Source organism: Enterovibrio nigricans DSM 22720 (genome assembly GCF_900167155.1).
In the GTDB taxonomy this organism is placed as follows: domain Bacteria; phylum Pseudomonadota; class Gammaproteobacteria; order Enterobacterales; family Vibrionaceae; genus Enterovibrio; species Enterovibrio nigricans.
This window is the reverse complement of the sequence record NZ_FUXU01000003.1, coordinates 57,672-115,342: the sequence shown is the minus strand read 5'-3', so window position 1 is coordinate 115,342 and position 57,671 is coordinate 57,672. Positions and strand designations below refer to the sequence as shown.

Below are 57,671 nucleotides of genomic sequence, written 5' to 3'. Positions count from 1 at the left end.
CATTGAGTTGTCGGTAACCCATCTCATCTTTCACACCGATTTTCGCAAAATCTGTCGATGGTGTCCCGATGGCGGCACGGACGCCTTGAAGATATTCCTCAAGGCTGTTGAAGCCAATTTTCAGGCCACTTTGCTCGCTGTTGGTGTACCCTAGATCACTCAAACGTAAAGAGGTCGCATAAGGCAGGTAGCACGTACCTTTGCCTACGGTCTCAAAGTCTAACGTCGATTCAGTTTTCTTAATAAACGATCCACAAAGCGCTGGTGAGGCACCAAACAAATACGGGATCATCCAGCCAAAGCGGTAGTAATTTCGGATCAAACCAAAATAAGCATCAGAGACAGCTTCCTGCCGTGCATACGGTGTTTGATCGCCAAACAACTGTTGCCAAAAACTGTTAGAAAACGAAAAGTTAAAGTGCACCCCAGAGATAATCTGCATCACGCTGCCATAGCGGTGCTTTAGCCCTTGGCGATACAAGGTTTTCATTCGTCCTACGTTTGAGGTGCCATATTGCGCGAGCGTAATATCATCTTCTTGTGCCACGTAACATGGCATTGAAAGAGGCCAGAGTGACTCATTGCCCATTGCGCGGTAGGTAAACTGATGGATGTCTTTCAACTGAGTCAGCATTTCAGGCACTGAATGGCTAACTGGTGTAATAAACTCCAGTAACTGCTCAGCAAAGTCAGTGGTGATCCATTTATGGGTCAGGGCTGAGCCTAACGCTTGAGGATGAGCGGCAGACGACAAGGTACCTTCTGGCAGAATACGCAGGGCTTCACGCTCTACGCCTCGGCCTATACCTTTTAGCGCTTCCGGATGTTCAGAAAACGCTGCCAACCTTTGGGAAAAACTAGTCAAGGCTGTACTCGTTTATAATTTTAAACAGTAAGATGGCTAAGCATAATCACTCTTTTCTGCAAAAGCCATCTCACTCTTTTTTAACTTCGCCTAACTATCTGTAAAAAGTTATTCAATTCTCAATCAATAAACGTTTTACAGGTAGACCCAATGCTTTTAACGACGGTTCAAGCGACGTGGCATCGCCCACAATAATCACTTGATAGTCGTCTGGCATGAACCATTTATGCGACTGTGCGTTCAAGGATTCTGAACTAGCAGACTCAATGATCGCTTTTTGCTGCGCTTTGTAATCAGCGGGTAAATCATGACGCATGATGTTGGCAATAAGACCGGCTTTGTCGCCCGGCGTTTCGTAACTCAACGCATCTTTTTGTCCAACGGCTAGACGAAGGAACGCAAGTTCATCATCCGTCATGCCTTTCGTTGCCATGTTGCTGAGCTCTTTACGCATTTCCGTCACGGTATCAACCGTGCTGTCAGCACGAACTTGTGCCTGAAACACGATACGTCCCGAGTTATCATCACCAATCACATAGCCACCAGCCCCATAGGTATAGCCTTTGTCTTCACGCAGGTTGAGGTTCAAACGTGAATTGAAGTTGCCCGCGAGATTAAAGTTCGCCAACTGGGTTTTGAACATCTCACCAGTTGCATCATACGGCATCGCATGACGCACCATTTGCACCACACTTTGTGGTGCTCCCGGTTTATCCACCAGCCAAATTTGAGGCTTGGTATAATGCTTCAACTCTGCATTTTCAGCTGTGCTCGCTACCTTCCCCTTCCAGCGATTCAGACCATTGATCTTAGAGAGCAATGCCTGCTTGTTAATGTCACCAACGGCAATCAGTCGTGCTTTATCCGGCGTGTAGTTGTTCGCGTAGAACGCTTTCACATCGTCTAACGTCAAATTGCCCAAGGTTTCCGTGGTGCCTTCTGGTGGCAATGCATGCCACGGGTCACTGAACAGCACTTCACGTCGAGCTTGTCCCGCCTGCCATTGTGGCGTTTGATGACTGAACTGAATGCCTTCTAGCGTTTGCTTCTTCAAGCGGTCGAAGTCTTCTTGGCTAAAACGCGGGTTAAATAACATATCACCCGCAATCATCAGCGTCTCACGCAGGTTTTTGGTCAATGAAGAGACACTGACCGTGGTGCCTTTTGCCGAAGCACTGATGCTGACTGACGACCCTAAACGATCAAGCTTAGCGGCGATCTGCTCACTGGTTTGGTTGGTGGTGCCCTCAGCAATGAGATCTGCCGTCAAAGACGCGAGACCATTCTTCCCTTTAGGCTCCATCAAGCTGCCCGCAGGAATGATCAGATGCATGGCGACCGTAGGCGTTTCGTCTGACACGGCCCCCGTAATCTCAATGCCATTACCGAGTTTAGCGTGGTACAACTCAGGCACTTTCACCGTAACGGCACCGTTTGGTGACGGTACGACACTTCTGTCAAAGGTTTCCGGCGTTTCACGCATTGCGGTCTTTTCCGATGCATTTTCATCACGTGCCGCACGCGCAGGCGTGAAGTTTTGCGCGTCCGCCTCTAGCGCTTTATTACCAACGGGGACCACGGAGACATTCACCGATGGTTTGTGCCAAATGTAATCATCAAATGCCTGCTCAACATCCTCGGTTGATATCGCATCGAGCTCCTTCAGCCATTTGTCCAAACGGTCAGGTTCGCCATAGAAGGTCTCATTCGCAGCTAACTGGGCCACTTTACCGTGTACACTCTGTAACCCAAATACAGCACCAGCCTCAGCACTGCCTTTTACCTGCTCAAGATCGTCTTGTTTGATGCCTCGAACCTTAAGGGAATCGAGTACTTTCATCACATCCTGGCGAATGTCTGCCAGGTCTTCTCCTTGATTACCAAGCACATAGAGCTGGAAGTTACAGGCGAGCTCGCCACAGTATTGATAAGCACTTGCACTCAGTGCCTTGCCAGGCTTCACCAAGTCTTGATAAAGCAGGCTGTTTCGGCCCTGTCCTAAAACAGATGCCAACATATCCAGCGACAATCTCGCTTCCGCATCGGGATATTCGGTCGGCCAGCTCATCACCAACATCGGTTGCTGAATTTTGTCTTCAATCGTAACAAAGCGGTCGGCTTCAATCGTCACTGGCCACTTCTCTGCTTTCTTCACGTCGGGGCCTTTCGGAATATCACCGAAATATTTTTCCACCCATTCCAGTGTTTGCGACACATTGATGTCGCCACCGATGGTCAAGGTAGCGTTATTCGGCCCGTACCAACGTAAGAAGAAGTTCTTAAGGTCATCCACATCTACGCTATTGAGATCGTCAACATACCCAATAGTCGGCCAACTGTATGGATGTTGCGGCGGGTACAAGGTCGCCGCCAGCGTTTCTTGCACTAAACCATATGGGCGATTATCGAAGTTTTGCGCACGTTCGTTTTTCACCGTATCACGCTGAATCTCAAACTTGCGCTGAGAGACGGCATTAAGCAAAAAGCCCATACGATCAGATTCCAGCCACAGCATCTTTTCGAGCTCGTTAGCCGGAACCGTCTCGTAATAATTGGTGCGATCGCGGTTAGTGGTGCCGTTCACACTGCCGCCAGATTCCGTCACCATTTTAAAGTGTTGCTGATCACCCACATGCTCAGATCCTTGAAACATCATATGTTCAAAGAAGTGTGCGAAGCCTGACTTGCCCGGCTCTTCTCGCGCAGAGCCCACGTGATATGTGACATCCACATGCACCAGAGGATCGGATTTGTCTGGGTGTAATATAACGGTGAGTCCGTTATCCAAGATATATTTCTGATAAGGAATGGCAGGGCCGTTACTGGTTGCCTTGTGTTCTTCAACGAAGGTAACGCCTTCAGGAAGCGTCATGGTGGAGGATGCTTGATAAACTCCGCATCCGGACAGTCCTAACGCAACTGCCGTGAGAAAAATATAACGCACACGCTATCCTTCAAATTTAAATCACAACACGAGATGACATAGACCGTCCCGTGTTGTTTTTACTTCATTGATCCCCAAATAACCTGAAGATGAAGCATTCAGGTTATTTGGGGATACGTTACATACTGAGTAGTCCGCGCGTGATCAGGGCGAGCAATAGGTACCTCACGCCCTTTCCAAACGCAATGAGCAACCAACACCAACGCTGATTAAGACGAAGCCAGCCAGCCGCCAGACACAAAGGGTCACCAATAATCGGTAACCAACTCAGCAATAAAGTCCAATAGCCATACTTTTGAAGCCAGCTAATGGCCTTTTGACCGTGTTTTTGCGACAGGGTTCGCTCTGGAATAAATCGGCCAATCCAATAGTTCGTCATGCCACCCAGTGTATTTCCTAACGTGGCCACCAATACCAGCACCGCAATGCCGTAGCTGCTCTCTTTCAGCAAATAGATGAGGTTAGCTTCTGAGCCACCAGGTAATAACGTGGCACTGAGAAATCCTGTCGAAAACAAAACCCACAGTGCCGAATCACCACTAATCCAATCCAACGTCTGTCACCCGTACATCAATGACATCCATACCTGCTGCATCCGCGGCATCCAAACCAAATTCGCATCTTCAAACACCAAGCATTTGGCAGGAGCGACATTGAGAAGCTCAGCACAGCGTAAGAAGGTATCGGGGGCAGGTTTGTGCGCCTCAACGTGCTCAGCACCGACAATCACGTCAAACAGCTCGAACAAACCGGCTTTTTTCAGCATGTCAGTGGCAAGCCCAGACAAGGTGCCAGTACCGACTGCCATCGGTTTTTTCCCTGCATAGCGGCGAGCAACGTCCGCAAAGGGTAGCACTTCCACATACTGATCAAGCAAGCTAACAAAGTGTTCTGTCTTACGCGCTGCCAGTACTTTAGGGTCGATATCTAATCCAAAGTCTTCAACCAAGGATTTAGCCGTCAGCAAGGTAGGACTACCAAAACGGGTTAAATACCACGTTTCGTCAACTTCAAAACCAAACTCAGACGCAGTCTGTTGCCAAGCACCAAAGTGTCCCGGCATGGAATCAATCAAGGTTCCATCCATATCAAATATCAAGGCGTCATATTGGTCATAACGACTCATTCAGGCATCTCCAGCAGAATTTTGCCGCGCGTGCGGCCAGTTTGAATATCTACGTGCGCTTGAACGCCCTGCTCAAGCGGGTAGGTTTTAGTAATTTCTATCAGCAAAGTTTTTGCTTCAATGGCAGCCAAGAGTACATCGAGTTGCACGGCATTGGGTTGGACCAGCATTCCCTGAGCGGAAATGCTATTCGCTTCAGCAGCCTCAATAATACGTGGCGCAGTGATAGTTGGCACAGTGACAACACGGCCCCCACTCTTTATACATGCCAGTGCGGCTTCGCCAACATCGCCACCCATCAGGTCAATCAAGACATCTACGTCTCGCACTTGTCTCTCTAATGCACTTTCGTTGTAGTCGAGAGCTGTCGCCCCCAGCGAAGACACAAATGCCGTATTTGTGGAAGAGACGCTCGTAAATACCGTCGCTCCCTTGGCTTTCGCTAGTTGGATGGCGATATGGCCAACACCACCCGCCCCAGCAAGAATAAGTACACGGTCGCCAGCCTTAACGTTCGCGAGCTCCAACGCTTGCAGTGCCGTCAGTCCCGCTACGGGTAAGCAAGCCGCTTGCTGGAAAGAAACAGCATCGGGAATACGAGTTAGCGCAGACGCATCAGCGAGGAGATATTGGCCGTAGCCACCGCCTTCAACAATACGGCCAACTACGCGCTCACCTGCGTTAAACGCTGCACCATCTGACACGACAGTGCCGGCAGCATCAAAACCGGGAACCCAAGGTAAGCTGTCTTTTATTTTCTCCGCACCCCACCCTAATCCTGCACGTGTTTTAGCATCAATGGGGTTAACACCAGCGAACGCTACCTTCACTAATACAAGGTTTTCACTGGGTGTAGGTATCGAAGAGTGTTGAAGCTTGAGAGTTTCTGGGCCACCAAATGCGGTGATAGCCAGTTGAAGGTTTTGAGACATACCTGTCGTCCTTACATGCTCAGTGAGAGACGAACAGTGTCAATAAAAAAGGCGGAAGACTCAATGCCTTCCGCCTGTTTATTTTCGTTTCGCTTAGGTTAGCCAACCAGAGCCAATAGAACACCTGCTGCAACAGCTGAACCCAATACACCCGCTACGTTTGGTCCCATCGCGTGCATCAACAAGAAGTTTTGAGAGTTCGCCTCAAGACCGACTTTGTTTACCACACGCGCAGCCATCGGTACTGCAGATACACCAGCTGCACCAATCAAAGGATTTATACTGTCTTTGCTGTATTTGTTCAGCAACTTCGCCATCAAAACGCCAGCTGCAGTACCAATACTAAAGGCCACAGCTCCCAGAACCAAAATGCCCAACGTCTCAAACTGCAGGAACTCATTTGCCTGAAGCTTAGAACCGACGGCCAGACCCAAGAAGATGGTCACGATATTGATGAGCTCGTTCTGTGCAGTGTTGGACAGACGGTCAACCACACCACTTTCTCGCATCAAGTTCCCCAGACAGAACATACCTACCAACGGTGTTGCAGACGGCAGGAACAGAATCGCCATCATCAGTACCGCTAACGGGAAGATGATCTTTTCTGCTTTAGACACATGACGGAGTTGATCCATCTTTATCTTACGTTCTTCAGGTGTCGTCAGTGCTTTCATGATTGGCGGCTGGATAATTGGTACCAGTGCCATGTAGCTGTATGCCGCTACTGCAATAGCACCCAACAGATCCGGCGACAATCGGCTCGCCAAGAAGATCGCCGTTGGGCCATCCGCACCACCGATGATAGCGATAGACGCGGCATCTGCCAGTGTGAAATCCATGCCAGGTATCAAGTTCAACAGGATTGCACCGAACAATGTGGCGAAAATACCAAACTGCGCCGCCGCACCTAACAACAGAGTACGAGGGTTTGCTATCAAAGCACCAAAGTCGGTCATTGCCCCTACACCCATAAAGATCAGGAGCGGGAAAATACCGGACTCAATACCCACATAGTAGATGTAGTAAAGCACACCACCCGGCTCCGTGAAGCCTGCATTTGGGATGTTCGCTAACACTGCACCAAAACCAATCGGGAGTAACAGCAAGGGCTCAAAGCCCTTGCGAATGGCAAGATAAAGCAGTACACAGCCGACGGTGATCATGACTAGCTGGCCAAAGTCAAAATTCGCCAGACCAGTTTCAGACCAGAGGATTAATAAACCTTCCATGTTTACCCTCTTACGCCAGGCTCATCAATGGAGAACCAACAGTGACCGAATCACCTTCTTTCACCATGACATCTTGAACCACACCAGAGCGTGCCGCACGAACTTCGGTTTCCATCTTCATCGCTTCGAGGATCAGCAGAACATCGCCTTCTTTCACCTCATTGCCTTGTTTGGCAACCACTTTAAAAATGTTCCCCGCCAGTGGAGCAGCAACCGCTTCTGCAGTACCTGCTGTTGGTGCTGACACAGGTGCCGCGGTTTGGGTTCCTGCGGCCGGCGTGACAGATGTCAGTTCGCCTTGAGAGCCAACAACAACATCGTATACCTGACCATTAACCTGAACGCTGTATGCTTCGGTCGCGCCAGCAGCAGGTGCTGGAGCAGCCGCTTGAGGAGCTTGAGCAACTGGTGCAGGCTCTTTGCCTGGAGCTGGTTCAAACGCATCCGGATTGCCACGGTTTTTCAGAAATTTCAAACCTACTTGTGGGAACAGTGAGTAAGTCAGAACATCATCAACTTGCGCTTCAGCAAGTAAAATACCATCTTCTTTTGACTTCGCAATTAGCTCGTCAGTCAGAATGTGCAGCTCAGGCTTAAGTAGATCCGCTGGGCGACAAGTGATGGCTTCACCACCGTCAAGAACACGCGCTTGAAGCTCTTTGTTCACTTCCGTTGGCGCTGCGCCATACTCGCCTTTCAACACACCCGCTGTTTCCTTGGTGATGCTCTTATAACGTTCACCAGTCAACACGTTGATCACAGCCTGCGTGCCTACGATTTGAGAGGTTGGCGTAACCAATGGAATAAAGCCCAAATCTTCACGCACACGTGGGATTTCAAGCAATACTTCGTCCATACGATCAGCCGCGCCTTGCTCTTTCAACTGGCCTTCCATATTGGTCAGCATCCCGCCCGGTACCTGAGCAATCAGGATACGCGAGTCGATACCTTTCAATTGGCCTTCGAACTTGGCGTACTTTTTACGGACTTCACGGAAATAAGCAGCTATCGGCTCAAGTTTCTCAAGGTCTAGGCCGGTATCGCGCTCGGCACCTTGCAGCATAGCAACCACAGTTTCTGTTGGTGTATGGCCATAGGTCTGGCTCATGGAAGAAATCGCAGTATCAAGGATATCAATCCCTGCTTCTACCGCTTTCACTGCTGTCGCAGCAGAAAGGCCTGTCGTTGCGTGGCAGTGCAGTGCCAACGGGATATCAGTAGAGGCTTTGATTCGGCTGATCAACTCTTCCGCTTCATACGGCTTAAGAAGACCGGACATGTCTTTAATACACAGAGAATGGCAGCCAAGATCTTCTAGGCGCTTCGCCAAATCGGTCCATGTATCCAGAGTATGGTAAGGGCTAGTAGTGTAAGAAAGTGTACCCTGAGCGTGAGCACCAACATTGATCGTCGCTTTTACAGCGCGCTCAAAGTTGCGAACATCATTCATCGCATCAAAAATCCGGAACACATCCATACCATTGGCATGTGCACGTTCAACGAATTTATCAACCACGTCATCCGCATAGTGACGATAGCCCAACAGGTTTTGACCACGCAGCAGCATTTGCATCGGGGTCTTAGGCATAGCCTTTTTCAGTTCACGCAGGCGAACCCAAGGGTCTTCCCCCAGAAAACGGATACACGCATCAAACGTTGCTCCGCCCCATGTTTCCAATGACCAGTAGCCAATATCATCTAACGCAGCGGCGATTGGTAACATGTCATCGAGACGCATACGAGTTGCAAATAAAGATTGGTGCGCATCGCGCAAGACAACATCGGTTATAGCGAGTGGCTTAGACATACGACATAACTCCTTGTAATTGTATGTTTCGCATCAGCTAACGCTGGCGACTACGGTATTTGTGCACTGCAGCAGAAATCGCTGCGATCGTTTCCCCTGGAATTTGCCCGTTCACATTGCTTGAAGGCATCGTTGTCGAGGCTGTTTGAGGCGGCAGTTCTTCAGGGACAAGCTTGGACATAAGTTTGACCAAGCCAATCAAAGTGGTGAGAAAAATGAAAACTACCATCATACCTGTAAGCATGAGCGCGGCAGCCTGCTGGAGTGTACTTCCCAGATCCATATCTTTGCTTCCTTTGCATCCTACTGACAAAACTAAAACTTCCATCAGTCCCGTCAATCTCGAAAATAGGTGTTACTTTTTTTTGAGATTTTACTTATTCATTTAAGTAGGTGGTCAAAATACTAACAAATGACAATGAAGACAATCCTGTAATGTTCATGAATTGTGCCATTTTCGGCCTCTGACGCAATAAAAATACGCAATTGTTGCCATTGTGTTAATTCGCGATTGAGGATTGGCTACTTAATTTGTTGCCAAATAAACATGCTAAAAAATAGCGTTTTATTGAAAGATATATATGGTTTTTTGGGGTTTATGCGAAAGGAATGGGCTAAGCAAAAGTAAAACAATAGAAAATAATGGGGATTGAGATACTGCAGGAGAATTTAAGCTGGGGAATTATTCTTGATATTTGCATGAAAATGCAAAAAAGAAGAAATGGCGCGACCGGGAGGATTCGAACCTCCGACCGCCTGGTTCGTAGCCAGGTACTCTATCCAGCTGAGCTACGAGGGCGCAGTAATCACTTCATGCATCAATCCGGATGCTAAGCGCTTCGTCGGAAACGGAGCTTCGTCCTTGGAAAGGCAAATGCCTTAGGGGTATCACAGATAAGAATGGCGCGACCGGGAGGATTCGAACCTCCGACCGCCTGGTTCGTAGCCAGGTACTCTATCCAGCTGAGCTACGAGCGCGCAACAATTCGGTTGCATTTCCTGACACAATCAGGAAATAAAAATAATGGCGCGACCGGGAGGATTCGAACCTCCGACCGCCTGGTTCGTAGCCAGGTACTCTATCCAGCTGAGCTACGGTCGCGCAGTGCAAGAATGGCGGTGAAGGAGGGATTCGAACCCTCGATACGGCTATAAACCGTATACTCCCTTAGCAGGGGAGCGCCTTCAGCCTCTCGGCCACCTCACCGCACAAATCATGGCGCGCTCGGGAGGATTCGAACCTCCGACCGCCTGGTTCGTAGCCAGGTACTCTATCCAGCTGAGCTACGAGCGCGCAACAATTCGGTTGCATTTAAGGAGGGATTCGAACCCTCGATACGGCTATAAACCGTATACTCCCTTAGCAGGGGAGCGCCTTCAGCCTCTCGGCCACCTCACCGTCTTGCGGAGGCACATATTACTGTGACGCCAAAATATGTCAAACACTTTATCCTGAAAAAATCACTTTCATGATGCGTTTGGACACTTCTCCGCCACTTTACCACATGACGGCATAAAAAAACCGCGAATTGCGTTTTAAATGAACAGCCTATATTTAACAAAAAGGCCGATCAAATGTCGGCCTTAAGTAAATCACAATACGCTTTTATTTAGAAGTTGCCGCCAGTCGGTGCTGGGTTACCCTTCTCAGCTTGTATGCGCATGTAGATTTCTTCACGGTGTACAGAAACCTCTTTTGGTGCATTTACACCAATACGTACTTGGTTGCCTTTAACGCCCAGCACAGTTACGGTAACTTCATCACCAATCATCAGCGTTTCACCAACGCGACGAGTCAAAATCAGCATTCTTCTACTCCTTGAGTAATTACAACTTTCTTTTCGTTGAGTCTGTTTGGTCTTCTTACTGCACGAAGTAAACTCATACGGCAGCTTAAGCTCCGAGATGGACGGTCAACTACTTTCCTTCCTTGCGAGCATCCTTTTGTCGAACACGTCCTTCGAGCAATCGTGTCCGTCTGGTTTTTCAATATGGCTTATTTCTTTGGCCAACTCCAGTTTGCCAATGAGATTTTGCACATAGAATCCAGACATTGTGACCCCTGTGCCCAGAAGATCACGTTGTGAGATACTGCGAGGCAAGAAAAGTTCATCCTACCGGCGCAAAAAATTTGGTGAATTTAGCTTAATAAAAAGCCTCACACTCTTTAAGGCGATGCACTATACAGCGTTAAAAAAAAAGTGCAAAGAATAAACTCAACAAAGAAAATAAACGAAAAAAGGCTTCCAGAGGAAGCCTTTCTTTACGTACTGTTTTCTTAACGTTTTTTTATTGCAAACGTTCAGTCAACCAAGGTGCAACAGTCTCCATCGCTGCTGGCAACGCGGCAACATCTGTACCGCCTGCCTGCGCCATATCGGGACGACCACCGCCTTTACCGCCGACTTGCTGTGCAACCATGTTTACAAGCTCACCCGCTTTCACGTTACCCGTCAGGTCTTTGGTCACGCCTGCAATCAAGCTAACTTTGTCATCAGCAACATTGCTAAGGAACACCACACCACTACCCATTTGGTTTTTCAAATCATCAACCATGGTACGCAGTGCTTTACTGTCGGCGCCGTTTAGTGCGCTGATCAATACCTTAACGCCGTTAATGTCTTTCACATTGTTGATCAGGCTCGCGCTTTCCTGCGCTGCCAATTTTTCTTTCAGTAATTGGATTTCTTTCTCAAGTGCTTTGGCACGATTTTGAGAATCCGACACCTTCTGAGAAAACTCCTGCTGCTGACGATAGAACGCTTCTTCCGCGCCTTGGCCCGTTACCGCTTCGATACGACGCACGCCTGCTGCAATACCACCTTCAGAAACGATTTTCAGCATACCGATGTCGCCCGTACGGTTTGCGTGGATACCACCACACAATTCGATAGAGAAGTCGCCCATGCTCAACACACGCACGTTGTCATCGTATTTCTCACCAAACAAAGCCATCGCGCCTTTCGCTTTCGCTGACTCAATGTCCATGATGTCGGTGCTCACTTCATGATTGCGACGAATTTGCTCGTTAACCATTTTCTCAACGGTACGCAGCTCTTCTGGCTTCACCGCTTCTAAGTGAGAGAAGTCGAATCGTAGGCCTTCAGCGCGAACCAAAGAACCTTTTTGTTGAACGTGCTCACCCAGAACAAGGCGCAGCGCTTCGTGTAGGAGGTGCGTCGCAGAGTGGTTCAATGCAATCGCTTGACGACGTGCCGCGTCCACTTTTGCTTCAACGTTGTCACCAACGCTTAGCGTACCGTCAACCAGTTTGCCACGATGACCAATTGCTGCACCGAATTTCTGGGTATCAATGACTTCAAATTTGCCAGCGTCAGTCATCAAGAAGCCAGCGTCGCCGCATTGACCGCCTGATTCTGCATAGAATGGCGTTTGATCGAGAATGATAACGGCTTCGTCAGCTGTTGCCAGCGCTTCAGATGTCATGCCATCGACAAAAATGTCGGTGATCAGGCCTTTGCCTTCTGTTGCACCGTAACCGGTGAACTCAGAATCGCTTTCAACTTTAATCACTGAGTTGTAATCAGTACCAAACTGGCCCGCTTCGCGCGCACGCTGACGCTGTGCTTTCATTGCAGCTTCAAAGCCGTATTCATCGATAGAGAAGCCTCGCTCACGCGCAACGTCATTTGTTAAGTCTGCAGGGAATCCAAAGGTATCGTACAACTTGAATACGGTTTCACCGTCAAGTACGTTACCGTCCAATGCTTCCAGCGCGTCATTCAAGATAGCCATACCGCGATCCAGGGTGCGACCGAAGTTTTCTTCCTCAATCTTCAGCACCTTCTCAACGATTGCCTGCTGCTTCTTCATTTCTTCGCCCGCGGTACCCATGATCTCAGCCAGAGGACCTACAAGCTTGTAGAAGAATGCGCCATTTGCACCCAGTTTATTTCCGTGACGTACTGCGCGACGAATAATACGACGCAGTACATAACCACGGCCTTCGTTTGAAGGCATCACGCCGTCAACAATCAGGAACGCACATGAACGGATGTGGTCAGCCACAACACGCAGTGACTGATTAGACAAGTCGACGTAGCCAATCACTTCCGCAGCTGCTTTGATCAGCGTTTGGAAGATGTCGATTTCGTAGTTTGAGTGAACGCCTTGCATGATCGCTGCAATACGTTCGATACCCATACCGGTATCAACGGATGGCTTAGGCAGAGGTTCCATCGTGCCATCAGCATGACGGTTGTACTGCATGAATACGTTGTTCCATATCTCGATGAAGCGATCGCCATCTTCTTCTGGAGAGCCCGGAGGACCACCCCAAATGTAATCGCCGTGATCGTAGAAAATCTCAGTACATGGGCCACAAGGACCGGTATCACCCATTTGCCAGAAGTTATCTGACTCATATGGCTTGCCGCCCTTCTTGTCACCAATACGTACGATGCGATCAGCAGGGATTCCCACTTTCTCATTCCAAAGCGCAAACGCTTCGTCATCCGTTTCATAAACGGTAACCATCAGACGGTCTTTTGTCAGTTTCAACGTCTCAGTCAGAAACTCCCACGCGTATGCGATAGCGTCTTCCTTGAAGTAGTCACCAAAGCTGAAGTTACCCAGCATTTCAAAGAAAGTATGGTGACGAGCAGTGAAACCTACGTTTTCCAGGTCATTGTGCTTACCACCGGCGCGCACACAGCGTTGCGCAGTCGTCGCACGCGTGTAAGCGCGCTTCTCTAGACCAAGGAAGCAATCTTTAAACTGGTTCATACCTGCGTTGGTGAACAATAGCGTTGGGTCGTTTGCAGGCACGAGCGATGAGCTAGGCACAATTGTATGCCCTTTGCTTTCAAAGAATTCGAGATACGCTGTGCGGACCTCGTCGGTGCTCATGTACATTGTCTAATCCTGAAATTGGAGTTGTAGTAATCACTGAATCGCATCAAACGCGACATGCTCAGAGTCAATTTGGTGCTCATTGTAAACAACCTGACCTGTTGCGAAAAGAGGCAGAAACAAGATAGCTCGCAGTATAGAGGAGGAATTCGTCTCTATTCGGTATCGTTTGCGGTTAACGCATAGTTGATTTGATCGAAAGTAAAGCCGCGGCTATTAAGGTATCGAACCCATTTAGCGCGTTGTTTGAAATCCACGTCTGGAAATATACCGTCTAAGTCACCGAAGCGTCGCTGGGCGAGTGCTTTGGCAAGCTCATACCAGTCATGTTGCTGATTTTTTTGCGCAGACTCTAGTTGTGCAGCACTGATGCCCTTTCGTTTGGCATCAAAGCAAATTCGTTGCCAGCCGTGTCCTTTATAAACACCTTGGCGGAGGAGGCTTTCAGCAAATCGTTGGTCATCGAGCCAATGGTGGTAATGACAGTTTTCGATCGCAGCGTCAATGTCTTCGGGAGAGCACTGTCGTTGCGCCAGTTTCTGACGCAACTCCAGCTCTGAATGATCTCGGCGGGCAAGCATGCCCACCGCCAATTCTCGTGCAGTTAAACTCAGAACGCTTCCTCTTCCGACTGCTCTGCATCATTGCTATCAACTTTTGTATCGTTGTTTTGCAGCAGCATGTCACGTAGCGTCTTATCCAATTCTTTCGCAAGCTCTGGGTGTTCTTTCAGGAATTTACATGCATTTGCTTTACCCTGACCGATCTTATCACCGTTGTAGCTATACCAAGCACCCGCTTTCTCAACCAGTTTATGTTTCACACCTAGGTCAACAAGCTCACCGTAAAGGTTGATACCTTCACCGTACATAATTTGGAATTCAGCTTGTTTAAACGGTGCTGCAATCTTGTTCTTCACGACTTTAACACGGGTATCGTTACCCACCACCTCGTCGCCTTCTTTGATAGAACCGATACGACGGATATCCAAACGAACAGACGCGTAGAACTTCAGTGCGTTACCACCCGTTGTGGTTTCAGGGTTACCAAACATCACACCAATCTTCATGCGAATTTGGTTGATGAAAATCATCAGGGTGTTGCTGTTTTTGATGTTCGCAGTCAGCTTACGCATTGCTTGAGAAAGCATACGTGCTTGGAGACCCATGTGAGAGTCACCCATTTCACCTTCGATTTCCGCTTTCGGCGTCAATGCTGCCACGGAGTCGATAACGATAACGTCAACGGCACTTGAACGCGTCAGTGCATCTGCGATTTCCAGTGCTTGCTCGCCCGTATCGGGTTGCGACACCAACAAATTGTCGATATCTACACCAAGTTTGCGTGCGTAAACAGGGTCCAGCGCATGCTCAGCATCGATAAACGCACAGGTTTTACCGACTTTTTGAGCTTCCGCTACTACTTGCAACGTTAATGTGGTTTTACCTGAAGATTCAGGGCCATAGATTTCAACAATACGACCGAATGGTAGACCACCGGCACCCAGTGCGATATCTAGAGACAGAGAACCTGTTGATACGGTTTCAATGTCCATCGTGCGATCATCACCAAGGCGCATGATCGAACCTTTACCAAACTGCTTCTCGATCTGACCAAGGGCTGCGGCTAACGCCTTCTGTTTGTTGTCGTCCATTTGAATCTCCAAAGGATGCAATAATCGTTCAGATAACTAATCGTTAATTGATGCTAAGTATACTGTCCATTTATACAGTGTCTAGCCCTGCGTAACAATTTTCTTTCCAATCGTGTCACGCCTCTTACTTTTTACCTTCTAGATAGGACAACAGACGACAAAGACTATGGGCAATAGTATTGCGACGAATCGTATGGCGGTCGCCATCGAACAAGCATGTCTCTGTTACCACCCCTGCTTTGGTTGCCCACCCAAAGCACACCATGCCAACAGGCTTGTCATCAGAACCACCCGTCGGGCCAGCAATGCCACTCACTGCCAGCCCAAAATCTGCGTTGGCCGCATCACGAGCGCCAGTGGCCATTTCAGCCACAACGTCCTCACTAACCGCGCCGTATGTTAATAACGTCTGGTTATTCACACCCACCAGCTCTTGCTTGGCATCATTGCTATAGGTTACAAAGGCGCGTTCAAACCACGCTGAGCTCCCTGCCACTTCGGTCAGCACATAAGAAATACCGCCGCCCGTGCAAGACTCTGCCGTCGTAACCGTCTGGCCATTCGCAACCAGAAGCTCACCGATCCGCGTCGCTGTTTTTACAAGTTGTTCCATCTTCGTCCTCTTTCGGCTTCATTTTTCCGTCATCGCGATATCGACACTTTACCCGTTTGCTGCGATTCACGTATCCTGTTGCCTTTACTTCCCATTGTAATTTTGCAGGCCAGATCGTGACAGCACAAGCAATAGCAAATCACACCCCGATGATGCAGCAATTCCTAAGAATAAAGTCGCAGCATCCCGAACAACTCCTTTTCTACCGAATGGGTGATTTCTATGAGCTTTTCTATGATGACGCGAAGCGAGCCTCTCAATTGCTCGATATTTCATTGACCAAACGCGGTTCATCAAACGGTGAGCCGATTCCAATGGCGGGAGTTCCTTATCATTCTGTCGAAGGTTATCTGGCACGTCTGGTTCAACTGGGAGAATCCGTCGCGATTTGTGAACAAATTGGCGATCCAGCGACCAGCAAAGGACCCGTTGAACGTCAGGTTGTGCGTATCGTCACACCGGGTACCGTGTCTGATGAAGCCTTAATGAATGAGCGTGTAGACAACTTAATTGCTGCCATTTTTTCACACAAAGAGCAGTTTGGTTACGCAACATTAGATATCACCTCGGGTCGCTTCCTTATAAGCGAACCTGCGACCGAGGAAGAAATGCAAGCGGAGCTTCAACGTACTCGCCCTGCCGAGCTCCTCTATCCGGAAGACTTCAGTTACTCCGCACTGACTGACATGTGCAAAGGCAGCCGTCGTCGCCCTATCTGGGAATTTGATCTGGAAACTGCGAAACAGCAACTGAATCAACAATTCGGTACCCGCGATTTGGTGGGCTTTGGCGTCGAGAACTGTGTATTAGGTCTCGCTGCAGCAGGCTGTCTGATGCAATACGTCAAAGACACTCAACGAACCGCATTGCCTCACATTCGTGCGCTGGTGAAAGAGAACAAAGATCAATCAGTGATTTTAGATGCTGCAACGCGTCGCAACTTGGAGCTGACACAAAATCTTGCTGGTGGCTTCGAAAATACCGTTGCATCTGTATTGGATAACACGACCACCCCGATGGGAAGCCGTCTTCTTAAGCGTTGGCTACACCAACCAATGCGTGACTTTTCTGTTGTTAACCGCCGCTTAGATGCGATCACCGCATTGAAAGATACTGGCCTTTATGCAGACCTTTCTGCTGGCCTTAGACCGATCGGTGATATGGAACGTATTGTGGCACGACTTGCACTGCGATCTGCTCGCCCTCGCGATTTAGCAAGGCTGCGCGGTGCGCTGCAACAGCTTCCTGAAATCGAAAGCTTGCTGGAAGAAATACAGGACGAAGCTATCGCGCCTTTGAAACACGCTTGTGCTCCAATGCCCGAATTGGCTCAGTTGCTTGAAGAAGCCGTGGTTGAAGCGCCTCCCGTCGTCATTCGAGATGGCGGTGTAATTGCCCCAGGTTACAATACGGAGTTGGACGAATGGCGTGACTTGGCTGACGGTGCGACACGTTATCTAAAAGAACTGGAAGAGCGAGAGCGAGAGCGCCATGACATCGACACATTAAAAGTGGGGTTCAATCAGGTACACGGTTTTTATATTCAAGTTAGCCGCGGTCAAAGCCATTTGGTACCCCCGTATTATGTGAGGCGCCAAACCCTAAAAAATGCCGAGCGTTATATCATCCCAGAGCTCAAAGAACATGAAGACAAGGTTTTGAACTCAAAATCCAAGGCATTGGCGCTTGAGAAAAAGCTGTGGGAAGAGCTATTCGACAAATTACTGCCTCACCTTGAGCAACTGCAAGGCGCCGCGGACTCACTTTCTACTTTGGATGTATTGGCAAATCTCTCAGAGCGTGCGGAAACATTAAATTACTGCCGTCCTGTATTAACCGACAAACGTGGAATAGAGATTACTGCAGGTCGCCATCCTGTGGTTGAGCAAGTGTTGGATGCGCCGTTTATAGCCAACCCAACACTGCTGAGCCCTGAGCGTCGAATGCAAATTATTACTGGCCCGAACATGGGCGGTAAATCGACCTATATGCGTCAAACCGCGTTGATAACGCTGCTCGCTCACGTTGGCTCCTATGTACCTGCGGAATCGGTAACGCTGGGAGCCGTAGATCGCATCTTTACCCGTATTGGTGCCTCGGACGATTTGGCATCTGGCCGCTCTACCTTCATGGTTGAGATGACAGAAACAGCGAACATTCTCCACAACGCAACAGAAAACAGTTTGGTATTGATGGATGAGATTGGTCGCGGCACAAGCACCTATGACGGCCTGTCGCTGGCTTGGGCTAGCGCAGAATGGCTCGCTGAGAAGCTCAAGTCCATGACACTGTTCGCTACTCACTATTTCGAACTGACTGAATTAGCTGGGCAAGTTGGCGGGCTGGTTAACGTTCACTTGGATGCCGTTGAGCACGGTGATGAAATTGCGTTTATGCACGCCGTACAAGAAGGCGCAGCGAGCAAATCTTACGGCCTTGCTGTAGCAGGGCTTGCTGGCGTACCGAAAACCGTTATTCAACGTGCGAAAACCAAACTTCGCCAACTGGAAGCCAGCGGCCATGAGGTGGTCACGGGTGAGCAAGCACCGCAGGCTCCTGCCGCGCAATTGTCACTGTTGCCAGAGTTGAGTGAAGTAGAAAAAGTCCTCGCAGAGATAGAGCCCGACAACCTGACACCTCGTCAGGCATTGGAAGCACTGTATCGATTAAAAACCTTGCTCTAATTTCTAGGATTAGATTCCAAACGACGAAAACTAAAAAAGCCCCACGCGGGGCTTTTTTCTTGAGCACAATAAACGGTACTAAAAACGGTGATTAGTGCTCGGTATTAAACAGTGACTCAATGTTCAAACCTTGGTGCGTTAGCATGTCACGAAGACGTCGCAGGCCTTCAACTTGGATCTGGCGAACACGCTCTCGGGTTAACCCAATCTCGCGACCAACATCTTCCAACGTTGAAGCTTCATGACCCAACAAGCCAAAACGTCGCGCTAACACCTCTCGCTGTTTTGGGTTTAATTCTTGGAGCCAATGAACGATAGATTTTTTCATATCATCGTCTTGGGTTGTGCTCTCAGGGCCACCTTCTTTCTCATCAGGGATGATATCCAAGAGGGCTTTTTCAGAGTCACCGCCGATTGGATTGTCGACCGAACTGATACGTTCGTTCAAGCGCAGCATACGGTTGACGTCTTCAACGGGCTTGTCCAATTGAAACGCAATATCTTCCGCTGTTGGCTCATGATCCAGCTTTTGTGCTAATTCACGTGCTGTACGGAGGTAGACATTAAGCTCTTTGACGACATGAATTGGCAGACGGATGGTACGTGTCTGGTTCATGATCGCACGCTCAATCGTTTGACGAATCCACCACGTCGCATAGGTTGAGAAGCGGAAACCTCTTTCTGGGTCGAATTTCTCAACGGCGCGGATAAGACCGAGGTTACCTTCTTCAACCAGATCCAGCAAAGCCAGACCACGATTGGAGTAACGGCGAGAGATCTTAACAACCAAGCGAAGGTTACTTTCGATCATCCGTTTACGTGCAGCTTCATCACCACGCAATGCACGGCGAGCATAAAGTACTTCTTCTTCTGCCGTCAGCAAAGGTGAATAACCGATTTCACTGAGGTAGAGTTGCGTCGCGTCCAATGCTTTTGATGAAGCAGCAAATGACACTGACTCTTCAACTTCTTCTACTGATTCCGTTTCTTGTTCGAGCTCAAGTTGCTCCATTTCAACATCATCAGCAACCAGTTCTTCTTTCTTTGCAGTATTATTCTGACTCATAGCGCCTCCCAATTTGGCGTAGCAGCTAGACAGTACAGCACTCTCTGTCCCGGTTTATCGTTTAGGTAAATACCTAAGCGGGTTCACCGATTTTCCTTTGTAGCGAATCTCAAAATGTAGCCGAACAGTGTTTGTACCAGAGCTGCCCATAGACGCTATTTTCTGCCCCTTCTTGACGCTCTGTCTTTCCGAAACAAAAATACGATCGTTATGCGCATAAGCACTTAGGTAATCATCATTGTGTTTAATAATGATTAAATTACCGTAACCTCTGAGTGCGTTACCCGCGTAAACCACTTTCCCATCCGCAGATGCAGTAATAGATTGACCACGCTTACCTGCAATATCGACGCCTTTGTTTCCCATCTCCGAACTGGAGAAACCGGAAACCACCCTACCGCTGGAAGGCCATTGCCAAGTTATTGCTTTGTTTGACGCTGCCGCTTTATTTACAGATTTGTCAGCAGATGGTTTACTTTTTGTTACAGCCTGACTGTACTCTTTCGATTTCTTCGGTTCAACTTTTTTCTCAGTTTGAGAAGATGATCCCGACTTATTTTGCGAAGCGTATTTTTGATTATCTTTGACTGATTTAGCAGATGATCCTGTAGATACGGCTGGCGGCTTAGCAACCGCCACAGGAACCGCAGCGACAGCCACTGGTGCGGTTGCAACAACCACTGCTGGTGTCTTTCCCTTTTTCCCGTAGGTCGGTGGGACGTACTTTTCTTTCCAAAGATTGAGTTTTTGCCCAGGAAATATTGTATAGGGTTTGGTGAGTCGATTTGCCCCAATGATCTCTTTCACATCGCGGTCTGTGATGTAGGCAATATAGTAGAGCGTGTCGCCTTTCTGGACTTCATAGTAGCTTCCTCGGTAGCTACCACGCTCTACTTGCGTGTAGTCAGGGCTGACACTCGACACAGGAGCGGGACTTGACACTGAGCAGGCAGCAAGAAGAACCAACACAGGGAGAAAAAGCAAAATTTTCAACTGAATTGAATCCCTTACCACTAGACGTTACCTATGCCAAATCACCAGCAACCAGCGGAACAAATCTTACCGCTTCGATTGCCGTTGTCTCAAAATGCTCGCCATTACGCGTCACTTTATACAAAACCTGATCTGTCTCACCGACAGGAATAATAAGGCTTCCGCCCTCTGAGAGTTGCTCACACAGCACGTGTGGCATCGTTGCCGCAGCAGCCGTAACAATGATCGCATCAAAGGGACCTTTGCTTGCCCAACCTTTCCATCCATCACCATGTTTTGTCGAAATATTATAGAGCTCAAGCAGCTTAAAACGGCGTTTTGCCGTCATTTGCAATTGCTTAATTCGCTCCACGGAATAAACATGGCCAACAAGTTGCGCAAGAACACAAGTCTGGAAACCTGAACCTGTACCAATTTCCAACACTTTGCTGTCATGTTGAAGGTTCAAAAGCTCCGTCATTTTAGCGACGATATAAGGCTGGGAGATGGTTTGCCCAAATCCAATCGGTAACGCATTGTTATCGTAGGCTTGATGAGCCATCGCTTCTGAAACAAACAGATGCCGAGGAAGCCGCCCGATAGCATCGAGTACGCGCTGATCCGATATCCCTTGCAATGTAAGTTGTTGAATAAGTGAATGCGAATAATTCACCAATATCACCTTTTATTTTTTTGTTTCAGTAATAACCCATTGCGTTAAAGCAGCTAGAGTATCGTGCGCCGTCAAATCAACCTGCAAAGGTGTCAATGAGACACATTGCGTTTCAATGGCATAAAAATCCGTACCCGGACCTGCATCCTGTTTAGCCCCCGGAGGACCAATCCAGTAGATGTTTTGACCTCTTGGGTCAACATCGTGAATCATGTCTTCAGCGCGATGCCTCGCGCCCAAGCGGGTAACTTGCCAACCCTTAAGATCGGCGAATGCACAATCCGGCACATTGATATTAATAATACGATCAGCCGGTAACGGACGCGCTTTCGCACTTAGCACCACGCTTTTTACCACTTGTGCAGCAGTATGAAAATGCGAGGAGCCACAAAGGGAGACGGCTATCGCAGGGACGCCCATAAAGAACCCTTCTGTCGCCGCGGCGACGGTACCCGAATAAAGTACGTCGTCACCGAGGTTCGCACCGTGATTAATACCTGTAATCACATAATCGACCGGTTCTTTAACCAATGCATTGAGTGCCATGTGCACGCTATCTGTTGGCGTACCTTGCACCGCATATTTTCGCTCGCCGACTTCCCGCACTCTTAGTGGGTTTTCCAGTGTTAGCGAGTTAGAAGCACCAGATCGGTTTCGATCCGGTGCAACAACCGTAATGGTTGCAATTTCCGACAGCACGTCTGCCAGTACATTGATGCCTTCCGCGAATACGCCGTCATCATTACTGATCAAAATGTGCATCAATCTCTCCATCGTTGGTTTCTTCAATGATTTCTCTCATTACTGCAGTTGCAAAGCACCCTGCTGGCAGTGAGAAATCAATGGTCAGCATGTCTTCATCACGTTCCCACACCATATTTTCTGGGAACAGAAGAAGCGGACGGCGCTCGTGACGCATACGATTACTGCGAATGATTGCCAACAAATCTGGTTCGTTATCAACAATGGCCTGTTCAAACGATTGTGCGTCTTGCTGTGTTGGCAATGCATTGTCACCCGTCATCGGGCCTGTGATCTGCCAACCACCTGAGAGCAGTTTTTCTGTTGCCTCATCAATGTTGTCAACCAATGCCGTTTCTTCTTTGGCATTGATAAGTAAATCCCCCAACATGACTGAATGGCAAAGATCTTTCTCTATACGTTCAGACAACACCTGATTGAACAAGAACGAGCGTGCTGCTGACAGATAGAAGCTGCGCTTACTTTTATCACGAACTCGGAACTTGTCTTGTCCCCAGTCACGCGCTGACGTTACATTGTTACCATTGCGACCAAAACGCTGACTTCCGAAATAGTTTGGTACACCTTTTTCACGAATGTCAGCCAGACGTGCGTCAATGGCATCGTCACCATCAAAATCTGTGATAACGAGTTTGAAGTGGTTACCGATGAGATCGCCGGGGCGCATTTTTTTGTCGTGACGCGCAGTCTCCAGAATGGCGTCCACGCCTTCGTGGGTCGCAACGAAATCGGACAGGTCAGGATCAGGTTGTCCTGGCAGATGCACACTGAACCATTGCTCAGTGACAGCATGGCGGTCTTTCAGACCCGCCCAACTCACATCACGAGATTTCACGCCGCAGGCTTTTGCCAGTTCATTGGCAACATACTTGGTGTTTTCACCGATTTTACGAATGCGCACAAGAAAGTGCTCACCGTGTCCGGCCGGAGTGAAATCCAATGTTTCGCTTACAAAGAAATGCTCTGGCTTTACTTTTAGCTTACCGGTCGCCGTTGGCTTACCATGCAGGTAGGCCAAAGAATTCATTACATCAGTCATGGGAGTCCTTACGGATGATCACCACAGCTTCACAGGCGATGCCTTCTTTACGGCCCGTAAAACCGAGTCGCTCTGTGGTTGTGGCTTTAACGTTAATGTTGTTGATATCCGTTTCAAGATCTTCGGCAATCGCAGCACACATTGCTTCGATGTGTGGGGCCATTTTGGGTGCCTGTGCCAAGATGGTGACATCCAAATTACCAATCACATAGCCTTTTGCTTTTACTTTTTCGTACACATCACGCAGTAGAAAACGGCTGTCAGCCCCTTTCCACTCTGCATCGGTATCTGGAAAGTGTCGGCCTATATCGCCTGCTGCAATCGCACCAAGCAGCGCATCACAAACGGCGTGTAAAGCTACATCGCCATCAGAATGTGCAATCAAGCCTTGCTCGTAAGGCACACTGACACCGCCGATAATGACGGGGCCTTCACCACCAAATTTGTGTACATCAAAACCGTGTCCAATACGAATCATAGCCTGTCCTCTTTCCGTCACTCGTTTTCTGCGCGTTGCGACAGAAAAAACGTAGCCAGCGCCAAATCTTCTGGCTGCGTTACTTTAATGTTGTCTGCATGACCCACAACCAATGCTGGAGAGCCCCCAGCCAATTCAATCGCAGAGGCTTCATCCGTTACTGCTAGTGATTTTTCTAATGCTGCAGTAAGAGAGTCGAGAAGTTGCTCACGCTTAAACATTTGTGGTGTCAGCGCATGCCATAATGCCTCACGACATACAGTGTGATCGATATTGTCATCGGGGGAAGCTCGTTTCATGGTATCGCGCACGGGTGCAGCAAGAATGGCACCGTGAACATGTGACGTCGCGGTTTCAATCAGTGCATCAATATCATCATGCCGAACACAAGGTCTTGCTGCATCATGCACCATGACCCACTCAGCATCGGTCGCATGGAGTCCCGCCAACACGGAATCGGCACGCTCTGCTCCGCCCATTGCCACAATCACGCGATTGTCAGAGGCCAAAGACGTTGTCTTAAAATAAACATCGTCAGCGCCAATCACGATCACCACTTTACTAATCTTGCCGTGCGCCAGCAGGTAGTGAACCGTGTGTTCCAAAATGGTTTTGGTGCCAATGGTGAGGTATTGCTTAGGACACTCCGCCTGCATCCGCTTGCCAACACCTGCTGCTGGAACAATCGCGACAACGTCGGACACAACGATACGTGGCGAGCAGCCCTTTTCATCACTTGCCGGGGTCTTCATGATTCTCTTCGTATAATGTCTGGCGAGAGGGCTTATTCAGTGACAATGCGGAAGAATGTCTCTCCCGGCTTTATCATGCCCAGTTCATTACGAGCACGCTCTTCAATGGCTTCTTGCCCGCGCTTTAGGTCTGCAATCTCTGCAAACATCTGCTGATTACGTTGGTGGAGTTTTTCGTTCGCCAAGGCAGCTGTTTCAGCGACGGCGTTCACTTCGAGGTAGTCAGTGACCCCGTTTTTCCCCCACCAAAGGTGGCATTGGAGCCAGCCGAACAATACGAACAGCAACACTGTCAGCATTCGCATCGTTATATGCCTCCACGCTTCAATTCAGAGTTTATCGGCACAGAAGCCGAGTACAATTATTCTGTTAAGGATAGCAATAATCCCACATTCACCTCTGCCACACCAGCAGTGACAGAAGCAAACGCGCGAATATCAACAAATTGGCGGAGAAAGGGAAGAAATACGCATGCTGGTATGTTAAGACATACCCAGTTGAAGGACGGGATTTGGCAGCGCAGCTAACAAACGTGACAAACAGTTCGCATCAAAAGCAAAGGTATATTCCGGCGGGCCGGGCGTGTACATCAATGCGTCAAACGAAAACAGCACGTCATCAACAATCAAGGTGATCGACTCTGGGATCCCAAATGGACACACCGCCCCTGGCACACAGCCTAATTGGGCGATCATTTCATCATCAGACGCAATAGAAGGCCTTTTCCCGATCAAAGCTTTGACTTTTTTACTGTCCAATCGCGCATCTCTGTGTGTCAGCAACAAGGCATATTCGCCATTTTTAAACGACAGAAAAAGGCTCTTTGTCGGTGTTGCCGTCCAACCAAGTTGATGACCCACACGCTCGTCGGTCTCAAAATCTAAAATAAGCTCATGCTGCCATGACTGATATGCCACACCACAGCGCACCATCAGCGCAATATTGCTTTCCAACATCCTTTCCAAGGTTTGCATCATTCCGTCCACTATCCTTAAATGAACATTGTCCATTTCTGCATCAATAAGAATGCCACGTAAATCATCATCCCTGCCACCAATACATCAATGACCTGTCGAACACGACGCCGAGACAAAATCGGTGACATTTTTGCCGCGCCCAAAGCAATCCCATAGAACCAGACAAATGACGCCAACACGGTACCAATTGCAAAAGCTATACGTTCCGCAGACTGAAACTGCCCACCTATGGAGCCCAATACCACCACGGTATCCAAATAAACATGGGGGTTTAATACGGTCACGGCTAATGCCCCCAACACGACCGCGAGCAAGCCTTTTTGCGCAAGGGCTTTTTCCACATCAAATTCTTCGTTTTCGCGTTTGAACACGCGACGTATCGACTGGAAGGCAAAGGTTAGCAAAAAGGCCACCCCACCTAGGGTAACCACACTTAATAACGTTTTATTGCTCGCCAACATTGCACCACCGCCAAACACGCCCAGAAGTATCAACGCAACGTCGCAAAAGAAACATATTGTTGCCGTCGCAACATGGTGATGACGTCGTATTCCTTGGTTGAGTACGAAAGCGTTCTGCGCACCAATGGGGATGATCATACTCAGTCCCAGTCCAAATCCCTGTAATAATATTGTGCTGCTCACGGTGGTTCCTCTACACCTCAAAATCTCACTCTCAAAGTAATAAGGTGACAAAAACAAGTAAAACTAATAATTTTAATCCTACATCAGTCAAGCTAATGAGGCGGTAATGAAGGGATTGGACTATCGGTGGTTAGAAGCTTTAGACGCCGTCATTGCAAATGGCGGATTCGAGCGAGCAGCCGATGCGCTTTTTATTACGCAATCTGCGGTATCTCAACGCGTTAAGCAATTGGAGAAGTTGGTAGCGCAACCCGTTCTGATTCGCGAGTTACCGCCGCAACCGACGCCGATAGGAAAAAATTACTGGGGTTGTATCGTCGCGTTCAATTACTAGAGAAAGAACTGATCCCCGAGCTGACGCCTGATGGTCTATCCCGCGCTGTGACAGTTCCTATCGCGACAAATGCCGACAGCCTAGCGACTTGGTTACTTCCCGCATTGTCACCGCTGATGCACTCTCACGCTCTCGAAATCAACCTGATTGTTGACGACGAAACCCGAACCTTAAACCGTCTCCGCTCGGGCGAAGCCGTTGTCGCAATTAGTACAGAAGCGACGCCCTTACACGGCTGCACCGCATCACCGTTAGGGACAATGAACTATTTGTGTGTCTGCACTCCTGAATTTAAGCAGCGATACTTCCCCAATGGCCTCAACAGCGAAACAGTAAGCCGTGCCCCTGCAGTTGTTTTTGACCGCTTCGATGATATGCACACCCAGTTTGTGTCTGAGCGATTTAACCTGCCTACGGTAGGATGGCGAAGTCACATGGTGAGATCCTCGGAGGCTTTCGTCAAAATGGCAAAACTCGGTGTGGCGTATTGCCTCATTCCTAAATTGCAGATCGAAGAGGAGTTAGCAGAAGGCACCCTCATTGACTTGTGCCCGGGGGACGGGGTTTATCGTCATCTGTTCCTACATCATTTTTCCAACCAAAGTGGTGTGCTTGCCAACATGACTGAAGCTTGCCGACACTATGCTGGCGAAGCACTGACGTAATTTCTTTACTCTGCAGGGATAAACTGCCGATATTTGTGGTCAAACAGCGCAGACACAACAACATGGACAATTCACCATGAAAAAACACCTTATTGCTACGCTATTTAGCGCAACGCTAGCCTTGTCGCCTTTGGCTTCTGCAGCAACACCCGACTTCCCTCATCTGGAAACGGTTGGGGTCGGCGAAGTTGTAGCAACACCTGACACAGCAACCATCAATATTGCAGTTAGCCTGAAAAGAACCTCTTCAAAAGCCGCTAAACAAGCTTCTGATGATGCTATAGTAGCCCTCCTTACTCGTCTGGAACATATGGGGCTAAGTAAAAAAGATGTCGAAAGCGCAAATCTGTCGCTTCAGCCCCAATATAGTTATCCGAAAAATGGCGAGCCAAAACTAACGGGCTACCAAGCTAACCGCAATGTCAGTGTCACTGTTCGCGATTTAACGCACTTGAATACCATCTTAGATGGGGCTCTGTCAGACGGTATTAATCGCGTAAATAACATCAGCTTTTCATCCAGCAAAGAAAAAGCATTGAAAGAGCAAGCGCGCATGGCTGCGATTGCTGATGCAAAAGAAAAAGCCAGTTCTCTCGCGAAAGGGTTTGGTGAAGAGTTAGCTGGGGTTTGGGAAATTCGCTATATGGCAGATACCCCATCTCGCCCTGTGATGTTGCGTATGGCAGCTGAAGCAAGAAACGTGGACGCCAGCTATATGGACGCGGAAATTACCATTCGCGATCGCGTCGAAGTGGTTTTTGAGTTAAGCGAATAACACCTGCGACCCACTTTATATACAGTAAAAAAAGAGGCTACCATGGGTAGCCTCTTTGTATTACGTCGACAGACATTTGCGGGGGAACAAAGTATCTATCCAGTCTTGTTTAATCAGTGAAGGATACGAGCACGCAAGGTGCCATCAATCGCCTTCAATTTTATCAGTGCTTTCTCAGAGTGTTCTGTCTCAACATCGATAACCACATAGCCATATTCGGCATTGGTTTGCAGATACTGACCGGCAATATTGATGCCTTCCTCAGCAAAAATGGTGTTGATCTTAGTCAGGATACCCGGTTTGTTTTGGTGAATATGCAACAAACGAGATGTACCAAAATGTTCAGGCAAAGACACTTCCGGGAAGTTGACTGAAGACAAGGTTGAACCATTGTCTGAATACTTCACCATTTTGCCTGCAACTTCGATACCGATGTTTTCCTGCGCTTCATGGGTAGAGCCCCCAATGTGCGGCGTCAGGATCACGTTGTCGAACGCTTGAAGTGGAGAGGTGAATGGTTCGCTGTTGGTCTTAGGTTCTGTTGGGAATACGTCAACTGCCGCACCACCAATATGGCCACTTTCTAACGCACCACACAATGCGTCGATATCCACCACGGTCCCACGAGCAGCATTAATGAATACCGCACCTGGTTTCATGCGTGCAAACTCTTCACTGCCCATCATATTCTGGGTAGAGTCAGTTTCGGGCACATGCAGAGAAATCACATCGCTTTTATTCAGCAGTTCTGACAAAGACGCCACTTGCGTTGCGTTACCCAAAGACAGCTTGTTTTCAATGTCATAGTAGAAAACACGCATACCCAGGTTTTCTGCGAGAATACCCAATTGCGTACCAATGTGACCATAACCAATGATCCCTAGGTTTTTACCGCGCGCTTCAAAAGACTGATCCGCAGACTTCATCCACTCACCGCGGTGCGCCATCGCATTTTTCGCAGGAATACCGCGAAGCAACAACAGGATTTCGCCCAACACCAGCTCTGCAACACTGCGAGTGTTTGAAAACGGCGCATTAAATACTGGGATACCACGCGTCGCAGCAGCGTTCAGATCCACTTGGTTTGTTCCGATACAAAAACACCCTACGGCCACCAGCTTCTGTGCTTTGGCAAACACGTCTTCTGTTAGCTGAGTACGGGAACGGATACCCACGAAGTGCGCATCAGAAATCGCTTTTTCAAGCTCTTCACCAGCGAGCGACCCTTTGTGATATTCAATGTTGCTATAGCCTGCGCTTTGCAGCACTTCTAACGTTGAGGGATGAAGACCTTCTAAAAGAAGGATCTTGATCTTGTCTTTTTCTAGAGACACTTTAGCCATGCGGTTCTCATCCTTAAAAACAAACCTAAAAATCAAAAATTCGGTTTTCGCCATCCAGACGGCAATAATTAGTGATTAAGGTAACAAAAAATTGTATGAAAAGGGAACAATATTACGAGAATAAGACGAAAAAAAACGGCGCCCATAGGACACCGCTAACTTATTGAGTTAATTCAACGCAAACGATTGGCTTTTCTTTCTAAAAAAGTAGAAATCTAACGATTTGTCTGCAAAGGGTTAATTAACTTTTCACTACACCATTAGGTGTACCTTCAAGAACCACGTCAGCACCACGGTTCGCAAACAAACCTACCGTCACAACGCCGGCAATACCGTTGATGGTATCTTCCAGCTCTTTCGCATTGGTGATTTGCATGTTGTGTACATCTAAGATGATGTTACCGTTGTCTGTGATGCAACCTTCACGGTAACAAGGATCGCCGCCCAATTTGACGAGTTGACGCGCAACATATGAGCGTGCCATCGGGATCACTTCTACTGGCAGAGGGAATTGACCCAACACGTCTACTTTTTTGCTGTCATCAATGATGCAGATAAACTGTTCCGCTATCGCCGCCACGATTTTTTCACGCGTCAGTGCTGCACCACCGCCTTTGATCATGTTGTTGCCTGGGTTAATTTCGTCAGCACCATCAACATATATGTCCAAGCTTGCCACTTCGTTAGCATCGAAAACGGGAATGCCGATCTTTTCAAGACGCTCAGTCGACGCTACAGAGCTCGACACTGCACCTTTGATTTGATCTTTCATGGTTTCAAGCGCATCGATGAAGTGATTAACGGTCGAGCCAGTACCAACACCAACAATGGCACCCTTGGTGACGTATTCCAACGCAGCCCAGCCAGCCGCTTTTTTCATTTCATCCTGAGTCATGATGATCTCCTGCAATTTGGGGGGTAATTCGCGAGGCCGATTATACAGATCTGAAATAGGTGCGCGCAGATTTTTGACAACGCAGATCCCGTTCTGGTCGATCAACTGCGATCAGACGATCGCCCATGACCAGTGTCGACTGGGGGTTAGAATCTCAGGCAAAGGTATGTCCCATACTTCCACGGGCAAGCTATCCACTTGCTGGCAATCGTGCGCTAAGCCAATCGGTCTTGCTCCTTCGCCGGTTTTATACCAAGGGACCAATGTTCGATCGTAATATCCTCCCCCCATACCAAGGCGCTGACCAGCATCATCGAATGCCACCAATGGAGTACATATCACGTCAATCTTTGAAGCGGGTAACACATCTCGCACATCCAGCTTAGGCTCTGGAATACCGTATTGATTCAGAACCAGCTTGGTATCAGGGTGATAATGAAGAAACAGTAAATGTCCCTTGCTAAAAGGATGTATTACAGGGAGGTAAACGGATTGCCCCAATTGCCAGCAGTGCTCGATAAGAAGGTGTGTATCCAACTCGCCATCCACCGACAGGTACAACGCAATATTAGACGCTTGTTTTATCGAGTCAGCAGCTTTAAAGCGTTGAAGCAAATGTTCGGACGCTAATTGCTGTTGGTCTGTAGAGAGGGCTCGACGGCGTTGACGAATCTGATGTCGCAGCAAAGCACGCTGCTCAGAGGTATTCACTTGCATCGGCGGTCCTTGCCGTGTCGCATGGAGAATGTATAAGGAAGGCCCCGGAGTGCCGTTGGGATCTTTTGCCCTTGAACCCTGCGGTTCAAGGCGGATGGGCAGAATAGACCGTAGGCTTCTCGGTACGAGCCGAGCTTGCTCAATAGCCTAAAACAACTCACCCTTAGATGTGCTTATCGGCTCAGGGACGCGGATCCGCTGACGCACACTCCAGGGTCAAACTGGTTTGGAAACTTACGCTTCCTTCGACGCGCTGTGTTTTAACAACGCCTCTTCAATCGATTCCTGCAACAGCGAAATGCGCTGTTGCATTTCATTTCTATCGTCAGCAATTTTTTGCTTTTCGGTCTGTAGTTCATAACAGACATTCAGCGCCGCGATAGTGAGCAATTGCTCTGTATTCGTTACTTTAGTGCGAGCAGACAATTCATGCAACCGCTTATCGAAGTCGTCCGCTGCTTCTTGCAAAGACAATTCCTGCCCCGCTGGACAGTTAACGCGCATGGTCTTCCCAAGAATTCGAATTTCAACAGCTTGCGTAGTCATAATTGTTTCGGAGCTCCCTTCAAAGCGCGCTGTCGCACCCTGACGTAACGGGCACAAATATAAAAAATGGCAGATGAAACTGCAAGTCTATCCTAAAGCAGATGTGCTCTCGACGAGCTAACCAGACGAAAAGTCATCAATGTGATGAAAATCAGAGCAATTTTTCAGGGTCACTGAGAAGTTCAACTTTCAAAAAGCGACTTTTTATCAAGAGCTGTTCAGTGGGTTGCAGCTAAGTGATAGCATAGTCTTTGAATTAATTGGTACTCAAGGTGGCCCCAGTGACCCAAGTAACTTTACCTGAATACAGCAACATCGCTACCACACTAAAATCCGATAGCCTCACCGTCACACCCGCAGAAATGCACGCTTTGTTAGCCGGAATGCTTTGTGGTGGTTCGGACCCTGAGTCGGGCAACTGGATGCCAATGCTTTATGATTACACTAACGACGGTCAAGGTTGGCCACATCAATCCTTAGCGCTGGCAGCAAGCTCCCTCGCTCAGTCCTCCAGCGAGCTGATTGGCGGGCAAATGGACTTCGAACTGTTGTTGCCAGATGAAAGTGTCTCTTTGCTGGATAGAGGTGATGCTCTCTCGGATTGGGTCAGCGCGTTCATCGCGGGTATTGGTCTTGTCGGCGTAACCACAGGCAAACTGTCTGAGGATGCAAATGAAGTACTGGCGGATCTGGCTGAAATAGCCCAACTCGGTATTGACGAAGACGATGATATGGAAGAGCAAGCACTGCTGCTAGAACAAGTGATAGAGCACGTTCGCGTTTGTGCAATGACGTTGCATGCTGAACTCGGTACCAAGCCAGTAACAGAAGAAACCAAGCCAACACTTCACTGATCGTAGAATTGACTGCCCGGAGAGAACGAAGAATGGACGCAAACGCGCCTTCAATGCAGGAATTTGATGTGGTTATTGCAGGCGGCGCAATGGCGGGAGCCACGTTGGCTCTTGCTATCGAAACGCTGACACAGGGCGGGCTTTCTATTGCCGTCGTTGAAGCAGCCATTCCCGACCACTCACACCCTGGCTATGACGCCAGAAGCATTGCACTGTCTTACGGCAGTTGCCAATTGTTGGCATCGTTGGGACTATGGAAAAAACTCTCACCGCTGGCAACCACCATTGATCATATCCATGTTTCAGACCGGGGACACTTTGGCCTGACCGAAATGCATGCCAAAGAGGAAGGCGTTGAGTCGTTAGGCAGCGTAATCGAGTTAGCAGATGCTGGTCGAGTTTTTCACTCCGCTTTGACGGAATCGCAAGCCATTACAATGTTCTGTCCGGCTTTCGTCACTGACATTCATCGCCAACGAGATGATGTGACGCTCACTCTTAACGACAACACGAAGATCAAAACCAAATTAGTCGTCGCAGCAGATGGTGCTACCTCGTCCTGTTGCCAAATGATCGGCATCGAACGCCATGAGCATGATTTCAGACAAGCCGCTCTTATTGCCAATGTCACGCCGTCAATTCCGCATCAAGGAAAAGCCTTTGAACGCTTTACGGAGACGGGCCCAATTGCACTGCTCCCCATGTCAGAAGGGAGATGCTCTTTGGTATGGTGCGTAAAACCAGACGATGCCGCAGCCTTATTAGCACTTTCAGACTCGGCGTTTATTGATGCGTTGCAACGCGCTTTTGGATGGCGACTTGGAAAACTGCTTCATGCTGGCGAGCGCAGTAGCTATCCATTGATCCTTCGTCAAGCAACCCAGTTAATTTCGCACCGCTTTGCCGTCGTTGGCAACGCCGCTCAAACGCTTCATCCGATCGCTGGTCAAGGATTTAACCTTGGACTTCGCGATGTGGCGACGTTGGCCGAAGAAATTGCCATTGCCCATCAATCAGGAATTGATATAGGTGGCATGCCATTGCTACAACAATACCTTGAACGCAGAGAACCCGATCGTGATGCCACAGTTGCGATGACGTCCGGCTTAGTTCATGGTTTTTCAAACACCTCTGCTCCGCTCATTTTAGGCAGAAATTTAGGCTTGGCTGCGATGTCAGTCTGCCGCGAACTGAAAGCACCTTTGCTACAACGTGCAATGGGCTTGGTAGAACGATAATGAAAATGACAAATGTAGACATCGCTATTGTTGGCGGTGGCATGGTAGGACTTACCTTGGCTGCCGCCTTGGCAGATTCCGAACTTCGTATCGCGGTCATTGAAGGCAAGGAGCCTGACAGCACGTTCAATACCTTACCTGATGTGCGTGTCTCTGCATTAAGCCGCGCCAGTGAGCGCATTCTCAAAAATGTCGGTGCGTGGGACGGCATTGTTTCCCGTCGCGCGAGTCCGTATCAGAAAATGGCGGTATGGGAACAAGATAGCTTCGCGTCCATTGAGTTTGATGCAATGGACATGGGTCAGCCAGATCTTGGCTACATTGTCGAAAACCGCGTGATCCAACTGTCGCTGCTAGAACGCATCAAACAGCAACACAATGTCGCACTATTCTGCCCAGATCGCATCGCCTCAATGATGTTTGGCGAATCGGAAGCTTGGCTGACATTAGACTCTGGTAATGCCATCACTGCCAAGCTGGTTGTTGGTGCTGACGGCGCGAATTCTTGGGTGCGTAATCAGCTTTCTATTCCCCTGACGCATTGGGATTACGGACACAGCGCGCTGGTCGCAAACGTTCGTACCGATGAACTACACGACAGTATTGCACGCCAAATTTTCACCCCAGAAGGTCCGTTGGCATTCCTACCGCTCTCCGATCCTCATTTGTGTTCTATCGTTTGGTCTCAGCCTCCTGAACAAGCAGATGCGCGTTGCACTATGTCTGATGTTGAGTTCAACAAAGCCCTGACGGGTGCGTTTGATGTACGCTTGGGACTTTGCCATGTTGAAGGTGAACGTGCTGCATTCCCGCTGAGAATGCGCTATGCGAGAGACTTTGTAGTGGATCGCGTAGCTTTAATTGGCGATGCTGCCCACACCATTCACCCACTGGCTGGCCAAGGTGTCAACCTTGGGCTTTTGGATGCTGTGACTCTCGCTCAAGAGGTCGTTCGCTTACACGATGAAGGAAAGGATATTGGCGAAAAAGCCAATCTTCGCGCGTTTGAGCGTTGGCGTAAGGCAGAAGCCGCACAAATGATTGCCGTCATGCAAGGTTTCCGCGATTTGTTTGCGGGAGAAAAACCAGCCAAGAAACTCATTCGAGGCATTGGCCTACTAGCAGCTGCAACACTACCGGGCATCAAAAACCAATTTATCAAGCGAGCGTTGGGGCTATCGGGTGACTTGCCAGAACTCGCGAAAAAATAATGATGCGATGAGCATTTAAAACACGAAGGCCAGCTAAATGCTGGCTTTTTTGTGCATGAAACAAGTTAGCTTATTCGACAGGCGAAAAAAACGGCTCCCAAGGGAGCCGTTTTTCAATCTAAAGCAGTTTAAGGTAAGCGATTACGCTTGGCCTTTAACTTCTTTCAGACCGTTGAAAGGTGCTTTTTCGCCCAAAGCTTCTTCGATACGGATCAGCTGGTTGTACTTAGCAACACGGTCAGAACGGCTCATAGAACCAGTCTTGATTTGGCCTGCCGCAGTACCTACCGCTAGGTCAGCGATAGTTGCGTCTTCAGTTTCACCTGAACGGTGAGAGATAACTGCAGTGTAGCCTGCATCTTTAGCCATCTTGATAGCAGCCAGAGTTTCGGTCAGAGAACCGATCTGGTTGAATTTGATCAGGATAGAGTTAGTGATGCCTTTCTCGATACCTTCAGCAAGGATCTTAGTGTTAGTAACGAACAGATCGTCACCAACCAGCTGGATTTTGTCGCCCAGCAGTTCAGTTTGGTGCTTGAAGCCAGTCCAATCAGACTCGTCCAGACCGTCTTCGATAGAAACGATTGGGAATTGCTCAACCAGACCTGCTAGGTAGTGGTTGAACTCTTCTGAAGTGAAGGTTTTACCTTCGCCTTTCAGGTTGTAAATACCAGTTTCTTTGTCGAAGAACTCAGAAGCAGCACAGTCCATCGCCAGAGTAACGTCTTTACCCAGCTCGTAACCCGCAGCAGCAACTGCTTCTGCGATTACTTCCAATGCTTCAGCGTTAGATTTCAGGTTAGGAGCGAAACCGCCTTCATCACCAACTGCAGTGTTGTAGCCTTTAGACTTCAGTACTTTAGCTAGGTTGTGGAATACTTCCGCACCCATGCGTACTGCTTCTTTCAGAGTTGCAGCGCCAACTGGCTGAATCATGAACTCTTGGATATCAACGTTGTTGTCAGCGTGCTCGCCACCGTTGATGATGTTCATCATTGGTAGAGGCATAGAGAATACGCCTGCAGTGCCATTCAGCTCAGCAATGTGCTCGTACAGAGGCATGCCTTTCGCAGCTGCAGCTGCTTTTGCGTTTGCCAGAGAAACAGCCAGAATTGCGTTTGCACCGAACTTAGATTTGTTCTCAGTACCGTCCAAGTCAATCATGATTTGGTCGATTTCTGCTTGGTTTTTCGCGTCTTTGCCTTCCAGAGCGTTAGCGATGTCGCCATTTACAGCTTCGATCGCTTTCAGTACGCCTTTACCTAGGAAACGAGCTTTGTCGCCGTCACGCAGTTCAAGAGCTTCGCGAGAACCGGTAGATGCGCCTGATGGTGCAGCTGCCATACCTACGAAACCACCTTCTAGGTGAACTTCTGCTTCTACAGTTGGGTTACCGCGTGAATCGATAATTTCACGACCTAGAACTTTAACGATCTTAGACATTGTGTTTCCTCTCGTATGTCATATAGCTTAAAAATGCGAAAAGCGGCTGCACTACCTTCGCAACCGCTCTTTGTTCTCAGTTACAACTCACCACGCTGATTTTTACCTGCTGCCGCAACGAAGCCCGCAAATAGCGGATGGCCGTCACGAGGTGTAGAGGTAAACTCAGGGTGGAACTGGCACGCCACGAACCATGGGTGCTCAGGGTTTTCAATAATTTCAACCAGCTTCTTGTCTGCAGACAGGCCAGACACGACAAGGCCCGCTTTTTCTAACTGCGGACGCAGCACGTTGTTCACTTCATAGCGGTGACGGTGACGCTCATGGATAGTAGCGTTACCATATAGGTCACGAGCTTTGGTGCCGTCTGCTAGGTGACACAGTTGTGCGCCAAGACGCATTGTGCCGCCTAGATCTGATTTTTCAGTACGCGCTTCAACTTTACCTTCGCCATCAACCCACTCAGTGATCAGGCCAACAACTGGGAATTTGCTACTCTTGTCAAACTCGGTAGAGTTTGCACCTTCCATGCCTACAACGTTACGCGCGTATTCGATTAGCGCCACTTGCATGCCAAGGCAGATACCCAAGTAAGGTACTTTGTTTTCACGTGCGTATTTCGCTGCCAGGATCTTACCTTCAACGCCGCGATCACCAAATCCACCAGGAACAAGGATTGCATCCAGACCTTGCAGCACTTCGTTGCCTTTGGTTTCAACGTCTTGAGAATCAATATATTTGATTTTCACGGTCAGGCGGTTTTTCAGGCCAGCGTGTTTTAGCGCTTCGTTGACAGACTTATACGCGTCTGGCAATTCAATGTATTTGCCAACCATACCGATAGTCACTTCACCGGTAGGGTTCGCTTCTTCAAAAATAACCTGTTCCCACTCAGTCAAATCCGCTTCTGGCGCTTCGATACCAAAACGTTTACAAACAAGATCATCCAAGCCTTGTGAGCGGATCAATGAAGGAATTTTGTAGATGGAATCTACGTCCTTCATGGAGATAACTGCTTTCTCTTGTACGTTACAGAAAAGAGCAATTTTGGCACGTTCGTTTGCAGGAATTGCGCGATCGCTACGGCAAACCAGAATATCTGGCTGAATACCGATAGACAGCAGTTCTTTAACAGAGTGTTGGGTAGGTTTGGTTTTCACTTCACCCGCCGCAGCCAGGTAAGGAACCAAAGTCAGGTGCATGAACATCGCACGCTCACGACCTAGTTCAACCGCCATCTGACGGATTGCTTCAAGGAATGGCAATGACTCGATGTCACCAACAGTGCCGCCAATCTCAACGATAACAACGTCGTGACCTTCGCCGCCAGCAAGCACACGCTCTTTAATAGAGTTGGTGATATGTGGAATAACCTGAATCGTTGCACCCAAATAGTCACCGCGACGCTCTTTACGCAACACATCGGCGTATACACGGCCAGATGTAAAGTTATTGCGCTTAGTCATCTTGGTGCGGATGAAACGCTCGTAGTGACCCAAATCTAGGTCGGTTTCTGCACCGTCTTCCGTAACGAATACTTCACCATGTTGGGTTGGGCTCATTGTGCCCGGATCCACGTTGATGTAAGGGTCAAGCTTCATCATGGTTACTTTAAGACCACGTGCTTCTAGAATTGCCGCCAGTGACGCTGCAGCAATACCCTTACCTAGGGAGGAAACAACCCCGCCCGTAACAAAAATGTAATTCGTTGTCATGCTAAACCTGAGAGTTGGATTTAGGGGAAATTATTGGAGATCTGGACGGGACGACATGTTACCAGAGCCCGAAACTTCCCACAACGTGAAAACTATCACACGGCACATCGTTTTTTTTTGTCGTAAATCAATGGAGCAAGTTACGGCGATTTGTTGCCTTCGTCACGCTTTACTTGCTGCCAGAGCATTTCCAGCTCAAATTGCTGAGTTTCCTGCAATTTTTTACCATTATCGCGTAATTTCGTTTCAATTTGACGAAAACGACTTTCGAATTTCAAATTGGCTTTTCGAAGCGCCGTTTCTGGGTTCGTGCCCACATGCCTTGCGAGATTTACGACGGCAAACAAGAGATCACCGATTTCTTCATCAACCCGATGTTGATTCACATCTACCATCAAGGTTTCTTCCATCACTTCGTGAAGCTCTTCTTGCACTTTCTCTGCAACAGGCCCGACAGAATCCCAATCAAAACCCACTCGCGAACAACGTTTTTGCAGTTTTGCCGCCCTGCCTAACGCAGGTAACGTATTCGGAACGTCGTCCAAAACGCTTACTGCCGTGTCCGGTTTTGCTTTGGCTGCTCTTTCCTGTGCTTTAATCCCTTCCCAGTCAGGTTTTTCTAACGGATTACCTTCCGCATCTTTTTTGCCAAAGACATGGGGGTGACGACGTGTCAATTTGTCGCAAATCGCGGCAACGACATCATCGAATTCAAACGCTCCCTGCTCTTTCCCGAGTTGACTATAGAACACAATCTGAAACAAAAGATCGCCCAGCTCATCACGTACGTCCGTAAGGTCCTTACGTTCAATCGCATCCGCCACTTCAAAAGTTTCTTCGATGGTGTAAGGAATTATGGAATCAAACGTCTGCTTCTTATCCCAAGGACAGCCATTCTCGGGATCTCTCAGCGTGGCCATAATTTCTAGCAATTCTTGCATTCGAGACGATTTTTTCATCTGTTACTTATCCAAAAAAGAAAAGGGAAAGCAGTGCTTTCCCTTTGTTCTACAGCTTCAATCAGTGAAGTCGTTTCGCTTCGTGAACGTCTTTCACTTGCTCAAGGCGAGAGATCACGCGTCCCAAGACGTCCAAATCGCTCAGCTCCAAATCGAAGTCCAGAATCGACATCTGTTTTTTATAGTCGACGCGGCTTTGCATGCCAGCCACTTTCACCTTTTCATTGGTGAAGACCGTTGTCAGGTATTTAATCAGACCGCTACGTTCTGACGCAGACACACGGACCGTGATTTGATAGTTACCCACGTAGCCACCACCCCACACAGTATCGATTATACGTTCAGGCGCATGGTGGCGGAGCTCGGCCAATTGTTCACAGTCAGCGCGGTGTACAGAGATCCCTCTGCCTTGCGTGACGTACCCTTCGATTAAATCACCAGGGATCGGCTGACAACAACGCGCAAGGTGGGTCATCAGGTTATCAACACCTTCCACCACTACCGCATCACGACGTGGTTTCTTCGGTGGCGAGGAGACTTCTGCATGTTCCAACTTTTCACGCAGTTGTTGATCCTCTTCCTCTTTCGTCGGCTTATTGACTAAGGAGTTGATGTAGTTAACCACCTGATTAATACGCAAGTCGCCACTACCGACACCAGCGTATACTTCATCGAGGCTATTCATGTTAAAACGCTTCATGGCCAACGATGCATCTTTACTGACCGCACCAATTTTAGCCAATTCAGTGTCGAGGATTTCTTTGCCGGCGAGAACGTTCTTTTCGCGTGACTGCTTGCGGAACCACGCATTAATTTTTGCACGTGCACGACCCGAATTCACAAAGCCAAGGCTTGGATTCAACCAGTCTCGCGAGGGGTTGGGTTCTTTCTGGGTAATGATTTCAACCTGGTCACCCATGTTGAGACGGTAGGTGAACGGAACTATCCGCCCTTCTACCTTGGCACCGATACAGCGATGACCCACTTCTGAGTGAATGTGGTAGGCAAAATCCAGCGGTGTCGCGCCAATGGGCAGATCCACCACGTCCCCTTTGGGTGTAAAAGCGTACACGCGATCGTCAAAGACTTGGCTGCGCAACTCATCCAGCATCTCACCGGAGTCCGACATTTCTTCCTGCCACACCAATAGCTTACGAAGCCAGGTAATCTTCTCGTCATAACCACTTCGGCCCGCAGAACCACCTTCTTTGTATTTCCAGTGTGCGGCCACACCCAACTCGGCATCATCGTGCATTTGCTTGGTGCGAATTTGGATCTCAACCGTTTTTCCTTCTGGTCCCAACACTACGGTATGGATAGATTGATAACCATTAGGCTTAGGGTTCGCGACATAGTCGTCGAACTCTTTCGGGAGGTGACGATATTTAGTGTGAACAACACCCAGCGCGGCATAACAGTCCTGAAGTTGATCCGCAATGATACGTACAGCACGCACATCAAACAGCTCATCAAACTCAAGGTTCTTTTTCTGCATCTTGCGCCAGATGCTATAGATATGTTTCGGACGACCATACACCTGTGCATTGATGCTCGATGTCTCCATCGATTGCTGCAAATCAGTCACGAAGGTATCAATGTACTCTTCGCGATCAATACGGCGCTCGGCCAACTGTTTGGCGATTTGTTTGTAGGTGCCGGAATGCTGATAACGGAACGCATAGTCTTCTATCTCCCATTTCAGCTGACCAATACCCAAGCGGTTTGCCAGCGGCGCGTAGATGTTTGCACACTCTTTCGCGACCGCCTGACGAATGTTGTCAGGTTCGTTTTTTACCTCACGAAGATAGGTAATGCGCTCTGCCAACTTTATGACCACACAACGGAAGTCATCTACCATAGAAAGCAGCATACGGCGAACATTATCAACCTGAGCCGCAGTCGCCTCTTCGTTGTTAGCATTCAGGTGACGGATAGCCGCCATTTCCTGAACACCATCCACCAGCTTGGTGATGGTGTTACCATAGCATTCCTTTAGCGTTTCACTATCAAGAAAACCGTCTTCCACAACGGGGAATAGCAGCGCAGCGAGAAGGGTTTCCTTATCCATGCTCAATGTGACAAGGATTTCTATCATCTCTCTGCCTGACCACAGCGGTCGAGCAAGCATTTCCGCATCACCCAATGATTGGCAATGCTCATACGCCTCGATCAGCGTTTGAGAGATAGCAGCGTCTTGCGCCAGGCCTTCTACCCAGCGTTCAAGCACAAATTCTTTGTTGTCATTTAGGTGCGCGCCACGAATTGCGACCATTTCACTTTCCTGTTCTTTTTCTTGAACGGGCAACCCTCATGGTTGCCCGGTGGACACTTACGCTTTGACAAACAGCGCCATCGACTCCAAGTGTCCCGTGTGAGGGAACATGTCTAACATGCCTAGCTTTGCTAAGGTGTAACCGTTATCAAGCAATACCTGACTATCTCGCGCCAACGTCGCAGGGTTACAAGACACGTAAACAATTCGCTCAGCGCTTGATTGTGCCACATAAGGCATAACCCCTAAAGCACCTGCACGTGCTGGATCGAGCAAAATTTTATTGTATTTTTGATCGCCCCAGACGGTTTCCGCAGCATCAAGCTCCAAGTTTGCAGAATAAAAACGTGCATTGCTTAACGCATTGCGTGCCGCATTATCCGATGCCCGCTCCACCATGCTGTCCACACCTTCAATACCGACGACAGATTTTACCTTGTCAGCCAATGGCAAACTGAAGTTTCCTAGGCCACAAAACAGATCCAATACATCGTCTTCTGGCTGCACATTCAGCCACTCCAGTGCCTGACCAATCATTTTGGTATTGATGTCAGCGTTAACTTGAATGAAGTCTTGCGGCTCAAATGCCATGGAAAGGTTATTGACGGAGTAATACGGAGACTCACCGACCAAGCGTTGGGCATCGTCATCACCCTGCTGCAGGTATAATACAACCGTATTTTGCTGTGCAAACGTCGTTAAGCTTTCAACATCATCGGCATGAAGAGGTTTAATCGCGCGCACCAGCAGCACTCGACCTGCACCCGATGTCACCATTTCGACATGGCCAATCACTCGACGACCGCGCAAGCCATCTAGTTGTGAATACAGTTCAGGCAACAGGTCATTGAGCGATGAATCCAGTACCGGACAGGATTTCACCGTCACAATATCGTTCGAGTTGCGCTGTCGAAAACCCATTTCGAATTTGCCATCTTTCGCGACTTTGACACTTAAACGGGCGCGTCGACGGTAGCCAAGTGCGTTAGACACAACTGGGGGATCTTGCGTCAACTCGGCAGATGCAAACTTGCGCATCAATTGACCCAGAATTTCTTGTTTTGCCGCCACCTGCGCATCATGGCTAAGATGCTGAAGGTTACAACCGCCACAATCACGATAATGGGCGCAAAATGCCTGAACACGCTCTGGACTTGGCTTGACCACTTTGATCAACTTCGCACGAGAAAATTGGCGTTTGTCTTCAGTCAATTGCACCAATATGTCTTCGCCGGGTAAGGCTCCCGCTACGAAAACAGGCTTCTTACCGTCAAACGCGACGCCATCTCCTTGATGGTCAAGTCTCGTTACACTTAACGCTTTGTGCTTGGTATCCAAGCTCTTTTTCTTTTGCGGTTTAAAAAAACGCGCCATGATGTTGTTCCAACTACGGCTAAGTGCGCCGTTAACGTGCGCACCTTGCAATGATACTTATTGACCGTCGAACAGTTGTGATAACCTGCTGAATTATCGCCGACAGCTTTGGTGTAGTGCCGTACCAGAGATTAGAATGTCTACAGGTACGTCGCGAATTTGACGCCAATTCTCCCACAGAACAAACAGCATGACCAAATACGGACTTCGCGCCAGAGTTATTACCCTGACACTCGCACCGACTTTGATTGTCGGTCTCTTGCTGAGTGCTTATTTCATAAAGAACCGTTATTTCGAACTTGAACAGCAACTTAGCGTAACGGGGCAAGCCATTATTGAACCCTTGGCCATCGCCAGTGAAATAGGCTTAACCAACGAAGGCCGAGAGAGTGTTCGTCGCCTGATTGGACATACTCACCGCCAGCACAGCCAATACGTTCGAAGCATCGCTGTTTTTTCAAGCCAAAATGAGCTGTTTGTGACGTCCAATTACCACAGAAATTTGGACTCGCTTGCCGTTCCTCGCGGGCAACCACTGCCTAACAGTCTTGAAGTTACGCAGTCAGAAGATACCTTAATTCTTCGCGCTCCTATCCGTGCCATCAGCGGTTTCAACATTGATGCTATTGATGAAAAACCGATTGGCTACATCACGATGGAAATGGATCTTTCCACCGTAAAACTCAAGCAATACCAAGAAATCACGTCAGCAGCCGTCGTGCTTCTCTTTGGGTTGATTTTGTCAGGCTTTTTCGCCTACCGCCTGCTGCTTGATGTCGAAATCCCCATCAACCAAATGATCAGCATGATTGACCGCATTCGTCGTGGCCACCTAGATGTACGTATTGAAGGGAAGTTACTTGGCGAGCTCGACACACTGAAAAACGGTATCAATGCGATGGCGATTTCGTTGTCGGAATACCACCTCGAAATGCAACAAAGCATCGATCAGGCAACCTCCGATCTACGTGAAACGCTTGAGCAACTTGAAATTCAAAACGTAGAACTCGACATCGCGAAAAAAAATGCACAAGAAGCAGCGCGGGTGAAATCAGAGTTCCTTGCCAACATGTCTCACGAGCTTAGAACCCCACTTAACGGTGTGATCGGCTTTACACGCCAAATGCTCAAAACACAACTCAGTACCAGTCAACAAGACTACTTACAAACCATCGAGAAATCGGCGAATAACTTGCTCACAATAATCAATGACATTCTCGACTTTTCAAAACTTGAGGCAGGTAAACTTTTACTCGAAAACATCCCGTTCGATTTCGAAGACTCTCTGGATGAGGTTATGCGATTACTTGCGCCAATGGCGCACGAAAAAGGGCTTGAACTAAACTTGCGCATTGACCCACGCATCCCAACAGGTGTGATTGGCGACCCACTCCGTATACAGCAAGTTCTGACAAACCTGATCGGTAATGCCGCTAAATTTACCGAACGCGGCCATATCAGTGTCGGCGTCGAACTGAAACTGCAACGCGATGAGCGACTTGAGCTGCAGTTTACCGTGAGAGATACGGGGATCGGTATCTCCGAGCGACAACAAGCACAGCTGTTCCAAGCCTTCCGACAAGCAGATGCCAGTATCAGTCGACGCTATGGCGGAACAGGTCTGGGTCTGGTTATCACACAAAAACTGGTACAGCAAATGGGTGGCGATATCGGTTTTAACAGCCGACTTCATCAAGGCTCGACCTTCTGGTTTACTTTGACGCTTTTAAAAACAGATCTGCCGTTAATCCAACCAATCGACCAAGAGGCACTGACAGGGAAAAGCTTGCTGCTTGTCGAGCCACACCAAGAAACACGGCTCTCTCTCAGTGAACGGTTATCAAACGTCGGACTGATGGTTCAAAGCTATCCGCAATTTCCAGACACTGCCGAACACTTTGATACGATATTGCTGTGTATCGACGCCAATGAGTCTCCAGACACTGACGACGTCATTGCACTTGCTAGACATGCCGAATCATGTGCTAATCGCGTGATCTTTGGCTTACCAACCACCGAACTGGCACTGTCTGAACAGCTCATCGATGCGGGTATCGATGCATGCATGGCAAAACCACTACCATTGCGAAAACTGGTGGAACAACTGCAACATGACGCGCCAACCTCCGAAGTGATAGAAATACCTGTCACTGTCTCTCATCCAACCTTCCCTATTACGGTGATGGCGGTTGATGACAACCCTGCCAATCTCAAACTGATTGAAGCATTGCTGTCTGAAAGGGTAACCAATGTCATTGTTGCTACCAGCGGAAAAGAAGCCATCACCAATGCCTATGAGCAAGAATTTGACCTAATCTTGATGGACATACAGATGCCAGAAATGGATGGGGTGACGGCCTGCAATGAGATACGGAAAAGTCCATTAAATCGAGACACCCCGGTTGTCGCTGTTACCGCGCACGCAATGACCGGAGAACGAGAACGCTTGCTTAGAGAAGGAATGGATGACTACCTGACCAAGCCCATTGAAGAGCACATTCTTGAGCAAGTACTCCATCATTGGACTCTCTGTGCCAATGATACGCCGCTTCCATCAACCCCAGTCATGAATATACAGTCCCCTGCATCATTTACGCTCAGTGTGGATTGGTCTCTCGCCATGAAACAAGCTGCGGGTAAAGCAGATCTCGCCCGAGACATGCTGCAAATGCTGATCCGCTCTTTTGATGAAGTTGAAGAGAAAGTGTCCCGCGCATTAGAAGATAACAGCATCGACTTGTGGCCCGTGATACACAAACTTCATGGCAGTTGCGCATACAGTGGTGTTCCAAAGCTCAAACAGCTTTGCTATGAATTGGAGACACAAATGAAAAGTGGCGATGCCGTCGCCGATATTGAACCTGAACTGTTGGAGCTACTCGATGAAATGCACAACGTCCGGGAACAAGCTCCGCATTATTTCTCTCAAGACTAATCCCTCAAAAAGCTGGCACACAAGCGTGCCAGCTTTTTTATACAGCCTCGATTCTATGTCTGAGATGTCCCTTCTAAAACACCAATCCTCACATAAATGAATGTATATTTTTCAGGGCATCATCTTCGAGTGATTTCAAAAAAAATTGTCTAGGAATGTAAGCACTGTAAAAACTTCACGATACATCACGTAATCCCATCTTTCTGATTTAGTACTCAGAAAACCAGTCTGATATATCTCTCAACACTTTGGTAAAAAAAACAAACCACTGCCGAAAGTGGAAAAATACAACAACGTTAGAGATAAGTATCATGGCTGATATAACTACAAAAAATTTCGAACTAGTAAAAGCCGCGCTCATCGACATGTTTGATGTTGCCGCAGACGACGTTTCCCCTGACGCAAACCTTTATGAGGATCTTGTTTTAGACAGTATTGACGCTGTCGACCTTGTCGTGCATTTACAAAAAGAAATTGGTCAGAAAATCCCACCAGAGACCTTCAAAAGCGTAAGGACGGTGCAGGATGTTGTTAATGCGATTAACGAGCTTCTGCAAACCGCCTAAATCAAAACGTGCGTGCGCTACAACCGCCATTAGTTCATGGCGATTGTAGCGCACGGTTTCGATTGAGCATTGGCAAACACCACTGGATAGACCACCCGAGCCAGGCCATCAATTGCGAGGAATTCTCGCCGTTGAAATGCAGGAATGGGTCAGTGCATTGCTTGGGTTTTAGCATCTCGGGTTAAGCCTATGCCCCCAAGATGTGCAGTCACTTATTGAGGTTTGCAAGTCATATGGGCTTATCTACATTTTCCCAACTTATGGCGGTCAATAGTCGCCATTACGTCACCACTGACCAAGAGAACACGCAAACCTGGCCATGCTTCCAACGGGACGTTGAAGCGTTGTATCGCGTGTTTGAAAACGATAGTCGCAAGCGCTGGGCATTATGTCTGGACGATAGCTATCACATGGCTTTGGCATGTTTAGCACTGGCACATGCAGAAAAGACCATTGTTGTACCTGGAAACTTACGTCCCTCCGCCCTGGCAGAATTGTCCGATGCGTATGACGGCGTGGTAACAGATACCGCGGCAATCACCGTTCTAGGTAAACAGTCCGTGACGCTGCCCGTTGAAACAACCTCAACGGAGCACATCCCACTCCCCACTTTCAATGATAAAGATATTCAACTGATCCTTTACACGTCAGGCTCTAGTGGGACACCGAAAGCCATCATCAAGTCACTGCATCAATTGCATGTTGAGATTGATACGCTTGAGCAAACTTGGGGAAACACTCTGGGTGAGAGTGCGGTTGTTAGCACTGTCTCTCATCAACACATTTACGGCCTGCTCTTTCGTGTATTTTGGCCTCTTTTCGCCCATCGACCGTTTGCGCGCACTAATATTGATTACGTACAGCAATCTCCGCTGGACCATACACTTCCTTTGACATTAATCAGTAGCCCCGCACAATTAAAAAGGCTCAACCCCAACGATCCTGCGTTTCACTGCAAAGGTTATGTAAAGCACATACCGTACAGGTTCCAGTAACCCTTGACGGACAAGAAATGCAGTTTGTCGCACCGCCAGTGCTTAAAGAGAAACTGCTGGCATATGCAGCGGTATCCAAAGAGTTGGGGGAAATATTTCATGACTGACGATACTAACGTCTATCCCCCAATAGCATCATTAGTGCCTCATAGAGCGCCAATGCTGCTACTCGACGCACTGAAACATGCTGATACTACCTCCGCGCATTGCCAAGCGTTCCCAACCTATCAACACCACTTTTTCGACAAGTTACTGCAAGGCATTCCCGCTTGGGTAGGCATTGAATTGATGGCGCAAACCATTGCTACTTGGTCAGGCTATCAAGACTTCTTAACAGGTAAAACACCTGCCATAGGCTTTCTCGTTGGCAGCCGGCAATACAAGGTCACTGTCCCTCAGTTTCCTATCGGCAAGCCCCTCGATATATTCGTGGAAGAAGTCATGAGTGATGGAGGAATGTCTGTGTTTCGATGCCACATTGAATTGGATGGTATTGAAGTTGCAACCTGTCAGTTAAGTACCTACGAACCGTCAACGGACGCCCTTGAAGACATGACGAAAGGAGAATCCCCATGACACGCACTGTACTGGTAACAGGGGCAAGTAAAGGCATTGGTCGGGCAATTGCCATCACGCTGGCGAATGCTGGCTTTGATATTGTCGTTCACTATGGCAACGACGAAGGTGGTGCCAGAGAGACACTGACCACCATAGAAAATAATGGCGGGACAGGTCGTATCCTGCGATTTGACATTCGAAATAGAAATGAATGCAGAGAGCAAATTGAAAGCGACATCGAGGCTTTCGGGGCCTATTACGGCATCGTAAATAACGCGGGTGTAACCGCAGACACCGCCTTTCCCGCGATGACCGAAGAAGAATGGGATGGCGTCGTCCATACCAATCTCGACAGCTTCTACAACGTCCTTCATCCCATTGTGATGCCCATGATTCGATTACGAACGGGAGGACGAATCGTCACAATGTCATCGGTTTCCGGCCTTATTGGCAACCCGGGCCAAACGAACTACAGCGCGGCCAAGGCGGGAATTATCGGCGCAACAAAAGCATTAGCGATGGAGCTAGGAAAAAGAAAAATCACCGTCAACTGCGTCGCGCCGGGGTTGATTGATACAGGCATGATAGATGAGCGAATACTCGCTAAGGCACTGCCTGATATCGCTCTCAACCGCATGGGAACCCCCGAAGAGGTCGCGAATGTTGTCGCCTTTTTAATGTCCGATGCAGCCAGTTATGTCACCCGACAAGTAATTTCGATAAATGGAGGTTTTCGATGAACAGACGTGTTGTCGTTACCGGAATGGCGGGAGTCACCGCTTTTGGTAATCACTGGGATACTGTGTCCTCTCGCCTTCTCGAACACAAGAATGCGGTAAAATACACAGAATCACTTGAGCAATATGACGGCCTCAACACCCGTTTGACAGCGCCATTGGATGAGTTTGTCCTGCCCAAACATTATGGTCGCAAACAGGTGCGAAGCATGGGCTTAGTGGCGAAATACTCTACCGTTGCCACAGAACTTGCTCTCATTCAATCTGGGCTTATGGGCTTGGATGTCCTCAACAACGGTCAAACTGGCGTAGCATTTGGCTCATCAACGGGCAGTAATGGACCTTCTCGCGCTTTCTCTATCATGATGGAGAAAAAGACCACCGAAGCGATCACAGCGAATACTTACGTACAAATGATGCCAGCTACCACTGCGGTTAACATAGGGCTTTTCTTTGGCCTTAGAGGGCGAGTAATCCCAACCAGCAGTGCCTGTACATCGGGTAGCCAGGCGATTGGCTATTCTTATGAAGCCATTAAACACGGCTACCAGACTGCAATGGTCGCAGGCGGTGCAGATGAGCTCTGCCCTACCCAACCCGCCGTCTTCGATACTTTGTATGCGACTAGCCAGAAAAACGACACACCGGACGCGACACCCCGTCCATTTGATGTCAATCGCGACGGGATTGTCATTGGTGAAGGCGCGGGGTCATTGGTGCTGGAAGAGTATGAGCACGCAAAAGCACGTGGTGCTACCATCTATGCAGAGATTGTCGGCTTTGCCAGTAACTGCGATGCCGCGCATATCACCGACCCCCAGATGGAAACCATGCAAATTTGTATGGAGAATGCGCTTAAAAATGCAGGCGTATCTGCAGGTCAAATCGGCTATGTCTCCGCGCATGGTACGGCAACCAGCAAAGGAGATATCGCCGAAACGCAAGCGACGACCAATGTGTTTGGTTCTCGCATGCCAATCAGTTCACTAAAAAGTTATTTTGGACACACTTTAGGGGCTTGCGGTGCAATTGAAGCCTGGCTTGCGATTGAAATGATGAACAACGGCTGGTTCAGCCCAACACTTAATCTCGACAACGTTGACCCTGCCTGTGGCGAACTTGATTACATTCGCGGCGAAGAGCGTCAGATCGATTGCGAGTACATCATGAGCAATAACTTTGCGTTTGGCGGCGTAAATACGTCCATTGTCTTTAAACGTATGACGGCTTAACGAATGTAAGTCAAAGAAAAAGAGCCCGCGGCTTGCGGGCTCTTTGCTATCTCAATATTATTGCTCTAGCAGCACCGTCGCAACGGCATAGCGTTTCTCATCAGCAATGGTGAGGAGGATGTTTGTCACCCCCCGCGCGTCTGCAAGTTGCTTCGCCACACCTGACAATGCAAGCAGCGGTTTTCCATGCTCATCATTGGTGACGTCAAAATCGTGAAACGTCACGCCACACGCTATCCCCGTACCCAAGGCTTTAGATGCTGCCTCTTTTGCTGCAAAGCGCTTGGCCAAATAGCGGGCTTTCTGCTTGGTACTGGCGTACTTTTCTAGCTCAGATGGCGTCAGGACACGCTGTGCAAACGCATCACCTGTTTTTCGGGCGATGATGGTGTCAAACCGCCCGATTTCAGCAATGTCAGTCCCTAAACCGACAACGGCCATTAACGACGCGCTTCCTGCATGATGGCTTTCATGTCTGCAACCGCTTTCGGCAAGCCATCAAAAACTGCACGGCCAATGATGGCATGACCAATGTTCAGTTCGTAGATCTCTGGAATTTTCGCGATGGGTGTAACGTTGTGATACGTCAGACCGTGGCCGGCATTCACTTTAATCCCCAAATCATGCGCGTAGCTCGCTGCTGCTGCAATTTTCTTCAGCTCAGCCTGCATGTCTTCATCCGTTTCCGCTTCTGCGTAAGCTCCGGTATGCAACTCAATGAAAGGCGCACCACATGCTTTTGCCGCATCGATTTGCGTGCGATCAGCGTCGATAAATAGCGACACTTTAATACCGGCTGCATTCAGTGTTTCTGTGGCCGCTTTCACTTTATCCAGCTGACCCGCAACATCCAAACCGCCTTCGGTGGTCAATTCTTCACGCTTTTCCGGCACCAGACACACATAGGCAGGCATCACATCCAATGCGATGTTTACCATTTCCTCGGTCACTGCCATTTCCAGATTCATGCGCGTTTGTAGCGTGTCACGCAGTATGTAGACATCACGATCTTTGATATGACGGCGGTCTTCACGCAAATGGACCGTAATACCATCAGCACCCGCACGCTCAGCAATTTCTGCCGCATGGACTGGATCAGGGTACTTCGTGCCACGCGCATTACGAACAGTCGCCACATGGTCAATATTCACGCCCAGGTAAATGGTATTCATTGCGTTGATTTCCTTGTTCTTAACAAAAATAGCTCTCGGCTTTTGAGAGGCTTGGAACCAAGATAAGGCTTGAGTGCCAATCGTGTAAAGCGTTTCGCCGCTTTTAACTGGTCACGGGTTGTAAACTGACGAGAGGCCAAAGCAAGCAGATCACTGCCAGTAAATACGAGGTTATTGCTTTTCATAAGCGAGGCGACAAACCCCTGCTGCTCACGGAAAATGTAGGTCATGGCTTGGTCTACCTCTTCGCCACTGCCTGCACAATGCAGAAAATCCACGCCATATCCCAGCGAGTCTAGTAAGGCGAGCTCAAAACGGCGTAAAGCCGGTTCAGGATTGCTGTACTGAGCCAATTCCGTCAGTGCAGTAACGTAGTCATAGAAAAGCTGGTGATAGCCCGTTTCCGGTTCCACCACGCGACTAAGAATTTCGTTGAGGTATAGCCCTGAAAAGAGCGCATTTCCAGAGAGGGGAATCGCCAATCCCATCGCTTCAGCTTGGCGAAGGGTGCGCATTTCGCCACGGCCAGACCATTTCATGAGCAAGGGCGTAAAGGGCTGCAAAGCCCCTTTGAGGGGAGAGCGTTTACCACGGGCACCTTTCGCCATGATGCTGACACGCCCGTGGTTTTCGCTAAAAACATCCAGAATCAGGCTGGTCTCACTGTAAGGTCGTGAGTGCAGAACAAAGCAGCGCTGCAAGCCTTCCATATTGCTCCTGGTGTATTTTAAGTATGACGAAGAAAGGGCTTATAGATCGTCGATATAGCCAAGACTGCGCAATGCGCGCTCGTCATCAGCCCAACCTGACTTCACTTTCACCCAAAGTTCGAGGTAAACCTTACGGTCGAACAGCTCTTGCATGTCCAGACGGGCTTCACGGCCAATGGTTTTGATTTTATCGCCACCTTTACCGATCACCATTTTCTTCTGACCGCTACGTTCAACCAAAATCAAACCATTGATCTCGAAACCATCGGTTTCAGGGTTGTAATCAAAGCGTTCGATTTCTACCGTCACTGAATAAGGCAGTTCATCACCCGTAAAACGCATCAGCTTTTCACGAATAATTTCAGACGCCATAAAGCGTTGAGAACGGTCAGTCACGTACTCCTCAGGGAAGTACCACTCACACACCGGCAAGTGCTGACGAACCAACTTCTCGACCACATCAATATTTTTACCGCTCTTTGCAGAAACAGGCACAACATCAACGAAGTCCATTTTCTCGCTCAGCGCTTGCAGATGCGGAAACAGTTCGCTTTTTTCTTTGACGTTATCCACTTTGTTGATCAGCAAAACAACAGGCAGCCCAGATTTCTTGAGCTTGTTTAATACCATTTCGTCATCTGCTGTCCAAATCGTGCCATCAACAAGGAACAGTACCAATTCAACGTCGGTCAGTGAGCTAGACGCTGCACGGTTCATCAACCGGTTGATGGTACGTTTTTCTTCAATATGAAGCCCCGGCGTATCCACATAAACCGCTTGATAGCCATCACGGGTATCAACACCCATGATGCGGTGACGCGTGGTTTGTGGTTTGCGTGACGTGATTGACAGCTTCTGCCCGACAAGGCGGTTTAGAAGCGTAGATTTTCCCACATTTGGGCGTCCAACAATGGCGATAAAGCCACAGTGGTGAGTTTGCTGCGTGTCTGTCATGAATCCAGCTTTTGTAATGCCAGTTCTGCAGCCGCTTGCTCAGCCTTGCGTCGACTGCTGCCCTTTCCTACGACAGGTCGATCCAGACCTGCTACTTCGCACTCAACCGTGAACTGTTGGTTATGTGCTTCGCCCTGCACTTTAATCACATTATAGGCAGGCAGTGGTTTGCGACGCCCTTGCAGGGATTCCTGAAGGCGTGTTTTCGGGTCTTTTTGGTTAGCACCTGGCTGAATAGTGTCCAGACGCTCTTTGTACCAACCCAGTACAATTCCACGTACCGTTTCCAGATCGCTGTCGAGATAGATAGCACCGATAATGGCTTCTACCGCATCGGCCAGAATTGAATCGCGGCGGAATCCACCACTTTTCAGCTCACCCGGGCCCAATTGCAATACGTCACCAAGATCAAACTCGCGGCCCAGTTCGGCCAGCGTGTTACCACGAACCAGCGTTGCACGCATACGGCTCATGTCACCTTCATCAACGTTCGGGAAACGATGGTAGAGATCGTCAGCAATAACGAAACTCAAGATAGAATCTCCCAGAAACTCTAGGCGCTCATTGTGGTATCCACTGGCGCTTCGGTGTGTCAGGGAGAGACTAAGAAGCGCCGCATCGCTAAATTCATAGCGAATACGACGCTGCAATTTATTTGTTGGTGTTGTCATGTCGTTCCAAGTTAATCAATGCCGCCGATACGGTCAAACCGTACGCCGACAGGTACCCAAGACGGCAAAAAGCTGTCGCCTTGTTCATCAAATTCGAAACTGATCCAGATACCGACTGCTTTACCCACCAGATTTTCTTCAGGCACAAATCCCCAGAAGCGGCTGTCCTTGCTGTTGTCTCGGTTATCACCCATCACAAAGTACTGCCCTTCTGGCACCACCCATTCACCCAAACCAGGCGTCGGATAATACTGACCTGTTTGGTTTGGAATGTAAGGATTCACCAAAATTTCGTGTGGCTCTTGACCGAGAATTTCCTCAGCTTGGATAAGATTAACACCTCGTTGTGTAAACCCGCTCTGATGAACGTTATCTACGGGTACAAATTCACACGTAGATTCGCCTTCTTTCTTAATGCAGAGACGCTTGTCTTCGGTGTAACGCACGGTATCGCCCGGTACACCAACAACACGCTTGATAAAGTCAATGCTAGGTTGTGGCGGGTACTTAAACACCACCACATCGCCGCGTTCAGGCTCACCCGTTTCAACTAACTGATGGCGGAACACAGGATCTTTCAAGCCGTAAGCAAACTTCTCCACGAGGATGAAGTCACCCACGAGCAGGGTCGGCATCATGGAACCAGACGGGATTTGGAACGGCTCGTAAATAAAAGATCGCAAAACCAATACGAGGCCAATAACAGGGAACACAGACGCCGATGTTTCAATCCAGCTTGGCTGAGGTGCGACTTGCGCCACTTGCTCCTCGCTGACTTCTCCGCTTTCCAACTGGAGCACCTCTGCCGCCTTCAATTGACGACGCGGTACCCATACGAATTTATCCAGTGCCCAAATGATCCCTGTAAACAGGGTGACAAGCACCAAAATTAGCGAAAAAGTATTAGCCATTGTGTTCCCCTAACCTTCCAAATCCGTTTTTATTATTTATCTTTGCCTACGTGCAGAATTGCCAAGAATGCTTCTTGAGGCAGTTCAACGTTACCGATCTGCTTCATACGCTTCTTACCTTCTTTCTGCTTCTGCAGCAGTTTTTTCTTACGGCTTACGTCACCGCCGTAACATTTCGCGGTTACGTTCTTACGTAGCTGCTTCACGGTTGAACGCGCAATAATGTGCGTACCGATAGCTGCCTGAATCGCGATATCAAACTGTTGGCGAGGAATAAATTCTTTCATCTTCTCAACCAAATCACGGCCACGAGTTTGCGCGTGATCTTTGTGAGTAATGATTGCCAATGCATCCACGTTATCACCGTTCAATAGGACGTCTACACGCACCATGTTTGATGGCTCATAGCGTTGGAAGTTGTAATCCAGCGATGCATAGCCACGCGAGGTCGACTTCAAACGGTCAAAGAAGTCGAGAACCACTTCAGCCATTGGAATGTCATATGTCAGCGCTACTTGGTTGCCGTGATAAACCATATCAACCTGACTACCACGTTTCTCAACACACAAGGTAATTACGTTACCGAGGTATTCTGATGGCACAAGGATATGACAACGTGCAATCGGCTCGCCCATGATCTCAACGTCATTCGTTGGAGGCAATTTCGCCGGGCTATCCACGTACAAGATATCACCGTTGGTTTTCTTCACTTCATACACCACGGTTGGTGCTGTAGTGATCAAATCAAGGTTGTATTCACGCTCAAGACGCTCTTGAATGATTTCCATGTGCAGCATGCCAAGGAAACCACAACGGAAACCAAAGCCCAGTGCTGCCGAGTTCTCTGGCTCATAGAACAGAGACGCATCGTTCAGGCTCAATTTGCCCAGTGCATCACGGAAGTTTTCATAATCGTCAGAAGACACAGGGAACAGACCAGCATATACCTGTGGCTTCACTTTCTTAAAGCCCGGTAACGCTTTTTCTGCACCGTGTTTTGCCAACGTCAGGGTATCACCAACAGGTGCGCCCAGGATGTCTTTGATACCACAAACAACCCAACCTACCTCACCAGTACGAAGGCCTTGTGTATCCGTTTGTTTCGGCGTAAAGATACCGATGCGATCAACACCCCATACTTGGCCGGTGCTCATCACTTTAATTTTTTCGCCCTTCTTCAGTTCGCCATTTTTAATACGAACCAAAGAAACCACACCCAGGTAGTTATCGAACCATGAATCAATGATCAGTGCTTGTAGCGGCGCGTCAGGATCACCTTCTGGTGATGGAATGCTGCGCACGATATCTTCAAGAACAAGATCAACACCAAGGCCAGTTTTCGCCGAACAGCGGGTTGCTTCTGTCGCGTCGATACCCACGATGTCTTCAATCTCTTCCGCTACGCGATCAGGATCGGCAGCTGGCAAGTCGATTTTGTTCAGAATTGGCACCACTTCCAGGTCCATTTCAATCGCGGTGTAGCAGTTAGCCAGCGTCTGAGCTTCAACACCCTGACCTGCATCAACCACCAGCAAAGCACCTTCACATGCCGCCAGAGAGCGTGATACTTCATAGGAGAAGTCAACGTGTCCAGGGGTGTCGATGAAGTTCAATTGATAGGTTTCCCCATCTTGCGCTGTGTAATTCAGCGTCACACTCTGTGCTTTGATGGTGATACCACGTTCGCGTTCCAGATCCATGGAGTCCAGAACCTGTGCGGCCATTTCACGGTCGCTAAGACCGCCACAAACCTGAATCAAACGGTCTGATAGGGTCGATTTGCCGTGGTCAATGTGGGCAATAATCGAAAAGTTACGAATGTGCTTCATAGATGGTGTGACTAACTCGTTAGTGAAAATTTGAAGATCTATAGATCAAGTGGCGGGATTCTACCGAAATTAATGGCTAGTCGCTATCCTCAGTTGCGGCATTTATCACCGCCGCATCGGTCAGCGAGGTACCTAAAACGCGTAAAAGGGTCGGTGTCATCCCAGCATCTCGTTCCATTTTACGAGAAACAGAGCGGGCTACAAGCAGCCCCACAGCACCAATTGCCAATGAAGAGAGAATAATCACCCCTTCTCCAGCAGTCAGTAAATCTGCGAGAAACTGGCCGAAAAAGGCGCCAGCCATTGCAAAAATAAGTGGTAATACATACACCACCACCGCCGATTTCAGCACCGTTTGCTCTTCCAATCCGATTTCGATGATAGAGCCTACGGCCAATGCTTTCTCTGACGGCACTCGAATATCCAGCACCTTGCCCGGCAGTGCATTGTTTACAATCCCTGTCCCGCAGCTGCTTTTAGATGCACAGCTGCCACAGCTGGTTTTCTGTTGGCAACGTACAAAAACAAAACCCTCGTCGTTACCCGTTACTTCAGCAGGTGCTTTTATCATTGCTGCTCCGCGTTTGACTGCGTTGGCAATGTTTCCGTGGCAATCGGCGCTTTTGGCGTTGCAACAAAACGAACAGACTCAGCGACTTTTTTCGCCGTTGCTGGTGGAATATCACCCACCACTGTCACTTCGGCATTGCCCAAAATATGGCTATGCAAGGTACGGCGACCTTTGCGAACAAGCTGCTCCGGTACCGAAAAACTGTCCGCTTCTGACAAGTAAACAGAAAAACTGAAAAGACCATCGCTAAACATTTGGCTTTCCACCGGACGCTCGGTAATAAGTAAACGGTGTCTGTTGCTGTATATCGGCTTAAAGCCCACAGGCAAATCCATCACCTGCCAATTCAGATCTGAATTCGGTTTATTCGGTAAATGCACGACAGGCGGTAAATCAACGGCTGCAAGTTGGCGCATCATATCACCGACCTGTGGCGAAATAACCACCGAAAGTGCTCGGTACTGCTCAATTGGATCGCCATCGCGGTCCAATAAATCAGCACGTACTAACAGTTTGCTATCTTGATCAATCCACAAAACGTAAGAGTATCGCTCGCCATCTTTTGGCGAGACCCTGACGACATCACTAGCAACACCCGCTTCACGGGCACGTCCTAGCGGCACGAAATCATACATGCTAGCAAGTTGCTCAATATTGGTCTGCATGATAGCTGGCAGCGGGGCCACCATTTGTGTGCTTTGGATCGTGAAGGGATCGATACCCGGTTCAAAGTAACTGATTTCATCCCCTCGGCGAATCACTTCACGAGGTGGACCACTGAGGTAAGCGATTTGGCCAAAGGATTTTCCATCGACAAGAGCATGTCGAAAACGGAGAGGTTCTATGCTGTTTTTGCGAACCAATATATAAGACAGTTCATAATCTAACTGTTCAGTAGCCTGGTGCATATGATGCAGCAATGCCTCGGCGGGGCTTTCTTCCGTCGAGGCATTGGCAACCAGGCTGACCAGTGCAATAGCACCGATCAGGATGGGTTTGATCAATCTTGTACACTCACTTCAGTGTTTAGCGGATCGCTTTCATGGGCAATCTCATCAGCATTAAGTCTAAGTTGTAACTCATAATCTTGGAACATCGCGTTCACACGACGGCCTTGCTCCATCAGCTGCGCTTCAGAAGGACTAGCTTGGAGCGTATCACGGCTCAAGCTAACAGGTTGCGCCGATCCAGACAGCGGAATAGTTTGTAGAACAGGAGGTTGCGTCTCCGCGAATGTTGGATCAGTGTCAATACCACCATTGTACTGTTGAACGCCAACAATCACCGCCAGTGATACGGCTGCCGCCATCCCCACCTGCGTTAATTGTTGCAGCCACATTGGCATCGATTTTCTCGCTGCCGCAGGCGTGGGTTGCGCCTGCTGCAGAGGAATAACGTCT

The 57,671-nt window shown here is 48.7% G+C and carries 53 protein-coding genes, 6 tRNA genes, 1 other RNA gene and 1 pseudogene (2 of these 61 cut by a window edge); 12 read left to right on the top strand and 49 right to left on the bottom strand.

Annotated features, from left to right (window positions below; genetic code table 11):
- The 19 genes from gshA to B5D35_RS02100 all read right to left on the bottom strand — a co-directional run.
- Positions 1 to 844 carry the 5' portion of a glutamate--cysteine ligase gene (gene gshA / locus B5D35_RS02190; protein ID WP_244556479.1) on the bottom strand. Its footprint begins 710 nt before the window's first position, so 844 of the gene's 1,554 nt are visible here — the first part of the coding sequence; it begins with the start codon at positions 842 to 844; its stop codon lies beyond the left edge, outside the window.
- Between the two features lie 133 nt (positions 845 to 977).
- Positions 978 to 3,809 carry a M16 family metallopeptidase gene (locus B5D35_RS02185; protein ID WP_078750976.1) on the bottom strand — a complete coding sequence of 944 codons (2,832 nt, stop codon included), beginning with the start codon at positions 3,807 to 3,809 and terminating at the stop codon, positions 978 to 980.
- 118 nt (positions 3,810 to 3,927) lie between these two features.
- A complete protein-coding gene (locus tag B5D35_RS02180) occupies positions 3,928 to 4,362 on the bottom strand; it encodes a YqaA family protein (protein ID WP_078750975.1) in 435 nt (144 codons plus the stop codon).
- Positions 4,363 to 4,368: 6 nt separating this feature from the next.
- Positions 4,369 to 4,935 (bottom strand): HAD-IA family hydrolase, encoded by a 567-nt coding sequence (locus B5D35_RS02175; protein WP_244556476.1) that lies wholly within the window; start codon positions 4,933 to 4,935, stop codon positions 4,369 to 4,371.
- Positions 4,932 to 5,867, bottom strand: coding sequence for an NADP-dependent oxidoreductase (locus B5D35_RS02170; protein WP_078750974.1), 936 nt, complete (start codon positions 5,865 to 5,867; stop codon positions 4,932 to 4,934). Before B5D35_RS02170 ends, B5D35_RS02175 begins: the two co-directional genes overlap by 4 nt.
- 98 nt (positions 5,868 to 5,965) lie before the next feature.
- Positions 5,966 to 7,096, bottom strand: a complete 1,131-nt coding sequence (locus tag B5D35_RS02165) for a sodium ion-translocating decarboxylase subunit beta (protein ID WP_078750973.1) — start codon at positions 7,094 to 7,096, stop codon at positions 5,966 to 5,968.
- A 10-nt stretch (positions 7,097 to 7,106) separates the two neighbouring features.
- Positions 7,107 to 8,903 (bottom strand): sodium-extruding oxaloacetate decarboxylase subunit alpha, encoded by a 1,797-nt coding sequence (oadA, locus tag B5D35_RS02160; protein WP_078750972.1) that lies wholly within the window; start codon positions 8,901 to 8,903, stop codon positions 7,107 to 7,109.
- Positions 8,904 to 8,940: 37 nt separating this feature from the next.
- Positions 8,941 to 9,186 carry an oxaloacetate decarboxylase subunit gamma gene (locus B5D35_RS02155; RefSeq protein ID WP_078750971.1) on the bottom strand — a complete coding sequence of 82 codons (246 nt, stop codon included), beginning with the start codon at positions 9,184 to 9,186 and terminating at the stop codon, positions 8,941 to 8,943.
- A gap of 439 nt (positions 9,187 to 9,625) precedes the next feature.
- Positions 9,626 to 9,704: transfer RNA gene (locus B5D35_RS02150), tRNA-Arg, on the bottom strand.
- Between the two features lie 100 nt (positions 9,705 to 9,804).
- Positions 9,805 to 9,881 (bottom strand) — tRNA-Arg (locus B5D35_RS02145).
- 47 nt (positions 9,882 to 9,928) lie between these two features.
- Positions 9,929 to 10,005 (bottom strand) — tRNA-Arg (locus tag B5D35_RS02140).
- A gap of 12 nt (positions 10,006 to 10,017) precedes the next feature.
- Positions 10,018 to 10,110 (bottom strand) — tRNA-Ser (locus B5D35_RS02135).
- 10 nt (positions 10,111 to 10,120) lie between these two features.
- Positions 10,121 to 10,197 (bottom strand) — tRNA-Arg (locus B5D35_RS02130).
- Between the two features lie 22 nt (positions 10,198 to 10,219).
- A tRNA-Ser gene (locus B5D35_RS02125) sits at positions 10,220 to 10,294 on the bottom strand.
- Positions 10,295 to 10,513: 219 nt separating this feature from the next.
- A complete protein-coding gene (gene csrA / locus B5D35_RS02120) occupies positions 10,514 to 10,711 on the bottom strand; it encodes a carbon storage regulator CsrA (RefSeq protein ID WP_002537591.1) in 198 nt (65 codons plus the stop codon).
- 481 nt (positions 10,712 to 11,192) lie between these two features.
- Positions 11,193 to 13,778, bottom strand: a complete 2,586-nt coding sequence (alaS, locus tag B5D35_RS02115; RefSeq protein ID WP_078750970.1) for an alanine--tRNA ligase — start codon at positions 13,776 to 13,778, stop codon at positions 11,193 to 11,195.
- A gap of 152 nt (positions 13,779 to 13,930) precedes the next feature.
- Positions 13,931 to 14,368 (bottom strand): regulatory protein RecX, encoded by a 438-nt coding sequence (locus tag B5D35_RS02110; RefSeq protein ID WP_425291142.1) that lies wholly within the window; start codon positions 14,366 to 14,368, stop codon positions 13,931 to 13,933.
- A gap of 17 nt (positions 14,369 to 14,385) precedes the next feature.
- Positions 14,386 to 15,429, bottom strand: coding sequence for a recombinase RecA (gene recA / locus B5D35_RS02105; protein ID WP_078750968.1), 1,044 nt, complete (start codon positions 15,427 to 15,429; stop codon positions 14,386 to 14,388).
- A gap of 124 nt (positions 15,430 to 15,553) precedes the next feature.
- The gene (locus B5D35_RS02100; RefSeq protein WP_078750967.1) at positions 15,554 to 16,042 is read right to left on the bottom strand and encodes a CinA family protein; all 489 of its coding nucleotides are present in this window, start codon (positions 16,040 to 16,042) and stop codon (positions 15,554 to 15,556) included.
- A gap of 149 nt (positions 16,043 to 16,191) precedes the next feature.
- Between B5D35_RS02100 and mutS the strand changes: the two genes are divergently transcribed.
- Positions 16,192 to 18,726 (top strand): DNA mismatch repair protein MutS, encoded by a 2,535-nt coding sequence (gene mutS, locus B5D35_RS02095; protein ID WP_425291156.1) that lies wholly within the window; start codon positions 16,192 to 16,194, stop codon positions 18,724 to 18,726.
- A gap of 91 nt (positions 18,727 to 18,817) precedes the next feature.
- Here the strand turns inward: mutS and rpoS are convergent, their stop codons facing one another.
- From rpoS to B5D35_RS02045, 10 genes are all read right to left on the bottom strand, one after another.
- Positions 18,818 to 19,792, bottom strand: a complete 975-nt coding sequence (rpoS, locus tag B5D35_RS02090) for an RNA polymerase sigma factor RpoS (protein WP_078750965.1) — start codon at positions 19,790 to 19,792, stop codon at positions 18,818 to 18,820.
- 54 nt (positions 19,793 to 19,846) lie between these two features.
- Entirely contained in the window at positions 19,847 to 20,785 is a 939-nt protein-coding gene (locus B5D35_RS02085; RefSeq protein WP_078751006.1) for a peptidoglycan DD-metalloendopeptidase family protein, read from the bottom strand.
- 31 nt (positions 20,786 to 20,816) lie between these two features.
- A complete protein-coding gene (locus tag B5D35_RS02080) occupies positions 20,817 to 21,437 on the bottom strand; it encodes a protein-L-isoaspartate(D-aspartate) O-methyltransferase (RefSeq protein WP_078750964.1) in 621 nt (206 codons plus the stop codon).
- A 12-nt stretch (positions 21,438 to 21,449) separates the two neighbouring features.
- Entirely contained in the window at positions 21,450 to 22,199 is a 750-nt protein-coding gene (surE, locus tag B5D35_RS02075; protein ID WP_078750963.1) for a 5'/3'-nucleotidase SurE, read from the bottom strand.
- Positions 22,180 to 23,238: a tRNA pseudouridine(13) synthase TruD gene (gene truD / locus B5D35_RS02070; protein WP_078750962.1), complete on the bottom strand. Its 1,059-nt coding sequence runs from the start codon at positions 23,236 to 23,238 to the stop codon at positions 22,180 to 22,182. Before truD ends, surE begins: the two co-directional genes overlap by 20 nt.
- On the bottom strand, positions 23,231 to 23,713 hold the full coding sequence (gene ispF / locus B5D35_RS02065) for a 2-C-methyl-D-erythritol 2,4-cyclodiphosphate synthase (protein WP_170915112.1): 483 nt from the start codon (positions 23,711 to 23,713) through the stop codon (positions 23,231 to 23,233). Before ispF ends, truD begins: the two co-directional genes overlap by 8 nt.
- A gap of 20 nt (positions 23,714 to 23,733) precedes the next feature.
- Positions 23,734 to 24,468, bottom strand: coding sequence for a 2-C-methyl-D-erythritol 4-phosphate cytidylyltransferase (gene ispD, locus B5D35_RS02060; protein WP_078750960.1), 735 nt, complete (start codon positions 24,466 to 24,468; stop codon positions 23,734 to 23,736).
- 32 nt (positions 24,469 to 24,500) lie between these two features.
- Entirely contained in the window at positions 24,501 to 24,773 is a 273-nt protein-coding gene (ftsB, locus tag B5D35_RS02055) for a cell division protein FtsB (RefSeq protein ID WP_078750959.1), read from the bottom strand.
- Positions 24,774 to 24,950: 177 nt separating this feature from the next.
- The gene (locus tag B5D35_RS02050) at positions 24,951 to 25,445 is read right to left on the bottom strand and encodes a YbaK/EbsC family protein (RefSeq protein ID WP_078750958.1); all 495 of its coding nucleotides are present in this window, start codon (positions 25,443 to 25,445) and stop codon (positions 24,951 to 24,953) included.
- Positions 25,446 to 25,459: 14 nt separating this feature from the next.
- Entirely contained in the window at positions 25,460 to 26,089 is a 630-nt protein-coding gene (locus tag B5D35_RS02045) for a LysE/ArgO family amino acid transporter (RefSeq protein WP_078750957.1), read from the bottom strand.
- Between the two features lie 106 nt (positions 26,090 to 26,195).
- Here B5D35_RS02045 and B5D35_RS02040 point away from each other — a divergent pair.
- Both B5D35_RS02040 and B5D35_RS02035 read left to right on the top strand, forming a co-directional pair.
- Positions 26,196 to 27,088 (top strand): annotated as a pseudogene (locus B5D35_RS02040) (LysR family transcriptional regulator ArgP).
- Positions 27,089 to 27,164: 76 nt separating this feature from the next.
- Entirely contained in the window at positions 27,165 to 27,863 is a 699-nt protein-coding gene (locus tag B5D35_RS02035; RefSeq protein ID WP_078750956.1) for an oxidative stress defense protein, read from the top strand.
- Positions 27,864 to 27,976: 113 nt separating this feature from the next.
- Here B5D35_RS02035 and serA read toward each other — a convergent pair whose 3' ends face one another.
- From serA to zapA, 5 genes are all read right to left on the bottom strand, one after another.
- Entirely contained in the window at positions 27,977 to 29,206 is a 1,230-nt protein-coding gene (gene serA, locus B5D35_RS02030; RefSeq protein ID WP_078750955.1) for a phosphoglycerate dehydrogenase, read from the bottom strand.
- A gap of 241 nt (positions 29,207 to 29,447) precedes the next feature.
- Positions 29,448 to 30,101: a ribose-5-phosphate isomerase RpiA gene (gene rpiA, locus B5D35_RS02025; protein ID WP_078750954.1), complete on the bottom strand. Its 654-nt coding sequence runs from the start codon at positions 30,099 to 30,101 to the stop codon at positions 29,448 to 29,450.
- Positions 30,102 to 30,212: 111 nt separating this feature from the next.
- On the bottom strand, positions 30,213 to 30,818 hold the full coding sequence (locus B5D35_RS02020; RefSeq protein WP_078750953.1) for a 5-formyltetrahydrofolate cyclo-ligase: 606 nt from the start codon (positions 30,816 to 30,818) through the stop codon (positions 30,213 to 30,215).
- A gap of 37 nt (positions 30,819 to 30,855) precedes the next feature.
- Positions 30,856 to 31,038: non-coding RNA, 6S RNA (gene ssrS / locus B5D35_RS02015), on the bottom strand.
- 14 nt (positions 31,039 to 31,052) lie between these two features.
- Positions 31,053 to 31,364 (bottom strand): cell division protein ZapA, encoded by a 312-nt coding sequence (gene zapA / locus B5D35_RS02010; RefSeq protein ID WP_078750952.1) that lies wholly within the window; start codon positions 31,362 to 31,364, stop codon positions 31,053 to 31,055.
- Between the two features lie 281 nt (positions 31,365 to 31,645).
- On the opposite strand from zapA, the gene B5D35_RS02005 reads away from it, so the two are divergent.
- Genes B5D35_RS02005 through B5D35_RS01995 form a run of 3 tightly spaced genes read left to right on the top strand, consistent with a single transcriptional unit; the run spans position 31,646 to position 34,667 of the window.
- The gene (locus tag B5D35_RS02005; protein WP_078750951.1) at positions 31,646 to 32,218 is read left to right on the top strand and encodes a YecA/YgfB family protein; all 573 of its coding nucleotides are present in this window, start codon (positions 31,646 to 31,648) and stop codon (positions 32,216 to 32,218) included.
- Positions 32,219 to 32,250: 32 nt separating this feature from the next.
- Positions 32,251 to 33,456, top strand: coding sequence for a 2-octaprenyl-6-methoxyphenyl hydroxylase (ubiH, locus tag B5D35_RS02000; protein ID WP_078750950.1), 1,206 nt, complete (start codon positions 32,251 to 32,253; stop codon positions 33,454 to 33,456).
- On the top strand, positions 33,456 to 34,667 hold the full coding sequence (locus B5D35_RS01995) for an FAD-dependent 2-octaprenylphenol hydroxylase (protein WP_078750949.1): 1,212 nt from the start codon (positions 33,456 to 33,458) through the stop codon (positions 34,665 to 34,667). The genes ubiH and B5D35_RS01995 overlap by 1 nt, the downstream gene beginning before the upstream one ends.
- 141 nt (positions 34,668 to 34,808) lie before the next feature.
- On the opposite strand, the gene eno is transcribed toward B5D35_RS01995, so the two are convergent.
- The 5 genes from eno to rlmD all read right to left on the bottom strand — a co-directional run bounded on the left by eno (position 34,809) and on the right by rlmD (position 42,430).
- On the bottom strand, positions 34,809 to 36,110 hold the full coding sequence (gene eno, locus B5D35_RS01990; protein ID WP_078750948.1) for a phosphopyruvate hydratase: 1,302 nt from the start codon (positions 36,108 to 36,110) through the stop codon (positions 34,809 to 34,811).
- 80 nt (positions 36,111 to 36,190) lie between these two features.
- On the bottom strand, positions 36,191 to 37,825 hold the full coding sequence (locus B5D35_RS01985) for a CTP synthase (RefSeq protein ID WP_078750947.1): 1,635 nt from the start codon (positions 37,823 to 37,825) through the stop codon (positions 36,191 to 36,193).
- A gap of 140 nt (positions 37,826 to 37,965) precedes the next feature.
- Positions 37,966 to 38,784, bottom strand: coding sequence for a nucleoside triphosphate pyrophosphohydrolase (gene mazG / locus B5D35_RS01980; RefSeq protein WP_078750946.1), 819 nt, complete (start codon positions 38,782 to 38,784; stop codon positions 37,966 to 37,968).
- Positions 38,785 to 38,845: 61 nt separating this feature from the next.
- Positions 38,846 to 41,056, bottom strand: coding sequence for a GTP diphosphokinase (relA, locus tag B5D35_RS01975; RefSeq protein WP_078750945.1), 2,211 nt, complete (start codon positions 41,054 to 41,056; stop codon positions 38,846 to 38,848).
- Positions 41,057 to 41,113: 57 nt separating this feature from the next.
- Positions 41,114 to 42,430 (bottom strand): 23S rRNA (uracil(1939)-C(5))-methyltransferase RlmD, encoded by a 1,317-nt coding sequence (gene rlmD / locus B5D35_RS01970; RefSeq protein ID WP_078750944.1) that lies wholly within the window; start codon positions 42,428 to 42,430, stop codon positions 41,114 to 41,116.
- 190 nt (positions 42,431 to 42,620) lie between these two features.
- Here rlmD and barA point away from each other — a divergent pair, with 190 nt between their 5' ends.
- The 6 genes from barA to B5D35_RS01940 all read left to right on the top strand — a co-directional run bounded on the left by barA (position 42,621) and on the right by B5D35_RS01940 (position 49,453).
- Complete coding sequence (gene barA / locus B5D35_RS01965; RefSeq protein WP_078750943.1) at positions 42,621 to 45,365, top strand: two-component sensor histidine kinase BarA; 2,745 nt, start codon at positions 42,621 to 42,623, stop codon at positions 45,363 to 45,365.
- A gap of 311 nt (positions 45,366 to 45,676) precedes the next feature.
- Positions 45,677 to 45,931: an acyl carrier protein gene (locus tag B5D35_RS01960; RefSeq protein ID WP_078750942.1), complete on the top strand. Its 255-nt coding sequence runs from the start codon at positions 45,677 to 45,679 to the stop codon at positions 45,929 to 45,931.
- A gap of 233 nt (positions 45,932 to 46,164) precedes the next feature.
- Positions 46,165 to 46,926 (top strand): AMP-binding protein, encoded by a 762-nt coding sequence (locus B5D35_RS01955; protein ID WP_078750941.1) that lies wholly within the window; start codon positions 46,165 to 46,167, stop codon positions 46,924 to 46,926.
- Positions 46,927 to 47,025: 99 nt separating this feature from the next.
- Positions 47,026 to 47,502 carry a hotdog family protein gene (locus B5D35_RS01950; RefSeq protein WP_078750940.1) on the top strand — a complete coding sequence of 159 codons (477 nt, stop codon included), beginning with the start codon at positions 47,026 to 47,028 and terminating at the stop codon, positions 47,500 to 47,502.
- The gene (locus B5D35_RS01945) at positions 47,499 to 48,224 is read left to right on the top strand and encodes a 3-ketoacyl-ACP reductase FabG2 (RefSeq protein ID WP_078750939.1); all 726 of its coding nucleotides are present in this window, start codon (positions 47,499 to 47,501) and stop codon (positions 48,222 to 48,224) included. The genes B5D35_RS01950 and B5D35_RS01945 overlap by 4 nt, the downstream gene beginning before the upstream one ends.
- Complete coding sequence (locus B5D35_RS01940) at positions 48,221 to 49,453, top strand: beta-ketoacyl-ACP synthase (RefSeq protein ID WP_078750938.1); 1,233 nt, start codon at positions 48,221 to 48,223, stop codon at positions 49,451 to 49,453. Before B5D35_RS01945 ends, B5D35_RS01940 begins: the two co-directional genes overlap by 4 nt.
- 57 nt (positions 49,454 to 49,510) lie before the next feature.
- Here B5D35_RS01940 and acpS read toward each other — a convergent pair whose 3' ends face one another.
- From acpS to B5D35_RS01890, 10 genes are all read right to left on the bottom strand, one after another.
- Entirely contained in the window at positions 49,511 to 49,894 is a 384-nt protein-coding gene (acpS, locus tag B5D35_RS01935) for a holo-ACP synthase (protein ID WP_078750937.1), read from the bottom strand.
- Positions 49,894 to 50,625 carry a pyridoxine 5'-phosphate synthase gene (gene pdxJ, locus B5D35_RS01930; RefSeq protein WP_078750936.1) on the bottom strand — a complete coding sequence of 244 codons (732 nt, stop codon included), beginning with the start codon at positions 50,623 to 50,625 and terminating at the stop codon, positions 49,894 to 49,896. The genes acpS and pdxJ overlap by 1 nt, the downstream gene beginning before the upstream one ends.
- Positions 50,622 to 51,335 (bottom strand): DNA repair protein RecO, encoded by a 714-nt coding sequence (gene recO / locus B5D35_RS01925; RefSeq protein WP_078750935.1) that lies wholly within the window; start codon positions 51,333 to 51,335, stop codon positions 50,622 to 50,624. The genes pdxJ and recO overlap by 4 nt, the downstream gene beginning before the upstream one ends.
- A 39-nt stretch (positions 51,336 to 51,374) precedes the next feature.
- Positions 51,375 to 52,289 (bottom strand): GTPase Era, encoded by a 915-nt coding sequence (gene era / locus B5D35_RS01920; protein ID WP_078750934.1) that lies wholly within the window; start codon positions 52,287 to 52,289, stop codon positions 51,375 to 51,377.
- A complete protein-coding gene (gene rnc, locus B5D35_RS01915; RefSeq protein WP_078750933.1) occupies positions 52,286 to 52,960 on the bottom strand; it encodes a ribonuclease III in 675 nt (224 codons plus the stop codon). The genes era and rnc overlap by 4 nt, the downstream gene beginning before the upstream one ends.
- Positions 52,961 to 52,971: 11 nt before the next feature.
- Entirely contained in the window at positions 52,972 to 53,871 is a 900-nt protein-coding gene (gene lepB, locus B5D35_RS01910) for a signal peptidase I (protein ID WP_078750932.1), read from the bottom strand.
- A 32-nt stretch (positions 53,872 to 53,903) separates the two neighbouring features.
- Positions 53,904 to 55,700: a translation elongation factor 4 gene (gene lepA / locus B5D35_RS01905; protein ID WP_078750931.1), complete on the bottom strand. Its 1,797-nt coding sequence runs from the start codon at positions 55,698 to 55,700 to the stop codon at positions 53,904 to 53,906.
- 76 nt (positions 55,701 to 55,776) lie between these two features.
- Entirely contained in the window at positions 55,777 to 56,271 is a 495-nt protein-coding gene (locus B5D35_RS01900) for a SoxR reducing system RseC family protein (RefSeq protein ID WP_078750930.1), read from the bottom strand.
- On the bottom strand, positions 56,268 to 57,272 hold the full coding sequence (rseB, locus tag B5D35_RS01895) for a sigma-E factor regulatory protein RseB (protein ID WP_078751005.1): 1,005 nt from the start codon (positions 57,270 to 57,272) through the stop codon (positions 56,268 to 56,270). The genes B5D35_RS01900 and rseB overlap by 4 nt, the downstream gene beginning before the upstream one ends.
- On the bottom strand, positions 57,272 to 57,671 hold the 3' portion of the coding sequence (locus B5D35_RS01890) for an RseA family anti-sigma factor (RefSeq protein WP_078750929.1). The gene runs 227 nt beyond the window's last position; only the last 400 of its 627 coding nucleotides appear in the window; its start codon lies off the right edge, out of view; the stop codon is at positions 57,272 to 57,274. The genes rseB and B5D35_RS01890 overlap by 1 nt, the downstream gene beginning before the upstream one ends.

What these genes read in the sequence shown, in the direction of transcription:
- rnc (WP_078750933.1), bottom strand. Translation starts at nt 52,960, where the DNA reads ATGACAACACCAACAAATAAATTGCAGCGTCGTATTCGCTATGAATTT.
- truD (WP_078750962.1), bottom strand. Translation starts at nt 23,238, where the DNA reads ATGACTGATGTAATGAATTCTTTGGCCTACCTGCATGGTAAGCCAACG.
- mutS (WP_425291156.1), top strand. Translation starts at nt 16,192, where the DNA reads ATGATGCAGCAATTCCTAAGAATAAAGTCGCAGCATCCCGAACAACTC.
- B5D35_RS01945 (WP_078750939.1), top strand. Translation starts at nt 47,499, where the DNA reads ATGACACGCACTGTACTGGTAACAGGGGCAAGTAAAGGCATTGGTCGG.
- barA (WP_078750943.1), top strand. Translation starts at nt 42,621, where the DNA reads ATGACCAAATACGGACTTCGCGCCAGAGTTATTACCCTGACACTCGCA.
- alaS (WP_078750970.1), bottom strand. Translation starts at nt 13,778, where the DNA reads ATGTACATGAGCACCGACGAGGTCCGCACAGCGTATCTCGAATTCTTT.
- B5D35_RS01940 (WP_078750938.1), top strand. Translation starts at nt 48,221, where the DNA reads ATGAACAGACGTGTTGTCGTTACCGGAATGGCGGGAGTCACCGCTTTT.
- era (WP_078750934.1), bottom strand. Translation starts at nt 52,289, where the DNA reads ATGACAGACACGCAGCAAACTCACCACTGTGGCTTTATCGCCATTGTT.
- csrA (WP_002537591.1), bottom strand. Translation starts at nt 10,711, where the DNA reads ATGCTGATTTTGACTCGTCGCGTTGGTGAAACGCTGATGATTGGTGAT.
- recA (WP_078750968.1), bottom strand. Translation starts at nt 15,429, where the DNA reads ATGGACGACAACAAACAGAAGGCGTTAGCCGCAGCCCTTGGTCAGATC.
- B5D35_RS02155 (WP_078750971.1), bottom strand. Translation starts at nt 9,186, where the DNA reads ATGGATCTGGGAAGTACACTCCAGCAGGCTGCCGCGCTCATGCTTACA.
- B5D35_RS01985 (WP_078750947.1), bottom strand. Translation starts at nt 37,825, where the DNA reads ATGACAACGAATTACATTTTTGTTACGGGCGGGGTTGTTTCCTCCCTA.
- surE (WP_078750963.1), bottom strand. Translation starts at nt 22,199, where the DNA reads ATGCACATTTTGATCAGTAATGATGACGGCGTATTCGCGGAAGGCATC.
- acpS (WP_078750937.1), bottom strand. Translation starts at nt 49,894, where the DNA reads ATGGCCGTTGTCGGTTTAGGGACTGACATTGCTGAAATCGGGCGGTTT.
- relA (WP_078750945.1), bottom strand. Translation starts at nt 41,056, where the DNA reads ATGGTCGCAATTCGTGGCGCGCACCTAAATGACAACAAAGAATTTGTG.
- B5D35_RS02035 (WP_078750956.1), top strand. Translation starts at nt 27,165, where the DNA reads ATGAAAAAACACCTTATTGCTACGCTATTTAGCGCAACGCTAGCCTTG.
- B5D35_RS02050 (WP_078750958.1), bottom strand. Translation starts at nt 25,445, where the DNA reads ATGATGCAAACCTTGGAAAGGATGTTGGAAAGCAATATTGCGCTGATG.
- ispD (WP_078750960.1), bottom strand. Translation starts at nt 24,468, where the DNA reads ATGAAGACCCCGGCAAGTGATGAAAAGGGCTGCTCGCCACGTATCGTT.
- mazG (WP_078750946.1), bottom strand. Translation starts at nt 38,784, where the DNA reads ATGAAAAAATCGTCTCGAATGCAAGAATTGCTAGAAATTATGGCCACG.
- B5D35_RS02100 (WP_078750967.1), bottom strand. Translation starts at nt 16,042, where the DNA reads ATGGAACAACTTGTAAAAACAGCGACGCGGATCGGTGAGCTTCTGGTT.
- lepB (WP_078750932.1), bottom strand. Translation starts at nt 53,871, where the DNA reads ATGGCTAATACTTTTTCGCTAATTTTGGTGCTTGTCACCCTGTTTACA.
- B5D35_RS02020 (WP_078750953.1), bottom strand. Translation starts at nt 30,818, where the DNA reads ATGCAAGTGAATACCTCTGAGCAGCGTGCTTTGCTGCGACATCAGATT.
- zapA (WP_078750952.1), bottom strand. Translation starts at nt 31,364, where the DNA reads ATGACTACGCAAGCTGTTGAAATTCGAATTCTTGGGAAGACCATGCGC.
- B5D35_RS01995 (WP_078750949.1), top strand. Translation starts at nt 33,456, where the DNA reads ATGAAAATGACAAATGTAGACATCGCTATTGTTGGCGGTGGCATGGTA.
- serA (WP_078750955.1), bottom strand. Translation starts at nt 29,206, where the DNA reads ATGGCTAAAGTGTCTCTAGAAAAAGACAAGATCAAGATCCTTCTTTTA.
- B5D35_RS01960 (WP_078750942.1), top strand. Translation starts at nt 45,677, where the DNA reads ATGGCTGATATAACTACAAAAAATTTCGAACTAGTAAAAGCCGCGCTC.
- oadA (WP_078750972.1), bottom strand. Translation starts at nt 8,903, where the DNA reads ATGTCTAAGCCACTCGCTATAACCGATGTTGTCTTGCGCGATGCGCAC.
- B5D35_RS01900 (WP_078750930.1), bottom strand. Translation starts at nt 56,271, where the DNA reads ATGATAAAAGCACCTGCTGAAGTAACGGGTAACGACGAGGGTTTTGTT.
- rpoS (WP_078750965.1), bottom strand. Translation starts at nt 19,792, where the DNA reads ATGAGTCAGAATAATACTGCAAAGAAAGAAGAACTGGTTGCTGATGAT.
- ubiH (WP_078750950.1), top strand. Translation starts at nt 32,251, where the DNA reads ATGGACGCAAACGCGCCTTCAATGCAGGAATTTGATGTGGTTATTGCA.
- eno (WP_078750948.1), bottom strand. Translation starts at nt 36,110, where the DNA reads ATGTCTAAGATCGTTAAAGTTCTAGGTCGTGAAATTATCGATTCACGC.
- rpiA (WP_078750954.1), bottom strand. Translation starts at nt 30,101, where the DNA reads ATGACTCAGGATGAAATGAAAAAAGCGGCTGGCTGGGCTGCGTTGGAA.
- B5D35_RS01950 (WP_078750940.1), top strand. Translation starts at nt 47,026, where the DNA reads ATGACTGACGATACTAACGTCTATCCCCCAATAGCATCATTAGTGCCT.
- ftsB (WP_078750959.1), bottom strand. Translation starts at nt 24,773, where the DNA reads ATGCGAATGCTGACAGTGTTGCTGTTCGTATTGTTCGGCTGGCTCCAA.
- pdxJ (WP_078750936.1), bottom strand. Translation starts at nt 50,625, where the DNA reads ATGAATACCATTTACCTGGGCGTGAATATTGACCATGTGGCGACTGTT.
- B5D35_RS01955 (WP_078750941.1), top strand. Translation starts at nt 46,165, where the DNA reads ATGGGCTTATCTACATTTTCCCAACTTATGGCGGTCAATAGTCGCCAT.
- B5D35_RS02170 (WP_078750974.1), bottom strand. Translation starts at nt 5,867, where the DNA reads ATGTCTCAAAACCTTCAACTGGCTATCACCGCATTTGGTGGCCCAGAA.
- rlmD (WP_078750944.1), bottom strand. Translation starts at nt 42,430, where the DNA reads ATGGCGCGTTTTTTTAAACCGCAAAAGAAAAAGAGCTTGGATACCAAG.
- B5D35_RS02165 (WP_078750973.1), bottom strand. Translation starts at nt 7,096, where the DNA reads ATGGAAGGTTTATTAATCCTCTGGTCTGAAACTGGTCTGGCGAATTTT.
- B5D35_RS02175 (WP_244556476.1), bottom strand. Translation starts at nt 4,935, where the DNA reads ATGAGTCGTTATGACCAATATGACGCCTTGATATTTGATATGGATGGA.
- lepA (WP_078750931.1), bottom strand. Translation starts at nt 55,700, where the DNA reads ATGAAGCACATTCGTAACTTTTCGATTATTGCCCACATTGACCACGGC.
- recO (WP_078750935.1), bottom strand. Translation starts at nt 51,335, where the DNA reads ATGGAAGGCTTGCAGCGCTGCTTTGTTCTGCACTCACGACCTTACAGT.